Raw genomic sequence first — 56,568 nt, 5'->3', positions numbered from 1 at the left:
GGACCTGTCCCGCCGGATCGAGTTGGACGGGCCGGACGACGAGCTGAAGGAGCTGGCGGACACCTTCGACGAGATGCTGGAGCGGCTGGACCGGGCGTTCACCGCCCAGCAGCGGTTCGTCGCCAACGCCTCGCACGAGCTGCGCACCCCGCTGGCGATCAACCGCACCCTGCTGGAGGTGCAGTTGTCCGATCCGCAGGCGTCCCCGGAGCTGGTCCAGCTAGGCAAGACGCTGCTGTCCACCAACGAGCGCAGCGAGCAGCTGGTGGAGGGCCTGCTGCTGCTGGCCCGCAGCGACAACGAGATCGTCGACCGCAAGCCGGTGGATCTCGCCGAGGTCGCCTCCCAGGCCCTCGAACAGGTCCGGGCCGAGGCCCAGGCCAAGGGGGTGGAGATCCGGGGCGACCGGGCGGCCGCGGTGGTCCAGGGCAACGGGGTGCTGCTGGAGCGGATCGCGCTGAATCTGGTACAGAACGCGGTGCGCTACAACGTTCCCGACCACGGATGGGTGGAGGTGACCACCGAGGTGCGGCAGGGGCAGGCGGTGCTGGTGGTCGCGAACACCGGCCCGGTGGTCCCGGCGTACGAGATGGACAACATCTTCGAGCCCTTCCGCAGGCTCCGCACCGAGCGCACGGGCAGCGACAAGGGCGTGGGCCTCGGACTGTCGATCGCCCGCTCGGTGGCGCGCGCCCACGGCGGCCGCATCGCGGCCGAGCCGCGCGAGGGCGGTGGCCTGGTCATGAGGGTGGTGCTCCCGGTCTGAGCGCGGAACGGCGGAACGCTGGAAAGGGGAGTACCCTCGTGGGGTGTTCGCTTTGGGCGGAATTTTCGTGATCCGCCCACCGCCTGTATCGTGTGTGATCGATCACATGGGCGATTTTCAAGCCATACACTCTGCGTGATCGTGCCGGTTGCCGGAAAGCCGTAAAAATCCGGGTTTTCAGGCACCGTGATCACGGGAAGTACACGTCATGGCGCGCGAGAGTGCGACATTCGGACCGTGTACGGTCCCGATGGCCATCCAACCCGATCACCTCTTCAGGGGTGCGGTTGGGTGTCGATTGAGTAACAGACCTTGATGTGAGGCAAAATCTCCGCCTCAGGTCGGGCACAAGTCCGGCCTCTCACGCGTTACGAGCGCTGAGACACCGCAGACACCCAGAGGGGGAGAGCGACATGGCAACGGATTACGACACCCCACGCAAGACCGACGATGACGTCAACGAGGACAGCATCGAGGAACTCAAGGCCCGGCGGAACGACAAGTCGGCGTCCACGGTCGACGTCGATGAGTTCGAGCAGGCCGAGGGCCTGGAACTGCCCGGCGCGGACCTCTCCAACGAGGAGCTGTCCGTGCGGGTGCTGCCCCGCCAGGCGGACGAGTTCACCTGCATGAGCTGCTTCCTCGTGCACCACCGCAGCCAGCTGGCCAACGAGACCAAGAACGGCCAGCCGATCTGCCGCGACTGCGCGGCCTGAGCCGCAGGCCAGGCGTGGACGCGGAGCACGGCGGCGTGGACGCGGGGCACGGCGGCATGGACGCGGAGCACGGCGGCGTGGACGAGGCGCATGTCGAGCGGGGCCGGGTGGCCTCGCTCGCGGCCGCCCTCGGCCGCGGCGTTCGGCAGGGCGGTGACCGCGCCCGGGCGGGGGTAAACGCGGTCGCTGACCGGATCGTGGCGAACGCACCGCGCATTCCGGTCCGCGACCTCGCGGCACTCCGCAAGCAGTTTCCCGGGCTCGGCCCGGAGGAGATCGCGGACAAACTGGTGGCGGGTGCGGCGAACGGCACCTCCACCGTGGGAGCGGGCGTCGGTGCGGCGGCGATGCTGCCAACCCCGCCCGCCATGCCCACCGAGCTGGCCGCCGAGATCGTCGGCGTGGCGTCCATAGAGTTCAAGCTCATCGCCGAGCTGCATGAGGTCTACGGGCTGCGGGCGCCCGGGACCGTGCGGCAGCGGGCCACCGTCTACCTCAGCGCATGGGCCGAGGAGCGCGGGGTCGACCCCACCGTCCCCGGCAGCGTCAACGCCGCGCTGAACGTCCGGATGAAGCGCGAGCTGCGCCAGCAGGTGGTGAGACGGAGCTTCCGGAATCTGCCGGTCCTCGCGCCCTTCATGGTCGGCGCGGCCATCGGCGCCTCGATGAACCGGCGCGACACCAAGAGACTCGCGCACAAGATCCGCAAGGATCTGCGCGACCGCCAGGTGCCCTGGGACGCCCTTCCCCCGGCCCCGGAAGCCCTCGGCGACACCCCCGGCGAACTGCCGCCCCCCAAGCTCTCTTAAGCCCTCTGAGCCCCCTTAAGGGGCCGTCAGGCGCGTACGGCCGTCAGCGCCGCCGCCAGGCCCTCCGGGTCCCGGGTGGAGACGTACACGTACGGCGTCGGATCCTGCGGATCCGTGACCTCGACCCGCAGCGCGGTCGGGATGTAGCTCCGCAGCAGCATGAAGGCCCGCGGATCGGCCTTGTACGACCGCCAGGCGGCCGCCTCGTCGGCGTCCAGCACCTCGGCGGCCCCGAGCGCCGACACCGGGATCCTGGCCTCTCCCGCCACCAGCGAGTCCGCCACCACCCGCACCCGTGCCGAGCCGTACGAACTCACCGCGACACAGGCCAGCGCCCCGCCCCCGATCAGGCCGCCGAGCATCGGCAGCGTGCCGAACGGCAGCATGATCAACGCCGTCGCGAACCCGATCAGAATCGCGATGAACCACCATGAACGAGGCGCGGTCAGACGTTCGTCGTAAGGCTGCATGCGTATCAGCTTGGCATGGCCGCCTGCCGGGGCATCCCGCGCGGGTAAGGTCAGCCGTTGTGAGTGGAAGAACGACAGTGCTGAAGCCGCCGGACGGCGCCACGGCACCCGTGCGCCACCCCGACGCGCCCGCGCCAGGGGAGCCGCTCGGCGCGCACTACGACCAGTGCTTCGGGTGCGGTGAGCAGAGCGGCGGCCTGCGCCTTCGGGTGCGGGCGGGCGAGGGGGTCGGCCTCACGGCCGAGTTCACCGTCGACACCGCCCACCAGGGCGCGCCGGGCCTCGCCCACGGCGGGGTGCTGACCGCGGCGCTGGACGAGGCGCTCGGGGCACTCAACTGGCTGCAGCGCGTGATCGCGGTGACCGGGCGGCTGGAGACGGACTTCGTCCGGCCGGTGCCCGTCGGCACCGTGCTGCACCTGGAGGCACGGGTGACCGCCGTGCACGGACGCAAGCTCTACTGCGCGGCCACGGGCCGCATCGGGGGCCCCGAGGGGCCCCTCGCGGTGCGCGCGGAGGCCCTCTTCATAGAGGTGCCGGTCGACCACTTCATCAAGAACGGCCGGTCGGAGGAGATCAACGCGGCGCTCTCCGACCCGGATCAGCTGAAGGTCGCGCGCGCATTCGAGGTGAATCCGTGACTCCCGTACCGGTGGACGTGTTGATCCGCAGGGTGGACCCCCAGGTGCCGATCCCGGGGTATGCCCACCCGGGGGACGCCGGTGCCGATCTCGTCACCACCGAGGCGGCGGAACTGGCCCCGGGCGAGCGCGCGGTTCTGCCCACCGGAGTGTCTATCGCGCTCCCGGAGGGGTATGCCGCCTTCGTGCATCCGAGGTCCGGACTCGCCGCCCGCTGCGGGGTCGCCATGGTGAATGCCCCGGGGACCATCGATGCCGGGTACCGTGGAGAGATCAAGGTGATCGTGGTCAATCTCGACCCGCGCGAGAGCGTGCGGTTCGAGCGCTACGACCGGATCGCCCAGATGGTCGTCCAGCAGGTCGAGAAGGTGCGCTTCCAGGAGGTGGCGGAGCTTCCCGGGTCGGCGCGGGCCGAAGGGGGCTTCGGGTCCACCGGCGGTCATGCCGCCGTGGACGGCACAACGGGTGGGAATGGATACGCTTCGGTCGGTTCCGACCGGGAAGGACGATGACGTGTTCGGACGTCGCCGCAAGCGCAGCGAGGAGGACGTCGAGTCGCTCGACGTGACCTCCGAGGAGTTGGCCGAGGACGCGGAGGACGCGGAGGACGCGGCGGCCCTCGACGAGGGCGACGAGGAGGCCACGAGGGTGAGCCTGCCTCCCGCGCCACGCCCCGACGGCCCGTGGGACGTGTCCGAGGTGCGGGAGCCCGGCGAGGGCCGGGTGGACCTCGGCGGCATGTTCGTGCCCGGTGTCGAGGGCATGGAGCTGCGGGTGGAGGTCGCGGGGGACGCGATCGTGGCCGCCACCGTGGTGCTGCGGGACAGCGCCGTGCAGCTGCAGGCGTTCGCCGCGCCCAAGAAGGAAGGCATCTGGGGCGAGGTACGGGACGAGATCGCCACCGGCATCACCCAGCAGGGCGGTGTGGTGGACGAGGTCGAGGGCCCGCTCGGCTGGGAGCTGCGGGCCCAGGTGCCCGTACAGCTGCCGGACGGCAAGAACGGCGTCCAGGTGGTGCGCTTCATCGGCGTCGACGGGCCCCGCTGGTTCCTGCGCGGAGTGATCTCCGGGCAGGGCGCCGTGCAGCCCGAGACCGGCAGCCTGCTGGAGGCGATCTTCCAGGACACGGTCGTGGTGCGCGGTGAGGGCCCGATGGCCCCGCGCGACCCGATCGTGCTCAAGCTGCCGAACGACGCGCAGATGGTGCCCGACGGGGTGCAGCAGGAGGAAGCGCAGGGCTCGCGCTTCGCGGGCGGCGCCGACCAGCTTCAGCGCGGTCCGGAGATCACCGAGGTGCGCTGACGGCCGGAGGCCGCGCCGAGCGCGTAAAGCCGAGGTCCGAAGGGGTCCGGGGAATGTTCCCGGACCCCTTCGACTTTTTTTCGCATCACGTTGAACACTGGTGCGACCCGGGGCGTACTGATGGGGGAGACCCCCTGTCCGACCTCAACGAGGTGAGTGATCAATGTCCCGAGGCCTTCCGTTACTTCACCGTCGGCGGATTGTTGTCGCCGGTGTGATCGGCGGTATTACCTGTGCGTCCGTCGCGGTGGGAGCCGCCATGGCCGGTCAGGACGACAGCAGCGGCACGGACAAGGCGTCGGTCAAGGCCGCGTCCTCCATCAGCTGCCCCGCCGTGGAGGGATCCCTCCCGGAGATCCCTGCGGAGGCCAAGGCGGAGGTGGACCGTAACCTCGCCCTCCTGGACACCCAGCTCGCCGAGGCGAACAAGCGGCTGAGCACCAGCGCGGGCGAAGGCGGCCCGAACTTCGTGCAGAACGCGATCCTCGGTCCGCTGGCGGACAAGCGGAAGTCCACCCTCGACCGCATCGCGATCTCCATCGGGCGCCGCGCCGAGAAGCCGACCGGTCTGGACGCGCTCGCCGAGTGCTCGGTGTCCGGCGGCGACGCCGGGGCGGGTGCCGAGTCGGGCGCCGGGGCGGACCCGACGGCCGCGGCCTCGGCCGACCCCGCGGCGGAGACCGGCGCGGACGCGGGTGCGGACACGGGTGCCGGTGCCGACGAAGGCGCGGACACCGGCGCGGGCGCCGGTTCCGGCCAGACGATCAGCTGCCCGGACGTCGCCGGGGAGATCGGCGATGTGCCGGCCGCCGCCCAGGCGGAGGTGGACCGCAACCTCGCGCTGCTGGACACGCAGCTCAGCGAGGCCAACAAGAGACTCGAGACCTCCGCGGGCCAGGGCGGCCCGAACTTCGTCCAGAACGCGATCCTGGGCCCGCTGGCGGACAAGCGGAAGTCCACGATCGACCGCATAGAGATCTCATTCTCCCGCCAGGGCTCGACCGCCCCCTCCGGTCTTGACGCCCTGGCGGGCTGCTCGCTCGCATCCGGCTGAGTCCCCGGCGTAAGGCTCGGCTGATGATGTGAGCGTTCTACCGGTGGGCCGTACTTTTCTCTGCGGAGTACGGCCCACCGGCTATGTGTGGTGCGGCCCGCCCGGCGTCAGGGAAGCGTCAAGAGCGCGGGCACCGCCGTAAGGGAGCCGTCAACGGCGGGCTCACACGCTCCGAACAGGGGTTTCCTCTAGAGGTCAGCACTCCACCGATCCTCTAGGAGCCCACGATGGCCGACCTGGCCTTCGTCGTCGTCACGCTCGCGGTCTTCGCGCTGGTGGCCCTCGTCGCCAAAGGGGTGACGAAGCTGTGACCGCCGAGAACGTCGTCGGCCTGGTCGTGGCCGTCGCGCTGCTGGGCTATCTGGTCCTCGCCCTCCTCTTCCCCGAGAGGTTCTGAGGGCGTCATGAGTTCCGAACTCGCCGCGGTGCTCCAGCTCGCCGCGCTCATCGGCGCGCTCGCCCTGGTGTACCGGCCGCTCGGCGACTACATGGCCGCCGTCTACCGCTCCGGGAACCATCTGCGCGCCGAGCGGTGGATCTACCGCTGTATCGGCGCCGATCCGGACACCCGGATGCGCTGGCCCGCGTATCTGCGCGGAGTGCTCGCCTTCTCCGGCGTCAGCGTCCTCTTCCTGTATCTGCTGCAGCGCGTCCAAGGCGCCCTGCCGCTCTCGCTCGGCTTCTCCTCGATCACCCCGGCGCAGGCCTTCAACACCGCCGCGTCCTTCGTCTCCAACACCAACTGGCAGTCCTACGCGGGCGAGCAGGCCATGGGCCATGTCGTCCAGACGGCCGGGCTCGCGGTGCAGAACTTCCTGTCCGCCGCCGTCGGCATCGCGGTGGCCATCGCGCTCGTCCGGGGCTTCGCCCGCTCCCGCACCGGCGAGCTGGGCAACTTCTGGGCCGACCTGGTACGCACGACCGTCCGCGTCCTGATCCCGATGGCGGTGATCGCGGCCGTCGTGCTGGTGGCGTGTGGCGCGATCCAGAACTTCGCGGGCATCCACGAGGTCGGGCAGCTCACCGGCGGCAGCCAGCAGATGAACGGCGGGGCGGTCGCCTCGCAGGAGGCCATCAAGGAGATCGGCACCAACGGCGGCGGCTTCTTCAACGCCAATTCCGCCTACCCGTTCGAGAACCCCAACGCCTTCACCAACCTCTTCGAGATCTTCCTGATCCTCGTCATCCCGTTCTCGCTCACCCGCACCTTCGGCGTGCTCGTCGGGAACGTCCGCCAGGGGTACGCGATCCTCGCCGCCATGGGCCTGATCTGGCTCGGCTTCGTGTCGCTCATGATGTGGACCGAGTTCCACCACGGCGGCCCGGCGCTCCAGGCGGCGGGCGGCGCGATGGAGGGCAAGGAGCAGCGGTTCGGGATCGGCGCGTCCTCGATCTTCGCGACGAGTACGACGCTGACCTCCACCGGCGCGGTGGATGCCATGCACTCCTCCTTCACCGGTTTCGGCGGCGGCATCGCGCTGCTGGGCATGATGCTCGGCGAGATCGCCCCCGGCGGGGTGGGCTCCGGCCTCTACGGCATGCTCGTCATGGCCGTGATCGCGGTCTTCATCGCGGGGCTCATGGTCGGCCGTACGCCCGAGTACCTGGGCAAGAAGATCGGCTCCCGCGAGATCAAGCTCGCCGCCTGCTACATCCTCGTCACCCCGACCCTGGCGCTCGGCTTCACCGCCCTGTCCATGGTGCTGTCCACCCCGCCGGACTCGATCCTCAACACCGCGGGGAACGCGACGGGCCACAGCGGGGCGCACGGCTTCTCCGAGGTGCTGTACGCCTTCACCTCCGGCGCCAACAACAACGGCTCCGCCTTCGCGGGCCTGAACGCCAACACCGACTGGTACAACACCACGATCGGCCTCGCGATGCTGCTCGGCCGCTTCCTGCCGATGGTCTTCATCCTGGCGCTGGCCGGTTCGCTCGCCGAGCAGAAGCCCGTCCCCGAGACGGCGGGCACCCTGCGCACCGAGAAGCCGCTCTTCGCGGGGCTGCTGGTCGGCGCGATCATCATCGTCACCGGTCTCACCTACTTCCCGGCCCTGGCCCTTGGCCCGATGGCGGAGGGACTCTCATGAGCACGACCACTCCCGTACGCCCCGCCCCCGGCGGCGAGCGCCCGCACCGGCACGACGCGGAGGGCAGCCGGGTCTCCGGCGGTCTCTTCGAACCGCGGCAGCTGCTCACCTCGCTGCCGGACGCCTTCCGCAAGCTCGATCCGCGGGTGATGGCGAAGTCCCCGGTGATGTTCGTGGTGGAGATCGGCTCGGTGCTCACCACCGTGCTGGCCGCCCTGAACCCCGGCGACTGGTTCGGCTGGGCGATCGCGGTCTGGCTGTGGCTGACCGTGATCTTCGCCAATCTCGCCGAGGCCGTCGCCGAGGGGCGCGGCAAGGCGCAGGCCGACACCCTGCGCAAGGCCAAGACCGACACCGAGGCCCGGCGGCTGGCGGGCGGCGGCGAGGAGCGGGTGCCGGGCACCGCGCTGCGCGTCGGCGATCTGGTGGTCTGCGAGGCGGGCGAGGTCATCCCGGGCGACGGCGATGTCGTCGAGGGCGTCGCGTCCGTCGACGAATCGGCCATCACCGGCGAGTCCGCGCCGGTCATCCGCGAGTCTGGCGGCGACCGGTGCGCGGTGACCGGCGGCACCAAGGTGCTCTCCGACCGCATCGTCATCAAGATCACGACAAAGCCGGGGGAGACCTTCATCGACCGGATGATCAACCTGGTCGAGGGTGCCGCCCGGCAGAAGACCCCGAACGAGATCGCGCTCAACATCCTGCTGGCCTCGCTGACCATCGTCTTCCTGCTGGCGGTCGTCACCCTCCAGCCGTTCGCGATCTACGCGGGCGCCGAGCAGACCATGATCGTGCTCGCCGCGCTGCTGGTGTGCCTCATCCCGACCACCATCGGCGCCCTGCTCTCGGCGATCGGCATCGCGGGCATGGACCGGCTGGTCCAGCGCAATGTGCTGGCGATGTCCGGGCGCGCGGTCGAGGCGGCGGGCGATGTCTCCACGCTGCTGCTCGACAAGACCGGCACCATCACGCTCGGCAATAGGCAGGCCGCGGAGTTCGTCCCGGTGAGCGGGGTGACCGCGGCGGCGCTCGCGGACGCCGCCCAGCTCTCCTCGCTCGCGGACGAGACGCCCGAGGGCCGCTCGATCGTGGTCCTCGCCAAGGAGGCGTACGGCCTGCGCGCCCGCCACGAGGGCGAACTCGGCCACGCGGAGTTCGTACCCTTCACCGCGCAGACCCGGATGTCCGGCGTCGACGTGGACGGCACCAGGGTGCGCAAGGGCGCGGCGGGTGCCATCGTCGCCTGGGTCGGCGAACGGGGCGGACAGGTCTCGCCCGACGCCCAGGACAAGGTCGACCTCATCTCGGCGGCGGGCGGCACCCCGCTGCTGGTCGCGGTCGAGGACGCGGACGGCCCGCGGGTGCTCGGCGTGATCCACCTCAAGGACGTCGTCAAGGAGGGTATGCGGGACCGGTTCGACGAGCTGCGCCGGATGGGCATCAAGACCGTGATGATCACGGGCGACAACCCGCTGACCGCGAAGGCGATCGCCGATGAGGCGGGGGTGGACGACTTCCTGGCGGAGGCCACGCCCGAGGACAAGATGGCGCTCATCAAGCGCGAGCAGGCGGGCGGGAAGCTGGTCGCGATGACCGGCGACGGTACGAACGACGCCCCGGCGCTCGCCCAGGCGGACGTCGGCGTGGCCATGAACACCGGCACCTCGGCCGCCAAGGAGGCCGGGAACATGGTCGACCTGGACTCCAACCCGACCAAGCTCATCGAGATCGTCGAGATCGGCAAGCAGCTGCTGATCACCCGGGGCGCGCTGACCACCTTCTCGATCGCCAACGACGTCGCGAAGTACTTCGCGATCATCCCGGCGATGTTCGCGGGCGTGGCGGGCTACCAGGGCCTGGACGCGCTCAACATCATGCAGCTGGCCTCGGCCCAGTCGGCGATCCTGTCCGCGGTCGTCTTCAACGCGCTGATCATCGTCGCGCTGGTGCCGCTCGCCCTGCGGGGCGTGCGCTACCGCCCGATGAGCGCCGACCGGATGCTCCGCCGCAACCTCGCCCTCTACGGCCTGGGCGGGCTCATCGCCCCGTTCATCGGCATCAAGATCATCGACCTGATCATCTCCCTCATACCGGGCATCGGGTGACTGGAAGACCATGACCATTCTCAACGGCACAGCACGCTCCACCGCCCGGCTGGCAGGCGCCGCACTGCGCGCCCTGCTCGCCCTCACGGTGCTCTGCGGGGTGCTCTACCCCCTCGCCGTCACCGGCATCGCCCAGGCCGCCTTCCCGCACCGGGCGAACGGCTCGGAGGTGCGGGCGGACGGCAGGACGGTGGGCTCCTCGCTCATCGGCCAGACGTACACCCTCGACCGGAAGGACAAGGACGGGAACCCGCTGCCGGACCCGGCGTACTTCCAGCCCCGCCCCTCGGCGGCGGGCACCAACACCGTCAACACCCAGTACAAGATCATCGTCTCGGGCGGCTCCAACCTCGCCGCCGACAGCACGGTGCTGCGCGGGCAGGTCGACGACCGCCGCGCCCAGATCGCCGCCTTCAACAAGGTCCCGCCCGCCGCCGTGCCCCCGGACGCGGTCACCGCCTCCGCCTCCGGCGTCGACCCGGACATCTCGCCCGCGTACGCCGATCTCCAGGTCGGCCGGGTGGCCAAGGCCAACGGGCTGCCCCGCGCCGAGGTCGCCCGGCTGGTCGAGGACCACACCGACGGCCGCCAGCTCGGCTTCCTCGGCGAGCCGCACGTCAACGTCCTGGAGCTGAACATCGCGCTGAAGCAGCTCGCCCGGCGCTGACACCGCCGCGCACAGGCGCACAGGAAAAATGAGCGAACGGGGAAAATAGGGGCATGGGACGCGGCAAACTCCGGATCTACCTCGGCGCGGCGCCGGGCGTCGGCAAGACCTACGCGATGCTGTCCGAGGGGCACCGGCGGGTCGAGCGGGGCACCGACCTGGTGGTCGGCTTCGTGGAGCACCACGGCCGCCGCCGCACCGAGGTGATGATGCACGGCCTGGAGGAGGTGCCCCGCCGGGAGCTGGAGTACCGCGACGCCGTCTTCACCGAGATGGACGTGGACGCCGTGCTCGCCCGCCGCCCCGGCGTCGCGCTCATTGACGAGCTGGCCCACACCAACGTCCCCGGCTCCCGCAACACCAAGCGCTGGCAGGACATCGAGGAGCTGCTGAAGGCCGGGATCGACGTCGTCTCCACCGTCAACATCCAGCACCTGGAGTCGCTGGGGGACGTCGTGGAGTCGATAACGGGCGTCCGGCAGCGGGAGACCGTGCCCGACGAGGTGGTGCGCCGCGCCGACCAGATCGAGCTGGTCGACATGTCGCCCCAGGCGCTGCGCCGCCGCATGGCGCACGGCAACATCTACGCGCCCGACAAGGTCGACGCCGCGCTGTCCAACTACTTCCGGCCCGGGAACCTCACCGCGCTGCGCGAACTGGCCCTGCTGTGGACCGCCGACCGGGTGGACGAATACCTCCAGCAGTACCGCGACGAGCACAGCATCCGCTCCACCTGGCAGGCGCGCGAGCGCATCGTCGTCGGGCTCACCGGCGGCCCCGAGGGGCGCACGCTCATACGGCGCGCCTCCCGGATGGCCGCCAAAGGCTCCGGCAGCGAGATCCTGGCCGTCTACATCGCCCGCAGCGACGGCCTCACCTCGGCCTCCCCGAAGGAGCTGGCGGTCCAGCGCACCCTGGTCGAGGACCTGGGCGGCACCTTCCACCACGTCATCGGAGAGGACATCCCGGGCGCGCTGCTGGAGTTCGCACGCGGCGTCAACGCCACCCAGATCGTGCTCGGTTCCAGCCGCCGCAAGGCCTGGCAGTACGTCTTCGGGCCGGGGGTGGGCGCGACCGTGGCCCGGGAGTCCGGGCCCGATCTGGACGTGCACATCGTCACCCACGAGGAGGTCGCCAAGGGGCGCGGACTGCCGGTCGCGCGCGGCGCCCGGCTCGGCCGCTCCCGGCTGATCGCGGGCTGGCTGGTCGGGATCGCCGGGCCCGTCCTGCTCACCCTGGGGCTCACCGCCACGGGCGCCACGCTCACCGCGGACGCCGGTCCCGGCTTCGCCAACGAGGTGCTGCTGTTCCTCTTCCTCAACGTGCTGGCGGCCCTGCTGGGCGGGATGCTGCCCGCCCTCGCCTCGGCGGCCGTCGGATCGCTGCTGCTCAACTACTACTTCACCCCGCCCACCCACACCTGGACCATCGCCGACCCCGAGAACCTCGTCGCCATAGTGATCTTCGTGGCGGTGGCGGTCAGCGTCGCCTCCGTCGTCGACCTGGCCGCGCGCCGCACCCACCAGGCCGCGCGGCTGCGCGCCGAGTCCGAGGTGCTGTCCTTCCTCGCGGGCAGCGTGCTGCGCGGGGAGACCAGCCTGGAGGCGCTGCTGGAGCGGGTCCGCGAGACGTTCGGCATGGACACGGTGGCCCTGCTGGAGCGGGAGGGCGACGTCGCGCCCTGGACCCGCGCGGGCAGCGTCGGCGGCACCGCGGGCGTACCGCCGCCGGAGCGGCCCGAGGACGCGGACGTGGACATGCCGGTCGGCGACCATATGGCGCTCGCGCTGTCCGGCCGGGTGCTGCCCGCCGAGGACCGCCGGGTGCTGGCCGCCTTCGCCGCCCAGGCCGCCGTCGTCCTGGACCGGCAGCGGCTGGTGGGGGAGGCGGAGCGGGCCCGCGAGCTGGCCGAGGGCAACCGCATCCGTACCGCGTTGCTGGCCGCCGTCAGCCACGATCTGCGCACCCCGCTCGCGGCCATCAAGGCGGCCGTCTCCTCCCTGCGCGCGGACGACGTGGCCTGGTCCCCGGAGGACGAGGCGGAGCTGCTGGAGGGCATCGAGGACGGCGCGGACCGCCTCGACCACCTGGTGGGCAACCTGCTCGACATGTCCCGGCTGCAGACCGGCACCGTCGCCCCCCTCATCCGGGAGATCGACCTGGACGAGGTGGTGCCGATGGCGCTGGTCGGCGTCCCGGAGGCGGACGTCACCCTGGAGATCCCCGAGGACCTGCCGATGGTCGCGGTCGACCCGGGGCTGCTGGAGCGCGGCGTCGCCAACATCGTCGAGAACGCGGTGAAGTACAGCCCCCGGGACCGGCCCGTGCTGGTCTCCGCGAGCGCGCTCGGCGAGCGGGTCGAGCTGCGCGTCGCCGACCGGGGCCCCGGTGTGCCGGACGCCGCGAAGGACCGTATCTTCGAACCCTTCCAGCGCTACGGGGACGCCCCGCGCGGCTCCGGCGTCGGCCTCGGGCTCGCCGTCGCCCGCGGCTTCGTGGAGGCGATGGGCGGATCGCTGGCCGCCGAGGACACCCCGGGAGGCGGGATGACCATGGTGCTGACCCTGCGGGCCGCCCCCGGCCGCCCGGGGCACGATCCGCGGGGCACAACGGAGAGGCAGGCCGTCAGATGAACCGGGTGCTCGTGGTGGACGACGAGCCGCAGATCGTACGCGCCCTCGTGATCAACCTGAAGGCGCGCAAGTACGAGGTCGACGCCGCCGGGGACGGCGCGACCGCCCTGAAGCTCGCCGCCGCCCGCCACCCTGACGTGGTCGTGCTCGACCTGGGCCTGCCCGACATGGACGGCGTGGAAGTGATCAAGGGGCTGCGGGGCTGGACCCGGGTGCCGATCCTGGTGCTCTCAGCCCGGCAGACATCCGACGAGAAGGTCGAGGCCCTGGACGCCGGGGCCGACGACTACGTCACCAAGCCCTTCGGCATGGACGAGCTGCTGGCCCGGCTGCGCGCCGCGGTCCGCCGCGCCGAGCCGTCGGGTCCGTCCGACGCCGCGGCGGTCGTCGTGACCGGGGGGTTCAGCGTCGACCTGGCCGCCAAGAAGGCGCACCGCGACGGCCGCGACGTCCGGCTGACGCCCACCGAATGGCATCTGCTGGAGGTGCTGGTGCGCAACGAGGGCCGCCTCGTCAGCCAGAAGCAGCTGCTGCAGGAGGTCTGGGGGCCCTCGTACGGCACCGAGACCAACTACCTGCGCGTCTATATGGCGCAGTTGCGCCGCAAGCTGGAGAACGACCCGTCGCATCCCCGGCACTTCGTCACCGAGCCGGGGATGGGGTACCGCTTCGAACGGTGAGCGCGGCGATCCGGCGGGGCCTCACCGGTACGCTGGCCGTATGAGTTCCGTACCCCAGCCCCCCGGGAAGCGTGACAAGCCGGTCGGCCGCTTCCGGCGGATGATCGACCGGCTGTCCAGCTCCCAGGAGGAGCTGCACTCCGCCGAGCTGCAGCAGGACGCGGAAGACGCGGGCTGCACCAAGATCGGCGACTGCGGCGACCGTCAGATAGTCAAGGTGACGGGTACACTGCGCACGGTCACGCTGCGGCCGCGGGCCGGGGTGCCCGCGCTGGAGGCGGAACTCTTCGACGGCACCGCCGCCCTCGACGTGGTGTGGCTGGGCCGCCGCTCCATCATCGGCATAGAACCGGGCCGCAAGCTCATCGCCACCGGCCGGATCTCCATGAGTCACGGGCGCCGCGTGCTGTTCAATCCGAAGTACGAACTCCGACCGCTCGGACAGGAGTAGCCGGTGACGTCTGACGACAAGACGACCCCGACCGACCATCAGGATGCCGCCACCCCGCAGAGCAGGGCGGCGGCGGACACCGCGCTCCTGGAGGCGTTCGGCGGGGTGAAGGGGATGGTGGACACCACCGTCCCCGGGCTGGTCTTCGTCCTGCTCTACACGATCAAGCGCGACATCCACCTGGCCGCGATCGCCGCGCTCGGTCTCACCGTGCTGCTGGGGCTGATCCGGCTGGCGCGCAAGGAGACGCTGAAGCACGCCTTCAGCGGGGTCTTCGGGGTCGCGTTCGGCGCGATCTTCGCGATGATGTCCGGCGACGCCAAGAACTTCTACCTGCCGGGCATGCTCTACACGCTCGGCCTGGCGATCGCGTACGTCCTCTCGGCGATCTTCCGCTATCCGCTGATCGGCGTGCTGCTCGGGCCGATGCTCAAGGAGAACCTCTCCTGGCGCACCCGCAACCCCGGCCGGTTCCGCGCCTACACCCGGGCCACCTGGGCGTGGGGGCTGATCCTGCTCGCCAAGTCGGCGATCCTCTTCCCGCTCTACTGGTGGGGGGACGTCACCCAGCTGGGCTGGGTCAAGGTGGCGCTGGGCATTCCGCCGTTCCTGCTGTGCGTCTACCTGACGTGGATCTTCCTCGCCAAGGCCCCGCCGCCGATCGACGTGATCGCCGAGATGGAGGCCGAGGAGAAGGCGGAGCGGGAGCGCGAGAGCGAGAGCGCGCCCCGGCACTGAGCACACTGTGTGTCGTACGAAGCCCCGGGTTCCCGCACAGGGTGCCCGGGGCTTCGTACGACCGGCCCGCCTGCGACCTAGCCCGCGGCGTCCTGGCGCTGGACGGACAGCAGCTGCTCCAGCTGCTCCTCGCGCGCCTGGGCCGCGACGAACAGCAGCTCGTCGCCCGCCTCCAGGATGTCGTCCTTGTTCGGGGTCAGCACCCGGGTGCCCCGGATGATGGTGACCAGCGTGGTGTCCTCCGGCCACTCCACATCGCCGACCCGGGTCCCGACCAGGGCCGCCTCCGGCGGCAGGGTCAGCTCGACCAGGTTCGCGTCGCCGTGGCTGAAGCGCAGCAGCCGCACCAGATCGCCGACGCTCACCGCCTCCTCGACCAGCGCCGACATCAGCCGCGGCGTCGAGACGGCGACGTCGACGCCCCACGCCTCGTTGAACAGCCACTCGTTCTTGGGGTTGTTGACCCGGGCGACCACCCGCGGCACCGCGTACTCGGTCTTCGCGAGCAGCGACACCACCAGATTGACCTTGTCGTCGCCGGTGGCCGCGATGACCACATTGCAGCGCTGCAGCGCCGCCTCGTCCAGCGAGGTGATCTCGCACGCGTCGGCCAGCAGCCATTCGGCCTGCGGCACCCGCTCCACGGAGATGGCGGTGGGGGCCTTGTCGATGAGGAGGACCTCGTGCCCGTTCTCCAGCAGCTCGCCCGCGATGGAGCGCCCCACGGCGCCCGCTCCGGCAATGGCAACCCTCATCGTGTCTCCTCGGGCCCCTCGTCGAAGGCCGCCTCGACCTTCTCGACCTCGTCGGTGCGCATCATCACATGCACCAGGTCGCCTTCCTGCAGCACCGTCTGCGACGTCGGCAGCATCGCCTCGCCGAGCCGGGTCAGGAACGCGACCCGCACCCCGGTCTCCTCCTGGAGCTTGCTGACCTTGTGCCCCACCCACGCGGGGGAGGTGTGCACCTCGGCGAGCTGCACCCCGCCGCTCGGGTCCCGCCACAGCGGCTCGGCGCCGGACGGCAGCAGCCGCCGCAGCATCTGGTCGGCGGTCCACCGCACGGTGGCCACGGTCGGAATGCCGAGGCGCTGGTAGACCTCGGCGCGCCGCGGGTCGTAGATCCGGGCCGCCACGTTCTCCACGCCGAACATCTCGCGGGCCACCCGGGCCGCGATGATGTTGGAGTTGTCGCCGCTGCTGACCGCGGCGAAGGCCCCGGCCTCCTCGATGCCCGCCTCGCGGAGCGTGTCCTGGTCGAATCCGACGCCGGTCACCCGGCGCCCGCCGAAGCCCGCGCCGAGGCGGCGGAAGGCGGTGGGGTCCTGGTCGACGACCGCGACGGTGTGTCCCTGTTGCTCCAGGGTCTGGGCGAGCGCCGCGCCCACCCGGCCACAGCCCATGATCACGATATGCATGCGTCTTACCCCGCACTCCTGATGACCGTGCTGACCTGCGCAAACACCCTGCTCACATCTTCCTTCCAGGACCTACGGGGCGACAGCGGGGCAAGGGCCCCGATGCCAGTGCCGCACGGCGACGGAGGTCGGCCGCCACGGCGTCTGTTCCCACCGTATCCATACCCATGGGGCGATTCCGCGCCCGAGGACACCGGCCGGGAGGAAACAGGGGGTGCGGACGGCCCGGCGGCTGTCGTCGGGAGGCGGGCGCCGGGGGCCGCTTCCGGGGGTGCGGCTCCCTCATCTTTGCCCGATATCCAGGATCTTCACTGAACTGTTACGGGAAATGGCAATAGAGTCCCGTGAGTTCGAACTTTGTTACGGCCGTCGGACACTAGGTCACGGCGTGGCTAAGATGATGATCGCCGTATTCCGTTTCCGGACGGGACATCAGGGCACTGAATCGTTCCTTCCGCGCCCGCGTTCTCTGCACGAGGTTCCTGATGACAGATCACATAACGGAGGCGGTGAGCTGGTGCCTGGCCGTCGTCCTCCTGGTCGTATTGGTCCTTCTGATGCGCCAGCGCCGGATCACCGCCGGAGTGCGCAGGCGCAACGCCACCCTTGAGGACAGTCTGCGCGCCCGTGACGAGGAAGTGCAGCATCTCGTCGAGATCCGCCTCCCGGCGATCGCGGACGCCCTGAGCCAGCCCACCCCGCTGCCCGGGCTGCGGGACGAGAAACTGGCCGGGACCGCGTACGCGCAGAGCCTGCACGCGGTCATGGAGCAATTCGCGCGCGCGGTGGACAAGGCGCAGTCGCGCGCAGACGCCTCCGCCAAGGCCGCGCTCAAGGCGTCGATGCGCGCCCTCCAGGGCCTCGCCAACGAGCAGCAGGTCTCGATCTCGGACATGCAGGACCGGCACGACAACCCCGACGTGCTGCGCGACCTCCTGGAGATCGACCACGCGAACGCGCAGTTCGGCCGGCGCGCCCAGGCCATCGCCGTGCTGTGCGGCTCCTGGCCGGGCCGTCAGCGCACCGCCTCCCCGATGACCGACGTCGTCCGGGGCGCCAAGTCGCGCATCCGCGACTACCGGCGGGTCCAGGTGCACGCCCTGATCGACATCGGCGTGGTGAGCCGCACGGTGGAGCCCGTGGTGCTCGCGGTCGCCGAGCTGCTGGACAACGCCGCCCGGCACTCCCAGCCCAACACCAACGTCGAGGTCAGCCTGCAGCCGGTGCACAACGGCGCCTGCATCGTGATCGACGACGCCGGGGTCGGCATGGACGGCCTGGAGGTCCAGCGGGCCGCCGGGCTGCTCTCCGGCCAGCGCGCGGTGGACGTCTCGCGGCTCGGCGACCCGCCGCAGTTCGGCTTCGCCGTGGTGGGCCTGCTCGCCGCCCGGTACGGCTTCAGCGTCTCGGTGGACACCCGGTCCCCGTACGGCGGCGTGCGCGCCGTCCTGTTCCTCCCCACCGCGCTGCTCACCCACATCGAGGCGGACGCCCCCACCGCCGCGCCCCAGGACCCGTACGAGGCCGAGGCCGCCGCCCCGCTGCGTACCATCCCGTCCCGCCCGACCCGCCGCAGGGCCGCGCCCCAGGCCCCTGCGGCGGCCCCGGAGCCCGCCCCGGCGGACGCGTTCGCCCAGGCGCCCTCCGCGCCCCAGGCCGAGGCTCCCGCGCCCGCGCCCGCTCCGGCGCCCGCCCCCGCTCCGGCGGCGTCCGAGGACGACGAGGCGACGCGCGTGTACGGGGAGACCGCGGGCGGCCTGCCCAAGCGCCGCCGCCGCCAGCCCACCGCCGCCCCACCGGTGGACGACTGGCCCTCCGCGCCCGGACAGCCGTCCGGCGCCACCGGAACCGACACGGGCTCGCACCGTGTCCGCTCGGCCGAAGAGACCGCCAAGCGTATGGGCGCGTTCGCGCGCGGTACGCGCTCCGGCCGTGGGGTCACACAGGATGCCGCCCCTCACACCGAAGAAGGGAATCGCCAGGCATGAACGACCACATGAACAACGAGCTGGGCTGGATGCTCGACGAGGTGGTCAAGATGCCGGAGGCGCGGCACGCGATCCTGCTGTCCGCCGACGGCATGCTGCGGGCGCACTCCGTGGGCATCGCGCGTGACGAGGCCGAGCGCCAGGCCGCGGCGCTCTCCGGGCTGCAGTCGATCAGCCGCAGCACCTCCGAGTTCTGCGACCGCGACGAGACGCCCTGGCAGCAGACGCTGGTCGAGTTCGTCGGCGGCTATGTCTTCCTCATCGCCGCCGGACCCGGCGCGTACCTGGCCGTCTCCACCACCGAGCACGTGGACATGGAAGGCGTCAGCTACCGGATGCAGAAGCTGGTCGACCGGCTCGGCAAGGAGCTGACCAGCCCGCCGCGGCAGGGCGTGACCCGGCAGGGCATCGGCAGCCCCGCATGAGTCCGGGCAGGCGCGAACGAGGACTGGTACGGCCGTATGTCGTGACCGACGGCCGTGCCTACCCGAGCCGCAACACCTTCGACCTGGTGACCCTGGTCATGGCCCACCCCGACCGGCCGCTCGCCGGTCTCAGCCCGGAGAAGCGGGCGGTCATGGAACTCTGCCTCGGCGGCGCGCTGTCGGTCGCCGAGGTCGCCGGGTATCTGGAGCTGCCGGTGAGCGTCACCAAGGTCCTGCTGGGCGATCTGGTCGACAGCGGCCACATCAGCACCCGGGCCCCCATCCCGCCCGCCGAACTCCCCGAGACCCAGCTGCTCCAGGAGGTGCTCGATGGACTCCGCGCTCGCCTCTGACCGGGGTGCGGTCTATCTGCCCCAGACCGTACGAACCGCGGCGAAGCTGCTGGTCGTCGGGCACTTCGCGGTCGGCAAGACGACCTTCGTGGGCTCGCTGTCCGAAATTCGCCCGCTGCGCACCGAAGAGACGATGACTCAGGCCGGTGCGCTCATCGACGACCTCGCGGGCATCGAGCAGAAGACGACCACCACGGTCGCCATGGACTTCGGCCGTCTCACCCTCAGCGAGTCCCTGGTCCTGTACCTCTTCGGCGCGCCCGGACAGCAGCGCTTCACCCGGATCTGGAAGGACATGACGCGCGGCGCGCTGGGCGCGCTGGTGCTCGCCGACACCCGTCGGCTGGAGCAGTCCTTCCCGGTGATGGCCGTCCTGGAGGAGCAGGGGCTGCCGTACGCGGTGGCCGTCAACCATTTCGAGGGGGCGCCCCGCTTCGCCGAGACGGAGGTCCGGGAGGCGCTCGATCTGCTGCCGGAGACCCCGCTGGTCACCTGTGACGCCAGGGACCGGGTCTCCTCCACCCACGCGCTGATCGCCCTCGTCCAGTATCTGCAGTCCCGGCACGCTCGCGTTACGTCCCAGGAGAATGTGTGACCAACCGTCCAGACCTCGAGGCAGCCACAGCAACCGCACCACCGCCGGGCTGTCCCGCGCACCAAGGCGGTGTGGCGCCCGGCGGTTCCACCGGCTCCCTCGGCCCGGGAGGCCGGGTGCCGATGTACGGCGCCGCCTTCGCCGCCGATCCGCACGGGTTCTACGCGCGGATGCGCGCCGGCGGGCCCATCACTCCGGTGGAGCTGGCCCCGGGGGTCGACGCGTATCTGGTCACCGGCTACGCCACGGCGCTGGAGGTCCTGCGCGACACCGAGCGGTTCGCCAAGGACCCCCGTAACTGGGCCGCCCTCACCGAGGGACGGCTCCCGCCCGACAGCCCCGTGCTGCCGATGATGGAGTTCCGGCCCAACGCCCTGTTCACCGACGGCGAGCAGCACGCGCGCTACCGCGGGGCGATCACCGACAGCCTCAGCCGGGTGGACTCGCACGCGCTGAGCGACTACGTGGAGCGCAGCGCGGACACGCTCATCGACTCCTTCGTGGAGCGGGGCGAGGCCGAGCTGCTGAGCGAGTACGCGGGGATCATCCCGCTGATGGTGTTCAACCGGCTCTTCGGCGCCCCTCCGGAGCAGAGCAGCGAACTGATCCGGATCCTCACGGTCATGTTCGACGCGAGCACCGCGGACGCCGGGCAGGCGAATGAGGACCTGTCGCGCTACATGGCGGCCCTCGTCGACGCCAAGCGCCTCAAGCCCGGCGCCGACGTCACCTCCTGGATGATCGCCCACCCCTCGCGGCTGGCCGACGACGAGCTGATGCAGCAGATCGCGCTGCTCATGGCGGCCGGTACCGAACCCCAGGTGAACCTGATCGGCAACGCGCTGCGGCTGCTGCTCTCCGACGACCGGTTCGCCGGTGAGCTGTCCGGCGGCAGCCTGCCCGTCCAGGACGCCCTGGACGAGGTGCTGTGGGCCGACCCGCCGCTGGCCAACTTCGGTACCCGGTTCGCCCGTTACGACGTCGAGATGGGCGGCGTACGGCTGCGCAAGGGCGACGCGGTGCTCACCAGCTACGCCGCGGCCAACACCGACCCCGTGCTGACCTCCCAGGGCCGCGCGGGCAACCGGGCCCACCTCGCCTGGAGCGTGGGCGCCCACCGCTGCCCCGCCGAGGGCCCCGCCCGGGTCATCGCCTCCGTCGCCATCGAAAGGCTCCTCGACCGCCTCCCCGACATGCGACTGGCCGTGACGGCGGACGAGTTGACCTGGCGCCCCGGCCCCTTCAACCGCGCCCTGGCGTCGCTGCCCGTGCGGTTCCCCGTCCTCACGAAGCCGACCCCTGAACCCGCCTCCATGCCGCCCGCCGCGGCCGTGCCCGCCCCGCGACAGCCCGCCGAGCCCCAGGGAGACAACCAGTGGTCCACGAGTCCCGTCCCCTCGTCCTCGACCCCACCGGCAGCGACATCAACGCCGAAGCCGACCGCGTCCGAGCCCAAGGGCCAGCGACGCCTGTGGAGCTTCCTGGGGGCTTGGTGGCGTGGGCAGTAAGCCGCCAGAGCCTGCTCAAGAAACTCCTGACCGACCCGCGGGTGTCCAAGAACCCGCGGCTGCACTGGCGGGCCTGGAACGAGGGTGAGGTCACGTCCGACTGGCCGCTGATCAACTGGGTGGCCGTACAGAACATGTTCACGGCCTACGGCGCCGACCACCGCAGGCTGCGCACCCTGGTCTCCAAGGCGTTCACCGCGCGGCGCACCGCCGCCCTGCGGCCGCGCATCGAGGCGATCTCCGCCGATCTGCTGGACCGGCTGGCCGCCGCCCCGCCCGGTGAGCCGGTCGATCTGCGCGAGGGGTACGCGTACCCCCTGCCGCTCCAGGTGATCTACGAGCTGTTCGGGCTCGCCGACGAGGGGCTGCGCGCGCGGATGAGCCGGTTCGCCGACAGCTCCTTCCGCACGACCACCACGCCGGAGGAGGTCGCGGCCGCCTCCGCCGAGATGGACGCCATCATGGCTGCGCTCGTGGCGTCCAAGCGCGAACAGCCCGGCGACGACCTGACCAGCGGGCTGATCGCCGTACGGAGCGAGGAGGACTCGGCGCTCAGCGAGCGGGAGCTGTGCGACACCCTCGCGCTGATGCTCACCGCCGGTCACGAGACCACGGTCAACCTCCTGGACAACGCCATCCACGCCCTCCTCACCCACCCCGAGCAGCTCGCCCATGTACGCGAGGGACGGGCCACCTGGGAGGACGTGATCGAGGAGACACTGCGGCACTCCGCCCCGGTCGCCAACCTGCCGCTGCGCTACGCCGTCGAGGACATCGAGCTGGAGGACGGGGTCGTGCTGCGCGAGGGCGACGCGATCCTCGCCGCCTACGCGGCCGCCGGACGCGATCCCGGGATCCACGGCGAGGACGCCGCCGCGTTCGACGTCACCCGGCAGCTCAAGAGCCACCTCGCCTTCGGGCACGGCGTCCATCTGTGCGTCGGCGCACCGCTGGCCCGGCTGGAGGCCGCGATCGCGCTCCCGGCCCTGTTCGACCGCTTCCCTCGACTCTCGCTAGCGTCCGGGAAGGGGGCGCTGGAGCCGGTGGAATCCTTCATTTCCAACGGCCACCGCGCCCTGCCGGTCCGGCTGTCCTGACCGCCGTACGGGCCGCCCGGCCGCCCGCCCGTCCCCGGGTGGGCAGGCGGCTGGGCGGGCGCCCTGCCCACCCTTTACGATCCTCAGCGTGTCCAAACTGACCGACGTCCCGAAACGGATCCTGATCGGGCGCGCGCTGCGCAGCGACAAGCTGGGGGAGACCCTCCTCCCGAAGCGCATCGCGCTCCCCGTCTTCGCCTCCGACCCCCTGTCCTCCGTCGCGTATGCGCCTGGGCAGGTGATGATCGTCCTTTCCGTGGCGGGTGCGTCGGCTTACCACTACTCACCGTGGATCACGATCGCGATCATCGTGCTCATGTTCACGGTGGTCGCCTCGTACCGCCAGAACGTGCACGCCTACCCCAGCGGCGGCGGTGACTACGAGGTCGCCAACACCAACCTCGGCCCCAAGGCGGGTCTTACGGTCGCCAGCGCGCTGCTGGTGGACTACGTCCTGACGGTGGCCGTGTCGATCTCCTCCGGGGTGGAGAACCTCGGCTCCGCCGTCCCCTTCATCGTCGAGCACAAGACGCTCGTCGCGGTCGCGATCATCCTGCTGCTGACTCTGATGAACCTGCGCGGTGTGCGCGAGTCGGGCAAGCTCTTCGCGATCCCCACGTATGTCTTCGTCGGCGGCGTCTTCGTGATGATCCTCTGGGGCGCCTACCGCGCGCTCGTCCTCGGTGACGACATGAAGGCCCCCACCGCCGGTTTCGAGGTCCACGCCGAGCAGACCGGGCTGGCCGGGTTCGCGCTGGTCTTCCTGCTGCTGCGGGCCTTCTCCGACGGCTGCGCCGCGCTCACCGGCGTCGAGGCCATCAGCAACGGGGTGCCCGCCTTCCGCAAGCCCAAGAGCCGGAACGCGGCGACGACGCTGGCGCTGATGGGCGGCCTCGCCGTCGCCATGTTCGTCGGCATCATCACCCTCGCCCTGGTCACCAACGTCAAAATGGCCGAGGACCCGGCCCGCGACCTGTTCAAGGACGGCGCCGCGCTCGGTTCCGGATACACCCAGAACCCCGTGATCTCGCAGGTCGCGGCCGCCGTCTTCGGCGACGGCTCGTTCCTGTTCGTGGTGCTCGCCGCGGCCACCGCGCTGGTTCTGTTCCTGGCCGCCAACACCGCGTACAACGGCTTCCCGCTGCTCGGCTCGATCCTCGCCCAGGACCGCTACCTGCCGCGCCAGCTGCACACCCGCGGCGACCGGCTCGCCTTCTCCAACGGCATCGTGCTGCTCGCCGGGGCCGCCGCGGTCCTCGTCTACGTCTACGGCGCGGACTCGACCCGGCTGATCCAGCTCTACATCGTCGGCGTCTTCGTCTCCTTCACCCTCAGCCAGACCGGCATGGTGCGGCACTGGAACCGCCACCTGGCCACCGAGCGCGACCCGGCCGCGCGCCGCCGCATGGTCCGCGCCCGCGCGATCAACACCTTCGGCGCCTTCTTCACCGGTCTTGTCCTGGTCGTCGTGCTGCTCACCAAGTTCACCCACGGCGCGTGGGTGGCGCTGCTCGGCATGGCCGTCTTCTACATCACCATGTCCGCGATCCGGCGCCACTACGACGGTGTCTCCGAGGAGCTGGCCGCGGCCGAGGAGCAGCACGACGAGGACGAGGTCCGCCCCTCCCGGGTGCACTCCATCGTCCTCGTCTCCAAGATCCACAAGCCGACGCTGCGCGCCCTGGCCTACGCCAAGCTGATGCGCTCCCACCGGCTGGAGGCGCTGAGCATCAACGTCGACCCCGCCGAGACGAAGGCGCTGCAGTCCGCGTGGAGCGAGCGCGGCATCGACGTCCCGCTGAAGATCCTCGACTCGCCGTACCGCGAGATCACCCGGCCGGTCATCGACTACGTCAAGGGGCTGCGCCGGGAGAGCCCGCGCGATGTGGTCTCCGTCTACATCCCCGAGTACGTGGTCGGCCACTGGTACGAGCACCTGCTGCACAACCAGAGCGCGCTGCGGCTCAAGGGGCGGCTGCTGTTCACCCCCGGCGTGATGGTGACCTCCGTGCCCTGGCAGCTGGACTCCTCCGAACTGGCCCGCAAGCGCGCCCGCAAGCGCGCCGACTGGAACGCCCCGGGCTCGGTGCGCCGCGGCCCCGTGGTGCCGCAGCGGCCGAAGGGCGAGCGCAAGGCCGAGAAGACGGGCGTCCGGACGCCGGGGCGGTAGCCGCCGCCCGGGTTCGGGCCGGGCGGAAGCCGTCGCCCGGGTGAGGGCTGGGGGTGCGGGGACGTAGACTGGTGGGCTGCTGTTCCCCCACCACCCCCTCACCCCTTACGGATTACGGAGCCGAGCCCGCCATGCAAAGTGAACCCAAGGCGTCGCTGGTCGGCGAGGAGTACGAGGTCGAGATCGGCCCGGTGGCACACGGCGGCCACTGCATCGCCCGGACCGCCGAGGGCCAGGTGCTCTTCGTACGCCACACCCTGCCCGGTGAGAGGGTCGTCGCCAGGGTCACCGAGGGCGAGGAGGGCGCGCGCTTCCTGCGCGCCGACGCGGTCGAGGTGCTGGACGCCGCCAAGGACCGGGTGGAGGCCCCCTGCCCGTTCTCCGGCCCCGGCCGGTGCGGCGGCTGCGACTGGCAGCACGTCGCCCCCGGCGCCCAGCGCAGGCTCAAGGCCGAGGTGATCACCGAGCAGCTCCAGCGGCTGGCCGGGCTCACCCCCGAGGACGCCCGCTGGGACGGCACCGTCGAACCCGCCCCCGGCGACAAGGTGTCCCGCGGCGAGGTCCCGGCCTGGCGCACCCGGCTCCAGTACGCGGTGGACGCACAGGGCCACGCCGGGCTGCGCCGCCACCGCTCGCACGAGGTGGAGCCCGTCGACCACTGCCTGATCGCCGCGCCCGGCGTCACCGAACTCGGCATCGAGAAGCGGGAATGGCCGCAGATCGAATCCATCGAGGCCATCGCCGCCACCGGCTCCTCCGACCGTCAGGTCGTCCTCACCCCCCGCCCCGGCGGCCGCCTGCCGATCGTCGAACTCGACCGCCCGGTCTCCGTCCTGCGCATCGGCGAGTCCCGCGGCCGCGAGCGCCACCGTCTCGTGCACCGCGTCCACGGCCGCCCCTTCGTCCGCGAACGCGCCGCGGACCGCACCTGGCGCGTCGGCGAGGGCGGCTTCTGGCAGGTCCACCCCAAGGCCGCGGATCTCCTGGTCGAGGCCGTCATGCAGGGCCTCATGCCGCGCAAGGGCGACACCGCCCTCGACCTCTACTGCGGCGTCGGCCTCTTCGCGGGCGCCCTCGGCGAGCGCGTCGGCGACCGCGGCGCGGTGCTGGGCATCGAGTCCAGCAAGCGCGCGGCCGAGGACGCCCGCCACAACCTCGAGGACCTGGACCGGGTCCGCGTCGAACACGGCAAGGTCGAGCAGGTCCTGCCCCGCACCGGCATCACCGAGGCCGACCTCATCGTCCTCGACCCGCCCCGCGCCGGCGCGGGCAAGGACACGGTCACCCACCTCGCCTCCCTGGGCGCCCGCCGCATCGCCTACGTAGCCTGCGACCCGGCCGCCCTCGCCCGAGACCTCGCCTACTTCCGCGAAGCGGGCTACACCCCGCGCCGCCTCCGCGCCTTCGACCTGTTCCCGGTGACGCACCACGTGGAGTGCGTGGCGATCATGGAGCCGATGGCTAAGGGCTCCTGACCTGCTGTTTTGCCCGCGCGTAACCAGGGCGTTCTTTCGCCCTGTCCTTCATAGACAGGGCGAAGACGTTAGTGCGTTGACCAGATCCTCGGATTAGGGATGCCGGTCGGTCGGCTCGTCCTTCCGCGACGGGGTGTTGGGTGCTTGGTCAGGGGTGGTGGCTTTGTGGCCGTGGAGTCGGTAGACCATGTCGTCGGGACAGCGGTGCAGGCGGGCCTGGCGCCAGGCGACGTCGTACGACATGGGGGTTGCGCCGCGCTGTTGGATGAGCAGGGCTCGGAGGCTGGTCAGGGGGGCCAGTAGTATCCGCCACAGGACGAGCTTCATGGATGCGCCCTTCGAGGTGTCCCGTCCGCCCCGGGTGCCTCCAGTGGCGGGATACCGCTGGGCAGGCTGCCACCGTTGAGAGCCTTGAGGGAGTCGGACAGCACGAGCATGGCCTGCTGTCGCTTCTCGATGTCCTTGAACCCTTGGCCGACCTGTTCCCATTGCTGCAGGAGGGGGAACCACCAGCGATCGCAGGAGTAGATCAGGCGAGCGAGGCGCTGGAGTTGGGCTACGTGGTCGTCGCCCAGGTCACCGGGGGCGTGGTGCTCAAGCCGGTCCAGGACGACGAGGTCCGGGCGGTCGTAGAGGTTCTCCTTCAAGAAGCGCAGGCGGCGGATCCGCTGTTCGTCCGCCGCCCGCTGAGCCAGTGACTCCTGTGCGGCGGTGGACAGACCGAGAGTCGCGTGGACGGCCAGCAGGCGGTAGTTCGGGGCGCGGCGGGGCAGACTCCCGAGGGCGGCGTTGATGGTGTCCTGCGCGGCGGGCACGTCCGAGGCTCCCAGACGCGTGGCTGTCTCGGCGGCCGTGGCGTGCACAGTGGTGCGTACGGCCTCCTCCACATTGGGAGGCACACGCCAGAGGGGTCGCCAGGTGATCGTGTACACGGCCTCGAACGCGATGCCGTCGGTGGAGCTGTGCAGCTGACGCGGCTGGACAGACGTACTCGTACGGACTGCGCGGCACCAAGGCCACCTCATGCGAACTTCTCTTCGAGAGGGAAGACCGGACGCAGACGGCTGTCAACGAGGTGGTTGTAGAAGTCGTCAGCCACGCTGACGCCCTCAGTGGTGGAGATGCCACGCAGCTCGTTCATGAGCTTCATGCCGGCTTCGAACATGTTGTGGCCGCGCAGCGCTGGCAGGAGCTGGTCACGTAACTGGGTGTAGGCGTCGGGGTCGTCGGCACAAGAACGGATCCAGTCCGTGAGGCGCGTGATGACCTCGGCAGCGGTGTCCGAAGAGGAGAGCAGATCGTGGACGGCTCGCTGCACGTCGATGTCTGTGGGAGGAGCGCACACGAGCCACGGCGTGCCGTCGCGGCGGACAGCCATCAACGCGAGGAAGGCCAGTGCGCCACTGCGTGCGGCCGATCCCTTACCGTGCTGCCATCCCTGGACTTCACCTGCCAGTCGCTGGGCCACGCTTGAGTGTTGGGCCAGAGCGTCGAAGGCGGTCAGGACTTGGCTGATCACCGTGGCATCGGTGTTCTTGTGCGCGACGCGGCGCAAGCGCACCATCGCCCGCTTGGCCAGAGAGCCGGCGACGGACGAGTCCTCCAGGGTGCTTCGGCACAGTGCGATCACGGCGGGCGCGTAGCTCTTCTGTTCCGCCCACCCGTAGAGCGCTTCCCACGCCAGGCGTCCGACGTGTTCGTTGCGCACGGCGCTTTCCATGACCGCACTGAGCACCTCTGGCTGACTGCTGCCGACGAGTTCGCCCAGTGTCGAGAGGTAGTCCACCGTTCCGTGCCTCACGGTGAGCTCGGCCAGCGCTGCCACGGCGTGGTCTTCCGGATCGGCGTTTTGGGCTGTCGCGACGAGCCAGGTCAGCAACGGCTTGCGCATGATGTCGTAGTTGTCCCAGACGTACTCCAGTACCGCGCGCCCGTAGGCGGGTCGATCGAACACCACTGTGTCCTGCATGTCGACTCGACCCCCGACATCCTGGATACGTCGGCGCATTCCCCGTCCGGCCAGCGCGCTGAGGGCCGGTGAGAATCCTGGTGCCGCGTCGGGGGCCTCCGGGAGGTTCCCGATGGCTTTCAGCAGAGCGGCCGAACTGTGCGCGACGACGGGCATGGGCGCGGACTGCTGCACGGCCAGGGCCAGCAGCAGACAGCGGTCCTCCACCGTGAGGGAGGGGTTGTCGTGCGTGCGCAGACTGTTCATTTCGCCGAACCGGCTATCGAGTTCACCGCGCCAATCGGTCAGCGCCGCGATGATGCGTTCTTCAAGAGTGCTCTGGGGTTCACCCTCGCTGCCGGCCTCTGCGAGAGACTGCTGGAAGCTGATGTGGGTGTGTTCCTTCCAGGCCATCGCGACGGTGTGCGCGGCTCGCACGGCGGCCACCGCAGTCAGCCCGCGCAAGGAAGCGGTGGCCTTGGGGAGCGAGCGCAGTGACGTGACCAGTTGGCTGTACCCGTGGGCGTCCAGATGGGCTTCGACTACGTCCTGGGCATCGGGCGCCTCGTGCAGACGAACCACGAGGATGCCGTCACGATTGCTGAGGCGGTGGTCCTTCCACAGGTCCTGTGCCACGGTCAGAGCTAGATAGGAGCGGCAACCCCGGAGGTGGGTGGCGTGTTCCGATAGCGCGTTGAGGAAGTCGGCCGATACCTGATCGTTCTCCGGGTGCTTGAGGTCAAGCTGGTAGGCGTGCGCCTTCTCCAGCGGCAGGCGACCCTTGCTTGGGGTTTTCCAGTCCGCGTCCAGCTTGACCACGGTGGTGTTGTCTGCGGTGTGCTCGGCCAGCAGCCGCAGAGCGAGAGTTGTGGAGCCGCATGAGCGGGGCGCCACAATGATGATCACGGGTTGGTACGGGCGACTGGTCGCGGGATCGATGATCTGCTCCCAGACCGATTCCCAGTGCGTGCCGCGCACGAGTGGCTGGTCGAGCAGTCGCTCGCGAATTTGTTCGACACCCTCCAGTAAGTCCCGTTTTCGGGTCTCCAGGATCAGCTGTTCGATGACGTTGGCGACGACGTCGGGGTCCCCGTACACGTGTGTCGCTGCACCGCCGGTCTCGTGTACACGCGGCGTGGGCGGGACAGTATCCGGCGACGGGGGCGCGGGGGAGGGCGATGGGCTGTCGGGGTCGGCGTCCGGCCGGTCGGAGGCGCCCGTGCCGGAGCTAGGACGCCATCGATGCAGCCAACTGCTGGAGCCGTTGGACTGGTTCTCGCCGGTCTCGCTGGTCGGCGGAGTGGTGTCGGAGCGGGTGGGGTCGAACGGTACGTCAGGCATACGGGAACTCCAGGGTGACTGCGGGATGTTGGCGGCCGGGCGTCTCACCGCTGGCGACGGTCGATCCGCAGGGTTCCGAGGCTGTTGACGATCGTGGGGTCGTTGACCTGACCGTGGAACTGGAACGTGCCGCCGCTGCTGGCAGCCGGTGTCGCCGACGCATTGCCCGGCTGCGAGGCAGGGGCGGGAGCAGCATCGGGCGGAGGAGCGTCGGTGAGATAGGGGCGTACGGCAGGTCCGGTCAGGCCCGGCACGTGAATTCGGCAGGGCTGCTCGAAACCGGGCTTGTCGCTGACGCGGGCAACCGCCTCAAGGAAGTGGTGCGGGCCCAGATCCGGCGTGCGCCCTGCGTGCACGGTGCGCTGGTAAGCGATCTCGGAGAGCGCGGCCGCGAGGAAGGCGCCGCTGTCCCCTGCGACGGACAGCGCTTGGCGGGTCGCCTGGCTGTCGAGCAGTCGGGTGGTGTCGTTGATGGCGATACCGCGGTGGTCGGGCAGGGACAGAGGGCCGACATGCACGCTGGCCCGCAGGCGCAGGATGGGACTGCTGGCCAGCCGCTGCTGTTCGTAGCGCATCAGCGCTGCGGCGAGGCGGCCCAGCAGCGGGTCCACGAGCCGGGCCAGCATCCCGGGCGGGAACAGCAGGATCGCTCCGTCGCCGCTGTCCTTGTACCCACCGGGCAGTTCCTGCGGGTCGGGCAGCTGACACTCGGCGAGCACGTTCGCCACGATGGAGTCCACATCGCATCTCGCGGCGGCCATCTTCGCCTCGGGGATCTGGCTGTACCTCTCCATGTCGATCGCCAGGAGCGCGAGTTCAGCGGGCACGTCCAGAGTTTCTGCGGGTAGCGGCGCATCCATCGGGCACCGTCCTTTCAGCGCGGGCGGTCAGGGGAGTGCCCATGCTGATCGGGCGGGACGGCCAACGCTGCCCAGCAGTGGGCACGTCTGAAGTGCGGCCTGTCACGCCTGCGTACGTGCGTGCGACTGAATCGAATGAATGTCGCGAACGAGGAGCCCGCCGCCGGAGGTGGTACGGATCCAATCTTGCTCGCGCCAGGGCTTGAGTGCGTTGACCACCGCGTTGCGGGAAGCCCCGATCATCTGGGACAGCTCTGTCTGTGTGAGTCGCACGGCGAGATCCGAGGCGGAAGTGGATGCGGCGTCGACCAGCCGAGACAAGGCCGACGCCAGGCGTAGCGGGACGGACGCGGTGGCCAGTTCGAGGCGGACGGCCTCCGACTCCCTGACGCGGGCGATGGCGTGGCGCAGCAGAGGAGCGAGCAGGCCATGTTGGTCGACGAAGGTGAGAAAGGAGGCAGCCGGAATGATGCGGATGTGGCAGGGCTCGGCGGCGATGACTGTAGCGGTGCGCGGTTGAGAGTCCAGAACGGCAAGCTCTCCGAGTAACTCACCGGCGCCGCGCACGGCGAGCAGTGTCCTTTCCCCGCCGTCGCCGGCCAGGGTGATCAGCGCTGACCCGGATTCCAGCACGATGACGTGCGTTGCTGCATCTCCTTGGCGCAGCAGCACGCTCCGAGCGGGGCGGATGCACCGCGGTGCCAGCGCCTTCAAGGCTGCCCAGAATTCGCCACCGATCACCGTGGCATGCGGCTGATACACACGTCCCTCCCGCTGCGTGGTCCCTATCAACACCCAGGGGATCGTCTCAATTGATAAGAAAGTAGCTCAATAGGCACATTCCAGCCACTAAGAGAGCGGCTAGGACAAAGTCCACAGCCAGGCGGGCCGTGCGCAGCTTTCTGTCTGCCAGCCAGGCAAAGACTCCCAATCGGCGTGCCTCGACATGCCGTTCAAGCTCCCCACGCGTGGCTGCGCTCACACCACACCTGTGGCGTACGGCTGCCTCGGCCATCAGTGCGACCCGCAGTCCCGGCCGCGGGACCACAGGCCGCAGTGCGAGCAGGGCAGCCCCTATCGCGGCCAGCAGCAACAGGCACATCACTACCAGGGAGAACACACCGATCCGGGGCATGCCGGATGTGCTCGACAGCACGGCGACTCCCGCAGCCAGTAGTCCGCCGGCTATGCCGCACAACGCCGTTGCTTTGGTATCCGCCCGCTGCACCTCGACGAAGGCGCGTTCGGCATGCTCTTGCAGTCGCTGAGCCTCCGTCGGGCTATCCCATGGCTCGTGCATCACGCCCGCACCCTCCGCAGCCGTCGCGTCCTTTCATGGCAGTAGCCAGCCTGCTGGGCGCTGCCGAGAAGGGTTGCCTATCGCAGGGCACGATGAGTGCTGGGTCGCTCACTCCTTAGCCTTTCGATCGTGGTAAGCGGAGTGCGGAAGCGACACCTCCGGGTTGTCGGCTACCTCGCGCAGCTGCGGTGGCCTGCGCGGACGATGTCGCCCGGGCCGTGCCGGTTCTCCTCCACCACGCCCAGCAGGGCGTTGCCCACGGCGATGTTCGTGGCGGACGCGAGCAGTACGCGCTCCCTGCGGGCGATCGGATCGCCGACGGCACGCTTCAGCACCGTTGTCTCGCCGGTGCCTGGCGGGCCCCACGCCAGACGCACACTCTGGTCAAGGCGCGCGGTAGGCGTCCCCCAGAGCGGGGTGGAGCCCGGGCGGGTCGGGGTGGGGCGACGACGTACGACCGATCGAACCTGCGGTCAGGGCGTGGCCTCCCTTCAGCGTGCTGGTTATGATAGGTGCAGCTATCATAACTGTAGAGGTGATTCTTGTGACTGTGGCCAAGCCGGAGCGGTTGTTCGCGCGGGACACAGAGTGGCGGGAGCTGAGCGAGTTCGCCGCCTCTGGGCAGCAGGGGGCGTCGCTCGGTCTGGTGTACGGGCGGCGGCGGCAGGGGAAGACGCTGATGCTTGAACTGCTGGCGCGCCAGACGGGGGGTTTCCTGTTCGCGGCGACCCAGCAGAGCGAGGCGCAGAACCTCGCGGATCTGGGCGCGGCGTATGCGGCGTTCCGGGGGCTGCGGCGGCCGGTGCTGTTCACCGACTGGCGGGACGCGTTGGACGAGCTGTTGCGGATCGGTGAGGACGCGGCGGCGCCAGTGGTGATCGACGAGTTCCCCTACCTGGTGTCGGCGACCCCCGCGCTGCCCTCCCATCTGCAGCAGGCGCTCAGCCCGCTGAGCCATGCCAAGGAGCACACCCGGACCCGGATGATCCTTTGCGGCAGTGCGCTGACCACCATGGCGCAGCTGCTCGGCGGGGGCGCCCCGCTGCGGGGGCGGGCGGGCATGGAGCTGGTGGTGCGGCCTTTCCGTTTCCGGGAGGCGGCCGCGTTCTGGGGTGTGGCGGAGGACCCCGAGCTGGCGTTCCGGCTGCACGCACTGGTGGGCGGGACCCCGGCGTACCGGGAGATGTGCGGCGGTGCGGGGCCGGAGGGGCTGGCGGACTTCGACGGGTGGGTGGCGCGGCGGCTCCTCAACCCGGCCTCCGCGATGTTCCGTGAGGGCGGGCTGCTGCTTCGTGAGGAGCCCTCGATTTCCGACCCGACCTCGTATGCGGCGGTCCTGGCGGCGGTCAGCGCCGGACATCACCGGCGGTCGGAGATCGCCGGAGCCCTGGGGCGGCCGAGCAGCGCGCTGGCGCATCTGCTCTCCGGGCTCCAGGACATCGGACTGCTGGAGCAGGTCGAGGACGCCCTCAGGGAGAAGCGCAGCGTCTTCCGGGTCGCCGAGCCCGTGGTGCGGCTGCACCAGCTGCTGGTCCAGCGCCATGAGCCCGAACTGGTCGTGGGCCGGGCCGACCGCGTCTGGGCGGACAACGCCGACACCGTCTCTGCGAAGATCTACGGCCCGCACTTCGAGGAGCTGGCCCGCCAGTGGTGCTTCGAGCACGCCGCAGCGGAGAGCCTCGGTGGCCGGGCGAGCTGGGTGCGCCCGACCGAGATCGCCTGTAGGGAGCACCGCCGAGGGCATGAACTGGACCTCGTGGTGGCGGAGTCACCGGCGTACGGCCCCGAGCGGATCACCGCGATCGGCGAGGCCAAGGGGACCCTCGCCCCCGTCGGGCTGCCACAGCTGGAACGGCTGGAACACCTCCGGGGGCTGCTGCCCAGCGCCCGGGTGGGGGCACTGCCCAAGCTCCTGCTCTTCGCGCGTTCCGGATTCACCGACGACCTCCGGCGCGAAGCCGGCCGGCGCGGTGATGTCGAGCTTGTCGATCTGCAACGCATGTACCACGGCGAGTGAACTGCCCGGCGTTACTTGCCGATCGGGGACTCCGCTACGCAGCCACCGGCGTTGATCAGGCTTTCGCCCTTCTCCTCGGCGATGACCTTGCCCTTGTGCACGATCTTGCAGGTCACCGTGGGGTCGGTGGTGACCGGCATGACCGCGGAGGGCATGACGCCCCGCAGTGTCACCGTCTTCTTCCAGGGCAGCGCGGGCTTCTTCACCGTGGTGGTCTTGGGGTCCATGGCCTTGCCGCCGCCCCCGTTGAACTCGATCGACTCGACGTTCTTCCCCGTCACCTCGTAGGTGATCTCGTACGTCTGGTCCACGACCTTGTCGACGGTGTCGACGGTCTCCTCGTCCGAACAGGCGGAGAGGCCGAACGCCAGGCCGGTGAGGGCGATGGATAAGACGGCGGTGCGGATGGTGCGATTCATGTGGGATCCCCCGAATCTTGATAAACAGGAAGCGCGGCTCACCGTAAACAGACAGTCAAGTCCAGGTGAAGGTTGCCCTCTTGAAGCCGCGCTGCGGGGTGATCCGGGCTACGGCTCCTGCAGGGCCGTCTTCGCGGTGTCCACGAAGTGCGTGAGGGCGGCCCAGAAGGGGCTGTAGGCGTCGTCGAAGCGGCGTATCGCTTCTGGGTCGCCGGTGGTCATCGCCTGGAGGGAGCGGTGGAAGCGGCCGGTCGACTTCTGCAGTTTGTGGGCCGCCTCGCCCGCGGCGGTGGGGCCCTCCAGTTCGACCACGCGCGCGCAGCGCCGCAGCTTGCCGTAGTGGTCGCGCTCGCGCTCCAGGGTCTCGTCCAGCAGGGCGGGGCGGCTCCGGAAGTCTCCGGCGCGCTGGGCGGCGGAGATCTGCCAGTAGAACTCGCCCATGCTGTGGACCTGTTCGATCAGTTCCAGGTACGCGGTCCGCCTGCTGTCGCGCAGCCGCTCCGCCTGCTGGGCGCGGGCTGCGGTGTCGGCCTGGATCTCGGCGGCCCGGGTGTTGCCGCGGCTGGTGACCCAACTGGCCAGCACGGCGGTGCCACCGGTGAGGGACGCGATCCAGAACGTGCTGTCGAACATCATGCGCCCCCGCGGTCATCTTCAGTCACTGTCACCATCCCCCGATGGTAGGAAGATACGGAAGGAGTAACGGTTCGGCGGTATGCGCCACAGATATGTTCCGGGCATGAGCGCATCCGGGCTGCGGCCCGCCGTGACCGAGTTGAGGCTGTCCGCCTTCAAGTCCCATCGACGTGCGGTCTTTTCCCTGGGGCCGCTGACGCTCTTCGCCGGGCCGAGCGGAAGCGGTAAGTCGGGGGTGCTGGAGGCGTACGGGGCGCTCGCGCGCCTGGCGGGTGGCGCCCGGCTCGCGGAGGTGTTCTGCGATCCGGCGGCGTACATCCCGCGCCGGGCGCGGCCGGACCGGCAGGGGAGGCGCGGGTTCCGTATCGGGTGCACCGTGGACGGCCCGGTCGGGCCGGTGCGGCTCGATGTCGCCGTACAGGCCGAGCCCGAACTGCGGATCGTGGGCGAGCGGTTGACGGGGGCGGGGGAGACCCTGCTGGAGACGGCGCTGCGCGATCCGGAGCGGCGTTGCGTCCAGGCGGCCTGGCACACGGCGGGGGCGGTCGCGGTCACCCGGGCTCCGCTGCCGGACGACCGGCTGGCGACCTCGCTGCTTCCGCTGCGGGTGGCGGGCATCACCGAGGGGCAGCGGCTGGCGCTGGCCGCCGCCGAGCAGGTGGTGATCGCGCTGCGCTCGGTGTTCGCCTGCGATCCGCGGCCGGATCGGATGCGGGCACCGGCGGCGCCGCGCGACGGGCGGCTGCGCGGTGGCTGCGAGAACCTGGCGGCGGTGCTGCGGCGCACCAGCCGGGAGTGCGTCTCGCGGCACGCGGCGCTGGTCGCGGCGGTCCGGGCGGGGTGCGCGGGGCCGGTGGAGGGGCTGGTGACCGAGGGGGCCGGGGGCGGCGGGGTGCGGGCCCTGGTGGAGCAGGGGGAGCTGGGCGCGATGCCCGTGGAGCGGCTGGGCGATGGGGAGTTGCGCTATCTGGCGCTCGCGCTGGTGCTGCTGACCGGCCCGGGGGTGCTGGCGATGGAACCGGCGGCGGATGTGCTTCCCGCGCGGCAGGTGCTGACGGTCCTGGCGGACGGTTTCGACCGCTGTCTGGACCGGCGGCAGGCGCGGGAGCTGCTGGGGGTGGCGGCCCGGATGTGCGCACGGGGGCACATCCGGCTGGTGGGGACGGTGGGGGACGTGACGGGGGCGGTCGGGGGCGCCCCCGTCACGGTGGTAAACCTGGAGCGTGAGCGAGTCTCCTGAACCCGAGTCCGGTGCGCCTGCCGCGGCGTGTGAGCGACGATCCGATGGCCCTGATGTGGTGGCCGATGACCTTGGCGCGGCGGCCGATGGCCTTGATGTGGCGGGCCTGCAGCGCAGGCTGGCGGCCTTCGCGGCGGTACGCGACTGGCAGCAGTACCACACCCCGAAGAACCTCGCGGCGGCGCTGAGCGTCGAGGCGTCGGAGCTGGTGGAGATCTTCCAGTGGCTCACGCCGGAGCAGTCGGCGCGGGTGATGGAGGAGCCGGGGAAGGCGGCCCGGGTCGAGGACGAGGTCGCCGATGTGCTGGCGTATCTGCTCCAGTTCTGCGAGGTGCTGGGGATCGACGCGCTCGCCGCGCTGGCCGCGAAGATCGACCGCAACGAGGGCCGGTTCCCGGTTGCGGCGCCCGGAGGCCCGATTCGTCACTCTCAGTAGTGATTGAGTTATCCACAACGCAACTGTTGTCAACAGATTCCTGAATTCCCCTAGCTTTTCGGCCTGTTAGTCATCACTCTGGGTAGTGGAGGAGTAACGGGTGCGGAAAGTCCGTTGAGAGGGGTTCGGGGCATGGACGCGATGCGGCTGATCGGTGTCACCCGGCACGCCCTGGCGAAGGCCGGGGGCGTGCAGGACATCGTGGCCGAGGCCTGGCAGGTCCAGGCGCTGGCGGAAGCGGTCGGCGGATACTTCATGGTGAGCGGCCCGGCGGCGGCGCGGGCGGAGGCGCGCGGCCTGTGCGAGGCGGGCGGCAGGGCGCGCGGGGCGCTGTTCCACCCGGCGCTGCACCATCCCGCGCTGCGCGGCGGGGGGTTACGGGCGGCTCAGCTGTCGGAGGTGCGGGACCCCAGAGGGGTGCTGCTGGCGCTGGGGGATCTGCTGGCGGAGGCGGGATTCGCGCTGGTGGGCGTCGCCTCCAGCACGGAGGAGGAGGCGCTGTACTGGCAGTGCGTCGAGGCGATCGACGCGGCGGACGAGGCCAGGGACCGGGTGCTCGGGATGCTGAGGCATCTCACGGGGCTGGAGTGGGGTGGGGAGTGGGGTGGTGCCGCATGAGAAGGCAGGATGGGGGGCATGGATCTCCGTATTTTCACCGAGCCCCAGCAGGGGGCGACCTACGACACTCTGCTGTCCGTCGCGAAGGCCACCGAAGACCTCGGCTTCGACGCCTTCTTCCGCTCCGACCACTACCTCCACATGGGGGACGTCGACGGGCTGCCGGGCCCGACCGACGCGTGGCTCACCCTGGCCGGGCTGGCCCGCGAGACCAAGCGGATCCGGCTGGGCACCCTGATGAGCGCCGCCACCTTCCGGCTGCCGGGCGTCCTCGCGATCCAGGTCGCGCAGGTCGACCAGATGTCGGGTGGACGAGTCGAGCTGGGCCTGGGCGCGGGCTGGTACGAGGAGGAGCACACCGCGTACGGCATCCCCTTCCCGAAGGAGAAGTTCGCGCGGCTGGAGGAGCAGCTGGCCATCGTCACCGGCCTGTGGAAGACGCCGGTCGGCGAGACCTTCAGCCATGACGGCGCGCACTACCAGCTCACCGACTCGCCCGCGCTGCCCAAGCCCGCACAGAGCCAGGTGCCGGTGCTGATCGGCGGCCATGGGCCGACCCGCACGCCGCGGCTGGCCGCGCGGTTCGCGGACGAGTTCAATATGCCGTTCGCGTCGGTCGAGGACAGCGAGCGCCAGTTCGGCCGGGTGCGGGCGGCCGCCGAGGAGGCCGGGCGCAAGGGCGACGACCTGGTGTACTCGAACGCGCTGATCGCCTGTGTCGGCAAGGACGACGCCGAGGTCGCCCGCCGGGCCGCGGCGATCGGCCGCGAGGTCCCGGAGCTGAAGGAGAACGGGCTGACGGGCTCCCCGGCCGAGGTCGTCGACAAGATCGGCCGCTATGCGGAGGCCGGGGCGTCCCGGATCTACCTCCAGATCATGGACCTCGACGACCTCGATCACCTTGAGCTGATTTCCTCCCAGGTCCAGGCCCAGCTGGCCTGACCGGCTTTATCGAACCACCAGGAGTACCCGTGATGTCTGTCCCACCTACGCCACTGGCCACCGCGATGGAAGGCGGCCCCCTCGTCCTCGACGGCGGGCTGTCCAACCAGCTGGAGGCCCAGGGCTGCGACCTGTCCGACGAGCTGTGGTCGGCCCGGCTGCTCGCCGATGATCCGGGGCAGATCCAGGCGGCCCACGCCGCGTATGTGCGGGCGGGCGCACGGGTGCTCATCACCAGCAGCTACCAGGCCACCTACGAGGGCTTCGCCCACCGGGGCGTGGCGCGCGAGGACGCCACGGCACTGCTGGGGCGAAGCGTCGAGCTGGCGCGCGGCGCGGCCGAGGAAGCGGCCGACCCGGCCGCCCCGGTATGGGTGGCGGCCTCCGTCGGGCCCTACGGGGCGATGCTGGCCGACGGCAGCGAGTACCGCGGGCGGTATGGGCTGAGCGTGGCGGAGCTGGAGCGGTTCCACCGGCCGAGGATCGAGGCGCTGGTCGCGGCCGGGCCCGATGTGCTCGCCCTGGAGACGGTGCCGGACGCCGACGAGGCGGCGGCCATGCTGCGGGCCGTCGAGGGCTGCGGGGTGCCCGTCTACCTCTCGTACAGCATCGCGGGGGAGGCGACCCGGGCCGGGCAGCCCCTGCGGGACGCGTTCGCCCTGGCCGCCGGGAACGAGCAGGTGATCGCCGTCGGCGTCAACTGCTGCGAGCCGGGCGACGCGGACCGGGCCGTGGAGATAGCGGCCGAGGCCGCCGGAAAGCCGGTGATCGTGTATCCGAACAGCGGAGAGGAGTGGGACGCGGCGGCCCGGAGCTGGCGCGGGCGGTCGACCTTCGACCCGGCGCGGGTGAAGGCGTGGCGGGACGCGGGCGCGCGGCTCATAGGCGGCTGCTGCCGGGTGGGTCCGGGCCGGATCGCGGAGCTTGCGGGCGTGGTGGGAAACCATTAGGTGAGGGGGCGTTCACCCGGCGATACTCGGACGGGTGTTCTTGACGATATCCACCACCGGCACCCGTGAGCGTCCCGCGACCGACCTGGGGTTTCTGCTGCACAAGCACCCCGACAAGGCGCAGCGGTTCTCGACCTCCCATGGCACCGCGCATGTCCTCTACCCCGAGGCGGACGAGCAGCGCTGCACGGCGGCACTGCTGCTGGAGGTCGACCCCGTCGCGCTGGTGCGGCGGGGCCGGGGCAAGGGGCGGGGCGGCGCGCCCGACTCCGCGCTCGCCCAGTACGTCAACGACCGTCCGTACGCGGCCTCCTCGCTGCTGGCGGTCGCGCTGAGCACCGTCTTCTCCAGCGCCCTGAGGGGACAGTGCAAGGCGCGGCCCGAGCTGCCGGAGCGGCCGCTGCCGCTCCGGATCGAGGTGCCCGCCCTGCCCGCCCGTGGCGGCGGCGCCCTGGTCGAGCGGCTCTTCGCGCCGCTGGGCTGGGCGGTGACGGCCGAGCCGGTGCCGCTGGACGAGCGGTTCCCGCAGTGGGGCGACTCGCGGTACGTACGGCTGGTGCTGGAGGGCGAGCTGCGGCTCGCCGACGCGCTGCGGCATCTGTATGTGCTGCTGCCGGTGCTGGACGACGCGAAGCACTACTGGGTCGCCCCGGACGAGGTGGACAAGCTGCTGCGTTCCGGCGAGGGCTGGCTGGAGCACCACCCCGAGCAGCGGCTGATCAGCAACCGCTATCTGGCCCGCCGCTGGTCGCTGACCCGCAGCGCGATGGAGCGGCTGGAGCTGGCGCGGCTCGCGGAGACGGACGACGCCGAGGTGGAGGAGATCGACAACGCGGTGATCGGTGACGGGGCAGAGGAGGCCCCCGCCGAATTCGCCGAGCAGGAAGGGCAGACGGAGCAGACGGAGCGGTCGGAGCGGCCGGAGCACACGGGGGAGGGGGAAGGAATGGAGCCGGAGGAGGGGAGCACGCCACGGCCGGTGCCGTTGGCGGTGCGGCGGCGCGAGGCGATCCTCGGCGCCCTGCGGGAGGCCGGGGCGTCCCGGGTGATCGATCTGGGCTGTGGCCAGGGGCAGTTGCTGGGCGAGCTGTTGAGAGACGCGCGGTTCACCGAGATCGTCGGTGTCGATGTGTCGATACGCGCGCTGAACGAGGCGGCGCGGCGGCTGCGCCTGGACCGGATGCCCGAGCGGCAGTCGGCGCGGCTCAAGCTGACGCAGGGCTCCCTCGCGTACACCGACTCCCGGCTCACCGGCTATGACGCGGCGGTGCTCAGCGAGGTGATCGAGCATGTGGACCCGCCCCGGCTGCCCGCCCTGGAGTACGCGGTGTTCGGCGCCGCCCGGCCCACGGCCGTCGTGGTGACCACGCCGAACGTCGAGTACAACGTGCGCTGGGAGACCCTGCCCGCCGGGCAGGTCCGCCACCCGGACCACCGCTTCGAGTGGACGCGCGGGGAGTTCCGCGACTGGGCGCGGGGCGTCGCCGAACGGCACGGGTACGGGGTGGAGTTCCGCCCCGTCGGCCCCGAGGACCCCGAGGTGGGGCCGCCGACGCAGCTCGCGCTCTTCCGGCGGGAGGCCGGGGAGACCGGGGAGACCGGCGCGACGAGCACGACCACGAACACGACACCGAAGGAGGCCGCCGCATGACCGACACCATGACGCTTGACAGGCGCAGCCTCGGCGTGCCCGACCTGTCCCTCGTGGTCCTCGTCGGCACCACCGGCTCCGGCAAGTCCACCTTCGCCCGGCGCCACTTCCCGCCCACCCAGATCGTCTCGTCCGACGTCTGCCGGGGCCTGATCTCCGACGACGAGAACGATCAGAGCGCCACCTCGGACGCCTTCGAGCTGCTCCACTACATCGTGGGCAAGCGGCTGGCGGCCGGGCGGCTGACCGTGGTCGACGCGACCAACGTCCAGCCCGAGGCGCGCCGTAGCCTGATCCAGCTGGCGCGCGAGCACGACGTCCTCCCGGTCGCGATCGTCCTCGACATCCCCGAGGGCGAATGCGCGCGGCGCAACGCGGCCCGGCCCGACCGGGCCGGTATGCCCACCCACGTCATCCCGCGCCAGCGCCGCGAGCTGCGCCGCTCTCTGAAGTCCCTGGAGCGCGAGGGGTTCCGCAAGGTGCACATCCTGCGCGGCGCAGAGCAGGTCGAGGCCGCGCAGATCGTCACCGAGCGCCGCTACAACGATCTGCGCCACCTCACCGGTCCGTTCGACATCATCGGCGACATCCACGGCTGCCGCTCCGAGCTGGAGACCCTGCTGGGCAAGCTCGGATACGCCCTGCGCCGCGACGGGCAGGGCCGCCCGGTCGACGCGGTCCACTCCGAGGGGCGCACCGCCGTCTTCGTCGGCGACCTCGTCGACCGCGGGCCGGACAGCCCCGGGGTGCTGCGCCTGGTGATGGGCATGGTCGCCTCCGGGACGGCGCTGTGCGTGCCCGGCAACCACGAGCACAAGCTCGCCCGGTATCTCAAGGGCCGCAAGGTCAAACTCACCCACGGGCTCGCCGAGACGGTCGAGCAGCTGGACCGCGAGCACACCGCGGACCCGGAGTTCGCCGACCGGGCCAAGGCGTTCATCGAGTCGCTGGTCAGCCACTATGTGCTGGACGGCGGGGCGCTGGTGGTCTGTCACGCCGGGCTGCCCGAGAAGTACCACGGCCGCACGTCGGGCCGGGTGCGTTCGCACGCGCTGTACGGGGAGACGACTGGTGAGACCGATGAGTTCGGCCTGCCGGTGCGCTATCCGTGGGCCGAGGACTACCGGGGCCGCGCGGCCGTCGTCTACGGACACACCCCGACCCCTCGGGCGTCGTGGCTCAACAACACCCTCTGCCTGGACACCGGTTGTGTCTTCGGCGGCCGGATGACCGCGCTGCGCTGGCCGGAGCGCGAGATCGTGGACGTCCCGGCCGAGCAGGTCTGGTACGAGCCGGTCAGACCGCTGGGCAACGAGGCGCCGGGCGGCACGGAGGGACGTCCGCTCGACCTCGCCGATGTGCGGGGCCGCCGTATCGTCGAGACCCGGCACATGGGCCGGATCGCGGTCAAGGAGGAGAACGCGGCGGCGGCCCTGGAGGTCATGAGCCGCTTCGCCGTCGACCCGCGGCTGCTCGCCTACCTCCCGCCCACCATGGCGCCCGCCGCCACCTCCGCCGAGGACGCCCGCGGCGGAGCCGCTGATGGACACTACCTGGAGCACCCAGCGGAGGCGTTCGCCGCCTACCGCGCGGACGGGGTGCGCCAGGTGATCTGCGAAGAGAAGCACATGGGCTCCCGGGCGGTGGCGCTGGTCTGCCGCGACGCGGAGGTGGCGAAGGAGCGCTTCGGGGCGCCCGAGGGCGTATCCGGCATGGTGTACACCCGCACCGGGCGGCCGTTCTTCGACGACCCGCGGCTGGCCGAGTCCGTCCTCGACGGGGTGCGCGGCGGCGTCGAGGGCGCCGGTCTGTGGCAGGAGCTGGAGACCGACTGGCTGCTGCTGGACGCCGAGTTGATGCCGTGGTCGCTCAAGGCCGCGGGGCTGCTGCGCAATCAGTACGCGGCGGTGGGCGCGGCCTCGGGCGCCGTCTTCCCCGGGGTGCTCTCGGCGCTGGAGGGCGCGGCGGCGCGCGGCGTCGAGGTGTCCGCGCTCCTCGACAAGCAGCGCGGACGGGCCGTGGACGCGGCCGCGTTCACCGAGGCGTACCGGCGCTACTGCTGGCCGGTCGACGGGCTGGACGGCGTACGGATGGCTCCGTTCCAGATCCTGGCCGCCCAGGGCCGCAGCCTCGCTTCGCTCCCGCACGACCGGCAACTCGCCCTGATCGACCGCATGATCGAGGCGGAGAAGCCCGTGCCGGAGAAGCCCGTGCCGGAGCGCGGCCCGCTGCTCACCCCCACCCGCCGCCTGATCGTCGACACCGAGGACGACGCGTCGGTGGCCGAGGGCGTCGCGTGGTGGCTGGAGCTGACGGAGGCGGGCGGCGAGGGCATGGTCGTCAAACCGCTCCAGGGCTTCGTCCGCAAGGGCGACGGCCGACTGGTCCAGCCGGGCGTCAAATGCCGGGGCCGGGAGTATCTGCGGATCGTCTACGGCCCGGAGTACACCCGCCCGGAGAACCTGGACCGACTGCGCCAGCGCCACCTCGGCCACAAGCGCTCGCTCGCCCTGCGGGAGTACGCGCTGGGCCTGGAGGCGCTGGACCGGCTGGCGGACGGTGAGCCGCTGTGGCGGGTGCACGAGGCGGTGTTCGCGGTGCTGGCCCTGGAGTCGGAACCGGTGGACCCCCGGCTGTAGCGGCACGGACGGGCCGGGGCGGACCACGCCGACGGCGACCCCACCCGCCCCGCTTCGGGCCCGGCCGCGGGTCCCGGCCGCGCCCGGCCCCGAGGCGGGCGGCGGCCGGACCCGGGCGCGCTGCGCGGGAGCTGGGTCTTCGCGGCGGTGGCCGCCGGGCTCGCCGCGGTCGCGGCGGTGGGGGTTCGCGGGGGTGCGGACGCTGGTGGCGGGCGGGGGAGTGCAGGGGTGTTCGAACGGATTCCGCCGCAGGTCCGCCCGGGGCGCACCGGTTCCGTCCCGGGCCATTGACGTGCCCGTGCCAGCTGCCTAGCGTGCTCGTCATACCCATCGGTTCTCCGCGACCTGACGAGTGTCCCAGTGAGGCGGGAGGGCGGATGAGTCTTTTCGAGGACGGTCGGCCTTTTCTGTACGCGCTTCCCGCCGACGACCGGCGCGCCCTGCTCGCGCTCGGCAGCCCGCGGACGTACGGCCCCTCCGAGGTCGTGCTGCGCGAGCACGACCGCACCACCTTCGTCGTCGCGATCGTCTCCGGCTGGGCCACCGTCTCCGTGGAGACCGAGCGCGGCGTGCGGCTGATTCTGGCGTTACGGGGTGCGGGTGAGGTGGTGGGGGACCAGGCCGCGGTGGATCACGGTTCGCGCAGCGCCACCGTCACCGCGCTCGGCCGGATGGAGGCGGTCGTGGTCTCCGGCGACCGGTTCCGCGCCTATCTGGCCGCGCGGCCGGTCGCGACCGTGCTGATCATGCGTCAGTTCAGCTCCCGGCTGCGCAGCTCCGACGGTGAACGGCGCTCCCTCGCCTCCGAGAAGGTGCTCCAGCGGCTGGCCGCCCGGCTGGTCGAGATCGCCGAACGCACCGGCCATGCCGGTCCCGGCGGGGCCATCGCCGTCGATCTGCCGCTGCCGCAGCACGACATCGCGGCCGCCGTGGGCTCGACCCGGGAGGCCGTCGCCAAGGCGCTGCGGCTGCTGCGCGACCAGGGCGTCGTACGGACCGCGTCGCGCCGCTTCGAGGTGCAGGACATCGGACTGCTGCGGCTGCTGGCCGAGGGGCGCGCGACGGGGGAGCACATCCCGGCGCGCCCCTGCGAATGAGCGCGGGCGCGCACGCCCCGCGAATTCGCGCGACTGTGTAAACGGCTACAGCCCCCGTCCCGCCCCCGGCCCACCCTGATGGAGGCGCAGGCGAACGGGACCGTGTGCGACGGGGGTGCACACGGCCCAGCGCCTGGCACCGGAGAAGGGCGGCGGGACGGATCGGGGGAGAGGTCTCGCCGCCCGCTTCGGGCTCCGTCCCAAGGCGCCACCCCCGAGGACGTACGGGGACCACGGCATGAAGGGCGGCGGGCGATGAGCGGACCGGACGGCATCGGCAGCCCGGCGGACCCGGGCCCGCGGCGGCTGGACATCCCGAGGGGCGGCCCGCTGGACGGCGCGGGCGAGGCGGGCGGCGCCCGCACGGCGCGCGAGGCGCGCGCCCATCTGCGCCTCACCGACGGCCCGCCGCGTCCGCCCGGCGGCGACGAACACCGTCCGCTCCCCGAAGGCCCGGTCACCCGCGAGGAGCTGGCGCTGCTGCGCCGCGTCTACCGGCCCGCCCCCGGCTACGCCGCAATGCGGGAACAACTGCGGCGCACCCATCTCCTCGCCCTGTGCGGCGAATCCGGCACCGGCCGCACCTGGACCGGCCTCGCGCTCCTCGCCGAGGCGACGGGCCACGGAGGACCGGCGGACGCGGCCGAGCACGCCGGTCCGCCCCTCTCGGCCGAACTCGCCGGGCTGACCGGCTCGGCCGGGCCCACGGGCTTGGCTGGGCCCGCTGGGCTGTCTGGCTCGACCGCGTCCACCGCCTTGGCTGGGCCCGACGGACCGGCTGACTCGGCCGACCCCGCCGCGCCCGCCCAACTGGCGGGTGGGGGCGTCATTCGGTTGGGGGTTGGGGATCTGCTCGGTCTTGCCTGCGGCGGGTGGCAGCCCGTGCGCGGGCGGGGCTATCTGTTCGAACTCCCCGCCGACGACGTCCCCGATCGCCTCGGGCCCCTCCTGGACCGGCTGCGGGCCCGCTTCGCCGAGCGCGGGGCGTTCGGTGTCGTGCTGCTCGCGGGGGGTCCGGTCGCCGACCGGTTGCTGAGTGCCCGGCGTCACGCCGTACCGTACGAGCCCCCGGACGCCGCCGAGGTGTTGGACCGGCACCTGGTGGACCTGCTCGCGGACGAGCCCGCCGAGCTGCTCGTCCTCGCCCGCGCCACCGCCGCCCGGCCCGATGTGGCCGATGCCCTCGGGCTGGACGAGCCGCGTCCCGGGGAGGCCGCCCGGCTCGCCCGGCAGCTCGCCGCCCACGCCGAGGGGCGGCTGTCCGACGAAGGGCTGCTGGAGCGCTGCCGGGCCTTCGCGCCGGACCAGGCCCGCGCGTGGTTCGACGGCGCGGGGCGGCCCGGGACCCTGCCCGCCGCGCTGCCCGCCCTGCGGACGGCGGCGCTGCGGATCGCGCTCGCCGTCTTCAACGGCTCCGCGCACAGCCTCACCGCCGAGGCCGCCGAGCTGCTGACCTGGGAGCTGGCCGTCACGCTCGACCCCCAGTACGCGCCGGGGCGCACGCTGTTCGCCGTCCGCCCCGGGGCCGGGCTCGCCGCGGCGCGCGCGGTGTGCGGCGACGGCGTGGAGGACCTGGGCGACGCGTCGGTCCCGGTCCGCGCGGTCCGGTTCCAGGGGCGGCGGCTGGCGGCCGCGGTGCTGTACGAGGCGTGGGACGGCCACCACAACGTCCGCGGCCCGATGGCCCGCTGGCTGCGCGCCCTGTGCGACGACCCGCGCCCGCAGGTGTGGGTGCGCGCGGCGGTCGCCGCGGGCGTGCTCTGCGCCCGCGACTATCTGTACGGCTTCGTCGAACTGCTGCTGCCGCTGGCCCGCGCCGACAGCCCGGTGCAGCGGATGGCGGCCGCCACCGCGCTCGCCGAGGCGGCCCGCGACGACGGCGTACGGCCCGCCGTGGACGGCCTGTTGCGCGGCTGGGCGCTCGGCGACGACGCACGCGAGCGCGAGACGGCGGTCCTCGCCCACGGCTACGGCCTCGCCGCGGGCTCCGTCCAGGCGTCCCTGGAGGAGCTGGCCCGGCTGGCGTACGAGGACGACGGCCGGATCACCTCGTACAGCGTGCTGCGGCTGCTGGCCGGGACGGAGCCCGACGCCGTGCTCGGCGTGCTCGTCCACTGGCTGCACGACACCCGGCGGCCGCGCCGGGACCTCGCGCTGGTGACGGTGCTGCGCGCCGTCACCACCCGCACCTCGCATCTGTGGGGGCTGTGCGAGGTGCCGGAGCTGGAGCCGTACGCCGCCTGGCCGCTGGCCACCGCGCTGCTGGCCGCCCGCCCGGGCAGCACACCGCTCCTCGCCGAGCTGCTGCGGGCCGCCCTGACCTGGGCCCGGTCGGCGGCCGCGGCCGAAGACGCGCTGGTCGGCTGGATCCGGCAGGCCGCCCGCGACGACCGCCAACTGGCGGTGTTGTACGGCTTCCTGCCCCGGCTGGCGCACGACGGTGACGAACCGCTCGACGTACGGGCGGCCACCCGGATCCGGGAGGTGCTGGAAGCGCTGTGAGGAGAGGGACGTCGATGGTGAAGGACACGGAGTACACGCAGGACACGGAGTACACGCAGGACACGAAGTGCAGGCAGGACACAGAACGGGACCACGCGCCGGTGACCGCCGTACGCACCCTGCGCACCCTGCACGAGGCGCTGCGCCACGGCGGCGACGCCCTCCCCGCGGCGCTGCGCGAGGCCGACGACGGGCTGCTGCTGAGCGCGCTCGACGCGGGGCTGCCCGCCGACCGGGCCACCCGCGTCGTCGTCGAACTGGTGCGCCGCGCCCCCGAGCGCGGGCCCCGGCTCGCCGACGCGGTCTGCGAGAAGGTGCTGATCGCCCACCTCTACCTCGATCAGCCGGGCGGCGGCGGCCGTCTGCGGGTGCGCAACGCGCTGATGCTGTACGAGGGCCTGGTGCGCCCGTACGCCGACCGGGGTGCCGTACCCGAGCTGATGACGTGCGTCCTGCCCGGGCTGTGGGCGGCGGGCGACGGCGCGGGGCGCGAGGTGGTGCGCCGTATCGTCGCCGCGCGGCAGGCCACCGGCTTCGGCGAGAAGGGCTGGAAGGCGCTGGTCGGCGGCCTGGCCGAGGAGTGCCGGGAGCATGAGAAGTGCCGGGAGCGAGCGACGGTCGCTTCCCGCAGAGCCCGTCGCCCCGTCTTCCGTCGCGGCGGCGCCGAAGACGTCGGCCGTATCGATCTTCAGCCCGGTCAGCTCTGGGTCTCGGCCCTGCTCGGCTTCCTGGCCGTCGCCCTCGTCCTGATCGTCATCCTGGCCGCCTTTTAGCCGGAGCCTTGGTCACGACTTGTGTCGCGGGTCATCCGCACCGGGCCCGGAGCGGCGAAGATGGAATCATGGGATTCCATGTGGACTCGGAGGCCGGGCGGCTGCGCCGCGTCATTCTGCACCGTCCCGATCTGGAGCTGAAGCGGCTCACCCCCACCAACCGGGACGCGCTCCTCTTCGACGACGTCCTGTGGGTGCGCCGGGCCCGCCAGGAGCACGACGGATTCGCGGACGTGCTGCGCGACCGGGGCGTCGAGGTGCATCTCTTCGGTGACCTGCTGGCCGAGAGCCTGGCCCTGCCCAAGGCGCGGGACCTGGTGCTGGACCGGGTCTTCGACGAGAAGGAGTACGGCCCGCTGGCCACCGACCGGCTGCGCGAGGCCTTCGACGAGCTGACCGCCCCGGAGCTGACCGAGGCGCTGATCGGCGGCATGACGAAGCGCGAGTATCTGGCGCGGTTCCCCGAGCCGGTCTCCATCCGCTTCCACGCCATGGAGCCCGACGACTTCCTGGTGAACCCGCTCCCCAACCACCTCTTCACGCGGGACGCGTCCGCCTGGGTGTACGACGGGGTGGCCATCAACGCGATGCGCTGGCCCGCCCGCTGGCACGAGACGGTGCACTACGAGGCCGTCTACCGCCATCACCCCCTCTTCGCGGACGAGGACTTCCACGTCTGGTCGGAGGGCCAGGCCGCGTACCCCTCGACGATCGAGGGCGGCGACGTGCTGGTGATCGGCAAGGGCGCGGTGCTGATCGGCATGAGCGAGCGGACCACCCCGCAGGCGGTGGAGATGCTGGCGCACCGGCTCTTCGAGGCCGGTTCCGCTCGTACGATCGTGGCGCTCGACATGCCCAAGGGGCGCGCGTTCATGCACCTCGACACCGTGATGACGATGGTCGACGGGGACACCTTCACCCAGTACGCGGGGCTCGGGATGCTCCGCTCGTACACCATCGAGCCGGGCGCGGGCAGCCGGGAGCTGAAGGTCACCGACCATCCGCCGGAGCACATGCACCGGGCCATAGCCGCCGCCCTCGGCCTGGACGCCATCCGGGTGCTCACCGCCACCCAGGACGTGCACGCGGCGGAGCGCGAGCAGTGGGACGACGGCTGCAATGTGCTGGCGGTCGAGCCGGGCGTGGTGGTCGCGTACGAGCGGAACGCGACGACCAACACCTTCCTGCGCAAGCGCGGCATCGAGGTCATCGACATCCCGGGCAGCGAGCTGGGCCGGGGCCGGGGCGGGCCGCGCTGTATGAGCTGCCCCGTCGAGCGGGACGCCGTGTAGCGGTAGCGGGAGAGCCGTCGCAAAGGGGTTACCACCGGTCTTCCGCATATATACAGTACCTCGTATATGCTTCCATGGCTTTAAGCCGCAGTGGTGTGCGCTGCGGCTCTCTCCATCCGCTCGACCGCCGCGATCTAGGAGCCCACCCCATGGCGATTGACCTCACCGGCCGCCACTTCCTCAAGGAGCTGGACTTCACAGCGGAGGAGTTCCGGCACCTGGTCGACCTGTCGGCCGAGCTGAAGGCGGCCAAGCGCGCGGGCACGGAGGCGCGCCGTCTCCACGGCAGGAACATCGCCCTGATCTTCGAGAAGACCTCCACCCGCACCCGTTGCGCCTTCGAGGTCGCCGCCGCCGACCAGGGCGCCTCGACCACGTACCTCGACCCGACCGGCTCGCAGATCGGCCACAAGGAGTCGGTCAAGGACACGGCGCGGGTGCTCGGCCGGATGTACGACGCGATCGAGTACCGAGGCCATGGTCAGGGCGTCGTCGAGGCGCTGGCCACCCACGCCGGAGTGCCGGTCTACAACGGCCTCACCGACGAGTGGCACCCCACTCAGATGCTCGCCGACATCCTCACCATGGCCGAGCACAGCGAGAAACCGCTGGACCGGATCGCCTACGCCTACCTCGGCGACGCCCGGTACAACATGGGCAACTCCTACCTCGTCACCGGTGCCCTGCTGGGCATGGACGTCCGGATCGTCGCGCCCAAGCTGCTGTGGCCGGACAACACCATCGTGGAGCTGGCGCGCCAGATGGCCGCGGCCTCCGGCGCCCGGATCACGCTCACCGAGGACGTCGAGGACGGCGTGCGCGGCGCGGACTACATCGCCACCGACGTCTGGGTGTCCATGGGCGAGCCGAAGGAGGTGTGGGACGAGCGGATAGCGCTGCTCGGGCCGTACGCGGTGACGATGGACGTGCTGCGCGCCACCGGCAACGACGCCGTGAAGTTCCTGCACTGCCTCCCGGCCTTCCACGACCTGGGTACGGACGTGGGCCGGGAGATCTACGAGCGGCACGGGCTGACGGAGCTGGAGGTCACCGAGGAGGTCTTCGAGTCGGAGCACTCGGTCGTCTTCGACGAGGCGGAGAACCGTATGCACACCATCAAGGCGGTGCTGGTCGCGACGCTCGGCGGGGAGTGACGCTCGGCGGGGCGCAGGGCTCAGTCCTCTGCCGCTTCCGCCGGGGGGAGCGTGAACCATACGGCCTTGCCGTAGGGGGTGGGGCGGTAGCCGGTGTCGGCGCTGAGGGCCCGGATGAGCAGCAGCCCGCGTCCCCGTTCGGCGAAGCTGTCGGGTCTGGCTGGGCTGGCGGGGCTGTCGGGGCTGGCGGGTCTTGTGGGGCCGCCGGGCGGCGTCGGGTCCTGGTCGTGCACCTCGACCTGCCAGCCGCCGGTCGGCACCAGCTCCACCACCAGCTCTATCGGCTCGTCCCCATCCGTGTGCTGCACCGCGTTGGCGACCAGCTCGGCCGTCAGCAGCTCCGCCGTGTCGCCGTTCACGGGCGCGCCGATGTCCGCCAGCGTGTTGCGGATCAGGGCGCGGGCCAGCGGCACCGCGGCCGTCGTGTGCGGCAGTGCGAAGCGCCAAGTGGCGGCGTGCAGGGGTTCGGGCACGTACGGGTTCCAGACGGTCGGCGAGGAGCGGAAATACCGCAGCCCTTGACGGTATGAAGCGGACGATAGTGCCGGAAGGGACCACGGACCACTCTTGGGAGGACTTTCGCCCTATCGCGCCCTCGTGACGACAGTCACAGGACGGTGATAACTTCGAAGAGCCAGCTGACGTACGGCTGAAGGAGGCCATGGCCCCCATGAGTCCGTTCACCGGTTCCGCGCCCCGCACCAGCACCGAGGACTGGCGGCATCTGCGCCTCTCCCTCGACGAGGGCGTCGCCACCGTCACCCTCGCCCGCCCCGAGAAGCTCAACGCGCTCACCTTCGGCGCCTACGCCGATCTGCGCGACCTCCTGGCCGAGCTGTCCCGCGACGGCTCCGTACGGGCCCTCGTGCTCGGCGGCGAGGGCCGCGGCTTCTGCTCCGGCGGCGACGTCGACGAGATCATCGGCGCCACCCTCGCCATGGACACCCGTCAGCTGCTCGACTTCAACCGGATGACCGGGCAGGTGGTCCGCGCGCTGCGGGAGTGCCCCTTCCCGGTGGTGGCCGCCGTGCACGGCGCCGCCGCGGGCGCGGGCGCCGTCCTCGCCCTCGCCGCCGACTTCCGGGTCGCCGACCCCTCCGCCCGCTTCTCGTTCCTCTTCACCAAGGTCGGGCTCTCCGGCGGCGACATGGGCGCCGCCTATCTGCTGCCCCGCGTGGTGGGGCTCGGCCACGCCACCCGGCTGCTGATGCTCGGCGAACCGGTGCGCGCCCCCGAGGCCGAGCGCATCGGCCTGATCAGCGTGCTGTCCGACGAGGGACAGGCCGGGAACGAGGCGGCGGCGCTCGCCCGGCGGCTGGCCGACGGGCCCTCGCTCGCCCTCGCCCAGACCAAGGCGCTGCTCACCGCCGAACTCGACATGCCGCTGTCCGCCGCGATCGAGATGGACGCCTCGACGCAGGCGCTGCTGATGACCGGCGCGGACTATGCCGAGTTCCACGCCGCGTTCACTGCCCGCCGCGCCCCGCGCTGGCAGGGCCGATGACCACCCTTGAACCCACCCGGCCCCTCCGCGTCGCCGTCGTCGGCGGCGGCCCCGGTGGCCTCTACGCGGCGGCCCTGCTCGCCCGCCTCGACCCGCGGCGCGAGATCACCGTCTGGGAGCGGGGCGGCCCCGACGAGACGTTCGGCTTCGGCGTCGTCCTCTCCGACGAGACCCTCGGCGGCATCGAACACGCCGACCCGGCCGTCTACGCGGCCCTCCGCGAGGAGTTCGTCCGCTGGGACGACATCGACGTGGCCCACCGAGGCCACATCCTCACCTCCGGCGGCCACGGCTTCGCCGCCCTCGGCCGCCGCCGTCTGCTGCGCATCCTCCACGAATGCTGCCAGGCCCTCGGCGTACGGCTCCAGTTCCGCACCCCGGCGCCGCCCGCCGAGCAGCTGTCCCGTACGTACGACCTGGTCATCGCGGCCGACGGGGCGGGCAGCGCCACCCGCCAGGCCTTCGCCGACGCGTTCCGCCCCCGCGTCACCACCCACCGCTGCCGCTACATCTGGCTCGCCGCCGACATCGCCTTCGACGCCTTCCGCTTCGAGATCGCCGAGACCGAGCACGGCGTCATGCAGCTGCACGGCTATCCGTATGAGCCGGGCGCCAGCACCGTCATCATCGAGACGCGCGAAGAGGTGTGGCGGCGGGCCGGGCTCGACCGGTGCACCGAGCGCGAGTCCACCGAGCGCTGCGCGAAGCTGTTCACCGACGCCCTCGGCGGCCATCCGCTGCGCGGCAACCACTCCCAGTGGACCGCGTTCCGTACGGTCGTCAACGAGCGCTGGTCACACGGCAATACGGTCCTCATCGGCGACGCCGCGCACACCGCCCACTTCTCCATCGGCTCCGGCACCAAACTCGCCGTCGAGGACGCCCTCGCCCTCGCCGCCTGCCTCGAAGAGCACCCCGCGCTCCCCGACGCGCTCGCCGCGTACGAGGCCGAGCGGCGCCCGGTCGTCGCCTCCACCCAGCGGGCCGCCCGCGCCAGCCTGGAGTGGTTCGAGAACCTGGAGCTGTATCTGGACCAGCCGCCCCGGCAGTTCGCCTTCAACCTCCTCACCCGCAGCCGCCGCGTCACCCACGACAACCTGCGGCTGCGAGACGCGGAGTTCGTGGAGGCGGTGGAGCGCGAGGCCGCCGTCCCGGCCGCCACCCCGCCCATGTTCACCCCCTTCCGCCTCCGTGGCCTCACCCTCCGCAACCGCGTCGTCGTGTCCCCCATGGACATGTACTCCGCCGCCCAGGACGGCACCCCTGACGACTTCCACCTCGTCCACCTCGGGGGCAGGGCGCTCGGCGGGGCCGGTCTGGTGATGACGGAGATGGTCTGCGTGAGCCCGGAGGGCCGTATCACCCCCGGCTGCACCGGCCTCTACGACGACGCCCACGAGACCGCCTGGCGCCGCGTCACCGACTTCGCGCACGCGCGGTCCCCGGGCGTGGCCGTGGGCGTCCAGCTCGGCCACAGCGGACGGAAGGGCTCCACCCGGCTCATGTGGGAGGGCATCGACGCGCCCCTCCCGCACGGCAACTGGCCCCTCGTGGCCCCCTCGCCCCTCCCGTACCGCCCCGGCGTCAACCAGATCCCGCGCGCCCTGGACGCCGCCGGGCTCGCCGCCGTCCGCGACCAGTTCGTCCGCGCCGCCGAGCGCGCCGCCCGCGCGGGCTTCGACCTGCTCGAACTCCACTGCGCGCACGGCTACTTGCTCTCCAGCTTCCTCTCCCCGCTCACCAACCACCGCACCGACGCCTACGGCGGCTCCCTCGACGCCCGCCTCCGCTACCCCCTGGAGGTCTTCGACGCCGTCCGCGCCGTCTGGCCCGGCGACCGCCCCATGACGGTCCGTATCTCCGCCACCGACTGGGCCGAGGGCGGCACCACGGCGGACGACGCGGTCGCCATCGCCGCCGCCTTCACCGCCCATGGCGCCGACGCCATCGACGTCTCCACCGGCCAGGTCGTCCCCGACGAGGCCCCCGATTACGGCCGCTCGTACCAGACCCCGTACGCCGACCGCATCCGCAACGAACTCGGCGTCCCCGTCGTCGCGGTCGGCGCCATCTCCTCCTGGGACGACGTCAACTCCCTGATCCTGGCGGGCCGCGCCGACCTCTGCGCCCTCGCCCGCCCGCACCTGTACGACCCCCACTGGACCCTGCACGCCGCCGCCGACCAGAATTACACGGGCCCCGCCGCCCCCTGGCCCCTCCCGTACCGGTCGGGCAGCCGCACACCCCCGACCGGCCGCACGGACGCCCCGCGACCTCGACTCGCGCTCTAGAGGGGCCCGAGCAGGGCGGTGGTGAGCCCGCACAGTGCCGTGATCAGATCCCGGCCCAGCGCGCGCCAGGAATCCGCCGCATCGGCGGGGTCGATATGGCCGTTCGCCAGGTCGTACTCCTGCTCGGCGAAGGCGTGCGAGGAGAGCTGGCGCACCATGGTGGCGTGCCGGTCGAAGAGATCCGGGCGGACGCCATCCCGGCGGATGGCGCCGATCTCGTCCAGGAGGCGGAGGGACGGGGTGTCCAGATGCTCGCGCACGACGTAGTCGCGGAGCGCCGGTTCGACCAGGGCCTGGGCGAAGAAGCGCGCGCACCACGTGGGGGTGCCCGCCTCGATGTACGTCTCGACGTTCGGCAGGATCAGGCAGCGGTAGTGCGCCTCCACCGACACCGTCTCCTGCCCGCGCAGCGCCTCCACCATGGCGAAGCGGTGCTTCTCGACCAGAGCGGTGCGGCTCGACAGGATCGTCCTGATGAGCCCTTCACGGCTCTCGAAGTGGTACTGCACAGCGGAGTTGTTGCGCTGCCCGGCTGCCTCGCTGATCTGCCTGACCGAGACGTTGGCGAAGCCGTGCTCGGCGTAGAGCCGCTCGGCGGTGCGCATGAGTTTGTCCCGCGCGAGCACCGAGCGTGCGGACGGCGGGGCAGCCGGGCCGGTAAGCGTCATCGTGTCCGCGGGATCATTCCGTCAGGCTGATGGCCCCGGTCGGGCACACCGAGGCGGCCTCGCGGACGGCTTCGTGGTGTTCCGGCGGCGGAGCGCCGTCCAGCACGATCACGATTCCGTCCTCCTCCCGCTGGTCGAAGACCTGGTCGGCCCTGAGCGCGCACATCCCGCTGCCGCAGCAGAGCCCCTCGTCAGCAGTGACCTTCATGCTACCTTCCTCGCCGTCCGTCACCAGGTGATCCACATGTCCTCGAACCCGCCCGCGGCGACCCCTTCGCGGATGCGCAGCGTCTCCGGAGCGTCCCGCAGCCGCAGCTCGGGCAGCCGCCTGACGAACGTCCCCAGCACCACCTGGAGTTCCACCCGGGCGAGCGTCTGGCCGACGCAGAAGTGCGGTCCCGCGCCGAAGGCGAGGTGCTGGGCGTTGTTCTCGCGGCGCGGATCGAACCGGTCGGGCTCGGGGAACTTGCGCTCGTCCCGGTTGGCCGCGTGCAGATTGACGAACAGCGTGCTCCCGGCGCCCACCGGCTCCCCGCCGACCTCCGTGTCCTCGGTGATGAACCGGGGGATGCCCACCCCGCCGTTCGCGTCCATCCGCAGGGCTTCCTCCACCACACCCGGCACCAGCCCGGGGTCGGCGAGCACCGCTTCGTAGCGCTCCCGCTCCGACAGCAGCATCGCCGTCATCTTCAGGATCATGTTCGACGTCGTCTCGTGCCCCGCCAGCAGGAGGCCGACCGCGGTGGAGATCAGCTCGTCATGGCTGAGCCGCCCGTCCTCGCTGTCGGAGATCTGCGTCAGCTCACTGAGCAGGTCATCGCCCGGCTCCGCCCGTTTGCGCTCGACCAGCTCCGACGCGTACGCGTGGAAGTCCCGCTGCGCCTCGTCCACTTCGGCCTGGGTGTACCGCGTCAGCGTCAGCAGGACCTCCGACCAGCGCGCGAACCGGTCCTGGTCCTCGCTCGGCGCGCCCAGCAGCGCGCAGATGACCTGGACCGGCAGCGGAAGCGCCAGCGCCGCGCGCAGATCCGCGGGCGACCCCTTGGCCACCAGGTCGTCCACCAGCGCGTCGGCCATCTCCTGCACGCGCGGCCGCCACGCCTCCATCTTCTTCACCGTGAACGCCCGGCTGATCAGCCGCCGCCACCGCCGGTGCCCCGGCCCCTCCTTGTTGTCCACCTCCCCGGGCGAGGGACGGCTGAACATCCCGCCGTCCTCGGTGGTCGACATGCGCGCCGCGCCCTTCCGGTCGAGGTTCCGGCTGAACCGCTGATCGGTCAGCAGCCCCCGCACCTCGTCGTACCCGGTCAGCAGCCCGACCACATCCCCACTGGGCATCCGCACATGCGCCACGGGACACCCGGCCCGCGTCTCGGCCCACTCGCGCGGGGGCTCCAGCACGTTCGGCTGATCGAAGGGGTAGTCAGGAATGGCTTCGGTCATGGGGGGACTCCTCCGGTGTCGGGGACCTCCAAGCACCGTAAGACGAGCGTCTTATTAAATCAACGGACTTAGCGAATTGCGTCGCTCGTCCCGCGCAGCGAGGCCTCCGCGTACTCCGCGCCCGGGTCGCGCAACCGCTCGTGCAGCGCCGTGAAGACCTCGGCGGCTCGGGCGCCGGGCCAGTCGGGCGGGAGCAGAGCGGGAGGCAGGCCGGGGTCGGCGTAGGGGAGGTGGCGCCAGGAGTCGAGGGCCAGGAGGTAGTCGCGGTAGGCGGCTTCGGGGGTGGGGGCGTGGTGGGTCCAGTGGGTGAGGACGGGGGCGTGGGCGGTGAGGAACGCGTGGTGGAGGGCGGCGAGTTCGTCCAGGTCCCACCAGCGGCTCACCGCCTCGGCGGTGGGGGTGAAGCCCGCGTGGTCGCCGCGGAAGAGGTCGACGTAGGAGGCGAGGCCGAGGCGTTCCAGGGTGTGGCGGGTCTCGTCGTAGAGGCGGTCCGGGGCGATCCAGACGCCGGGGGCGGCGGTGCCGAAGCCGAGGCGGGAGAGGCGGGAGCGGAGCAAGTGGCGCTTGTTGCGCTCCTGTTCGGGAACGGAGAAGACGGCGAGCAGCCAGCGGTCGGGCCCGGCGGCGGGGCGGGGGTAGATGCGGTGGTCGCCGTCGTCCAGGAGCTGGCGGGCGTCGGCGGACAGGGCGTACCCTG

General features: G+C 71.5%; 54 protein-coding genes (1 of these 54 only partly in view). 38 read left to right on the top strand and 16 right to left on the bottom strand.

What is annotated here, in order from left to right; genetic code table 11:
• The 3 genes from ACFV9T_RS17265 to ACFV9T_RS17255 all read left to right on the top strand — a co-directional run.
• On the top strand, positions 1–766 hold the 3' portion of the coding sequence (locus ACFV9T_RS17265; RefSeq protein ID WP_385440990.1) for a sensor histidine kinase. 470 nt of this gene lie to the left of the window's left edge; only the last 766 of its 1,236 coding nucleotides appear in the window; the start codon falls outside the window, past its left edge; it ends in the stop codon at positions 764–766.
• A gap of 413 nt (positions 767–1,179) precedes the next feature.
• Complete coding sequence (locus tag ACFV9T_RS17260; protein WP_014175864.1) at positions 1,180–1,482, top strand: DUF4193 domain-containing protein; 303 nt, start codon at positions 1,180–1,182, stop codon at positions 1,480–1,482.
• A gap of 56 nt (positions 1,483–1,538) precedes the next feature.
• On the top strand, positions 1,539–2,291 hold the full coding sequence (locus ACFV9T_RS17255; RefSeq protein ID WP_385441145.1) for a hypothetical protein: 753 nt from the start codon (positions 1,539–1,541) through the stop codon (positions 2,289–2,291).
• 26 nt (positions 2,292–2,317) lie between these two features.
• Here the strand turns inward: ACFV9T_RS17255 and ACFV9T_RS17250 are convergent, their stop codons facing one another.
• Positions 2,318–2,761, bottom strand: a complete 444-nt coding sequence (locus ACFV9T_RS17250; protein WP_385440987.1) for a DUF3093 domain-containing protein — start codon at positions 2,759–2,761, stop codon at positions 2,318–2,320.
• A 59-nt stretch (positions 2,762–2,820) separates the two neighbouring features.
• Here ACFV9T_RS17250 and ACFV9T_RS17245 point away from each other — a divergent pair, with 59 nt between their 5' ends.
• From ACFV9T_RS17245 to ACFV9T_RS17190, 12 genes are all read left to right on the top strand, one after another.
• A complete protein-coding gene (locus ACFV9T_RS17245) occupies positions 2,821–3,402 on the top strand; it encodes a PaaI family thioesterase (protein ID WP_385440985.1) in 582 nt (193 codons plus the stop codon).
• Positions 3,399–3,914, top strand: coding sequence for a dUTP diphosphatase (dut, locus tag ACFV9T_RS17240; RefSeq protein ID WP_079038332.1), 516 nt, complete (start codon positions 3,399–3,401; stop codon positions 3,912–3,914). Before ACFV9T_RS17245 ends, dut begins: the two co-directional genes overlap by 4 nt.
• A 1-nt stretch (position 3,915) precedes the next feature.
• Positions 3,916–4,704: a DUF3710 domain-containing protein gene (locus tag ACFV9T_RS17235; protein ID WP_385440982.1), complete on the top strand. Its 789-nt coding sequence runs from the start codon at positions 3,916–3,918 to the stop codon at positions 4,702–4,704.
• A 163-nt stretch (positions 4,705–4,867) separates the two neighbouring features.
• Positions 4,868–5,758, top strand: coding sequence for a hypothetical protein (locus ACFV9T_RS17230; RefSeq protein ID WP_385440980.1), 891 nt, complete (start codon positions 4,868–4,870; stop codon positions 5,756–5,758).
• 307 nt (positions 5,759–6,065) lie between these two features.
• A complete protein-coding gene (gene kdpF, locus ACFV9T_RS17225) occupies positions 6,066–6,155 on the top strand; it encodes a K(+)-transporting ATPase subunit F (RefSeq protein WP_037817630.1) in 90 nt (29 codons plus the stop codon).
• A 7-nt stretch (positions 6,156–6,162) separates the two neighbouring features.
• On the top strand, positions 6,163–7,848 hold the full coding sequence (gene kdpA, locus ACFV9T_RS17220) for a potassium-transporting ATPase subunit KdpA (RefSeq protein WP_385440977.1): 1,686 nt from the start codon (positions 6,163–6,165) through the stop codon (positions 7,846–7,848).
• On the top strand, positions 7,845–9,953 hold the full coding sequence (kdpB, locus tag ACFV9T_RS17215; RefSeq protein ID WP_385440974.1) for a potassium-transporting ATPase subunit KdpB: 2,109 nt from the start codon (positions 7,845–7,847) through the stop codon (positions 9,951–9,953). Before kdpA ends, kdpB begins: the two co-directional genes overlap by 4 nt.
• Positions 9,954–9,963: 10 nt before the next feature.
• Positions 9,964–10,620 carry a potassium-transporting ATPase subunit KdpC gene (gene kdpC, locus ACFV9T_RS17210; protein WP_385440971.1) on the top strand — a complete coding sequence of 219 codons (657 nt, stop codon included), beginning with the start codon at positions 9,964–9,966 and terminating at the stop codon, positions 10,618–10,620.
• A gap of 53 nt (positions 10,621–10,673) precedes the next feature.
• Positions 10,674–13,253: an ATP-binding protein gene (locus tag ACFV9T_RS17205; protein WP_385440969.1), complete on the top strand. Its 2,580-nt coding sequence runs from the start codon at positions 10,674–10,676 to the stop codon at positions 13,251–13,253.
• Positions 13,250–13,933, top strand: a complete 684-nt coding sequence (locus tag ACFV9T_RS17200; protein WP_385440966.1) for a response regulator — start codon at positions 13,250–13,252, stop codon at positions 13,931–13,933. The genes ACFV9T_RS17205 and ACFV9T_RS17200 overlap by 4 nt, the downstream gene beginning before the upstream one ends.
• Positions 13,934–13,973: 40 nt before the next feature.
• On the top strand, positions 13,974–14,384 hold the full coding sequence (locus ACFV9T_RS17195) for an OB-fold nucleic acid binding domain-containing protein (RefSeq protein WP_184503503.1): 411 nt from the start codon (positions 13,974–13,976) through the stop codon (positions 14,382–14,384).
• 3 nt (positions 14,385–14,387) lie between these two features.
• The gene (locus ACFV9T_RS17190; RefSeq protein WP_385440963.1) at positions 14,388–15,122 is read left to right on the top strand and encodes a DUF3159 domain-containing protein; all 735 of its coding nucleotides are present in this window, start codon (positions 14,388–14,390) and stop codon (positions 15,120–15,122) included.
• A gap of 77 nt (positions 15,123–15,199) precedes the next feature.
• Here the strand turns inward: ACFV9T_RS17190 and ACFV9T_RS17185 are convergent, their stop codons facing one another.
• Entirely contained in the window at positions 15,200–15,877 is a 678-nt protein-coding gene (locus ACFV9T_RS17185) for a potassium channel family protein (protein ID WP_385440961.1), read from the bottom strand.
• On the bottom strand, positions 15,874–16,539 hold the full coding sequence (locus ACFV9T_RS17180; protein ID WP_385440959.1) for a potassium channel family protein: 666 nt from the start codon (positions 16,537–16,539) through the stop codon (positions 15,874–15,876). Before ACFV9T_RS17180 ends, ACFV9T_RS17185 begins: the two co-directional genes overlap by 4 nt.
• 485 nt (positions 16,540–17,024) lie before the next feature.
• On the opposite strand from ACFV9T_RS17180, the gene ACFV9T_RS17175 reads away from it, so the two are divergent.
• From ACFV9T_RS17175 to ACFV9T_RS17140, 8 genes are all read left to right on the top strand, one after another.
• Entirely contained in the window at positions 17,025–18,527 is a 1,503-nt protein-coding gene (locus tag ACFV9T_RS17175) for an ATP-binding protein (RefSeq protein WP_385440957.1), read from the top strand.
• Positions 18,524–18,952, top strand: a complete 429-nt coding sequence (locus ACFV9T_RS17170) for a roadblock/LC7 domain-containing protein (protein ID WP_385440955.1) — start codon at positions 18,524–18,526, stop codon at positions 18,950–18,952. Before ACFV9T_RS17175 ends, ACFV9T_RS17170 begins: the two co-directional genes overlap by 4 nt.
• The gene (locus ACFV9T_RS17165) at positions 18,949–19,305 is read left to right on the top strand and encodes a DUF742 domain-containing protein (RefSeq protein ID WP_385440954.1); all 357 of its coding nucleotides are present in this window, start codon (positions 18,949–18,951) and stop codon (positions 19,303–19,305) included. Before ACFV9T_RS17170 ends, ACFV9T_RS17165 begins: the two co-directional genes overlap by 4 nt.
• Entirely contained in the window at positions 19,283–19,900 is a 618-nt protein-coding gene (locus ACFV9T_RS17160) for an ATP/GTP-binding protein (RefSeq protein WP_385440953.1), read from the top strand. The genes ACFV9T_RS17165 and ACFV9T_RS17160 overlap by 23 nt, the downstream gene beginning before the upstream one ends.
• Before the next feature lie 122 nt (positions 19,901–20,022).
• Positions 20,023–21,408, top strand: coding sequence for a cytochrome P450 (locus ACFV9T_RS17155; RefSeq protein ID WP_385441143.1), 1,386 nt, complete (start codon positions 20,023–20,025; stop codon positions 21,406–21,408).
• Positions 21,390–22,505 carry a cytochrome P450 gene (locus ACFV9T_RS17150; RefSeq protein WP_385440950.1) on the top strand — a complete coding sequence of 372 codons (1,116 nt, stop codon included), beginning with the start codon at positions 21,390–21,392 and terminating at the stop codon, positions 22,503–22,505. The genes ACFV9T_RS17155 and ACFV9T_RS17150 overlap by 19 nt, the downstream gene beginning before the upstream one ends.
• Before the next feature lie 88 nt (positions 22,506–22,593).
• Entirely contained in the window at positions 22,594–24,675 is a 2,082-nt protein-coding gene (locus ACFV9T_RS17145) for an APC family permease (RefSeq protein ID WP_385440948.1), read from the top strand.
• A 131-nt stretch (positions 24,676–24,806) separates the two neighbouring features.
• Complete coding sequence (locus tag ACFV9T_RS17140; protein WP_385440946.1) at positions 24,807–26,150, top strand: class I SAM-dependent RNA methyltransferase; 1,344 nt, start codon at positions 24,807–24,809, stop codon at positions 26,148–26,150.
• 323 nt (positions 26,151–26,473) lie between these two features.
• On the opposite strand, the gene ACFV9T_RS17135 is transcribed toward ACFV9T_RS17140, so the two are convergent.
• From ACFV9T_RS17135 to ACFV9T_RS17110, 6 genes are all read right to left on the bottom strand, one after another.
• Positions 26,474–27,175: a hypothetical protein gene (locus ACFV9T_RS17135; protein ID WP_385440944.1), complete on the bottom strand. Its 702-nt coding sequence runs from the start codon at positions 27,173–27,175 to the stop codon at positions 26,474–26,476.
• On the bottom strand, positions 27,172–29,439 hold the full coding sequence (locus ACFV9T_RS17130; protein ID WP_385440942.1) for a hypothetical protein: 2,268 nt from the start codon (positions 29,437–29,439) through the stop codon (positions 27,172–27,174). The genes ACFV9T_RS17135 and ACFV9T_RS17130 overlap by 4 nt, the downstream gene beginning before the upstream one ends.
• Positions 29,440–29,483: 44 nt before the next feature.
• Positions 29,484–30,266: a hypothetical protein gene (locus tag ACFV9T_RS17125; protein ID WP_385440940.1), complete on the bottom strand. Its 783-nt coding sequence runs from the start codon at positions 30,264–30,266 to the stop codon at positions 29,484–29,486.
• A gap of 135 nt (positions 30,267–30,401) precedes the next feature.
• Positions 30,402–31,061 (bottom strand): Crp/Fnr family transcriptional regulator, encoded by a 660-nt coding sequence (locus tag ACFV9T_RS17120; protein ID WP_385440938.1) that lies wholly within the window; start codon positions 31,059–31,061, stop codon positions 30,402–30,404.
• Positions 31,062–31,107: 46 nt separating this feature from the next.
• Positions 31,108–31,602, bottom strand: a complete 495-nt coding sequence (locus ACFV9T_RS17115) for a hypothetical protein (RefSeq protein WP_385440936.1) — start codon at positions 31,600–31,602, stop codon at positions 31,108–31,110.
• A 167-nt stretch (positions 31,603–31,769) separates the two neighbouring features.
• Entirely contained in the window at positions 31,770–31,934 is a 165-nt protein-coding gene (locus ACFV9T_RS17110) for a hypothetical protein (RefSeq protein ID WP_385440934.1), read from the bottom strand.
• A 209-nt stretch (positions 31,935–32,143) separates the two neighbouring features.
• Here ACFV9T_RS17110 and ACFV9T_RS17105 point away from each other — a divergent pair, with 209 nt between their 5' ends.
• On the top strand, positions 32,144–33,616 hold the full coding sequence (locus ACFV9T_RS17105) for an ATP-binding protein (protein ID WP_385440931.1): 1,473 nt from the start codon (positions 32,144–32,146) through the stop codon (positions 33,614–33,616).
• Positions 33,617–33,627: 11 nt separating this feature from the next.
• On the opposite strand, the gene ACFV9T_RS17100 is transcribed toward ACFV9T_RS17105, so the two are convergent.
• Both ACFV9T_RS17100 and ACFV9T_RS17095 read right to left on the bottom strand, forming a co-directional pair.
• Positions 33,628–34,035 (bottom strand): hypothetical protein, encoded by a 408-nt coding sequence (locus ACFV9T_RS17100; protein ID WP_385440929.1) that lies wholly within the window; start codon positions 34,033–34,035, stop codon positions 33,628–33,630.
• A 108-nt stretch (positions 34,036–34,143) separates the two neighbouring features.
• Positions 34,144–34,668 carry a hypothetical protein gene (locus tag ACFV9T_RS17095; protein WP_385441141.1) on the bottom strand — a complete coding sequence of 175 codons (525 nt, stop codon included), beginning with the start codon at positions 34,666–34,668 and terminating at the stop codon, positions 34,144–34,146.
• A gap of 106 nt (positions 34,669–34,774) precedes the next feature.
• Between ACFV9T_RS17095 and ACFV9T_RS17090 the strand changes: the two genes are divergently transcribed.
• The 12 genes from ACFV9T_RS17090 to argF all read left to right on the top strand — a co-directional run bounded on the left by ACFV9T_RS17090 (position 34,775) and on the right by argF (position 49,965).
• Positions 34,775–35,911, top strand: coding sequence for an AAA family ATPase (locus tag ACFV9T_RS17090; RefSeq protein WP_385440926.1), 1,137 nt, complete (start codon positions 34,775–34,777; stop codon positions 35,909–35,911).
• A 58-nt stretch (positions 35,912–35,969) separates the two neighbouring features.
• Positions 35,970–36,347 carry a nucleotide pyrophosphohydrolase gene (locus tag ACFV9T_RS17085; protein ID WP_385440923.1) on the top strand — a complete coding sequence of 126 codons (378 nt, stop codon included), beginning with the start codon at positions 35,970–35,972 and terminating at the stop codon, positions 36,345–36,347.
• A gap of 132 nt (positions 36,348–36,479) precedes the next feature.
• The gene (locus ACFV9T_RS17080) at positions 36,480–36,965 is read left to right on the top strand and encodes a DUF6099 family protein (protein ID WP_385440921.1); all 486 of its coding nucleotides are present in this window, start codon (positions 36,480–36,482) and stop codon (positions 36,963–36,965) included.
• An 18-nt stretch (positions 36,966–36,983) separates the two neighbouring features.
• Positions 36,984–37,907, top strand: a complete 924-nt coding sequence (locus ACFV9T_RS17075; RefSeq protein ID WP_385440919.1) for an LLM class F420-dependent oxidoreductase — start codon at positions 36,984–36,986, stop codon at positions 37,905–37,907.
• 32 nt (positions 37,908–37,939) lie between these two features.
• Positions 37,940–38,857, top strand: a complete 918-nt coding sequence (gene mmuM / locus ACFV9T_RS17070; RefSeq protein ID WP_385440917.1) for a homocysteine S-methyltransferase — start codon at positions 37,940–37,942, stop codon at positions 38,855–38,857.
• A 34-nt stretch (positions 38,858–38,891) separates the two neighbouring features.
• Positions 38,892–40,508, top strand: coding sequence for a 3' terminal RNA ribose 2'-O-methyltransferase Hen1 (locus ACFV9T_RS17065; RefSeq protein WP_385440914.1), 1,617 nt, complete (start codon positions 38,892–38,894; stop codon positions 40,506–40,508).
• Positions 40,509–40,516: 8 nt separating this feature from the next.
• A complete protein-coding gene (locus ACFV9T_RS17060; protein WP_385441139.1) occupies positions 40,517–43,147 on the top strand; it encodes a polynucleotide kinase-phosphatase in 2,631 nt (876 codons plus the stop codon).
• 377 nt (positions 43,148–43,524) lie between these two features.
• Positions 43,525–44,244: a Crp/Fnr family transcriptional regulator gene (locus ACFV9T_RS17055; RefSeq protein WP_385440912.1), complete on the top strand. Its 720-nt coding sequence runs from the start codon at positions 43,525–43,527 to the stop codon at positions 44,242–44,244.
• A 255-nt stretch (positions 44,245–44,499) separates the two neighbouring features.
• Positions 44,500–46,746: a hypothetical protein gene (locus ACFV9T_RS17050; protein ID WP_385440910.1), complete on the top strand. Its 2,247-nt coding sequence runs from the start codon at positions 44,500–44,502 to the stop codon at positions 46,744–46,746.
• 14 nt (positions 46,747–46,760) lie between these two features.
• Entirely contained in the window at positions 46,761–47,519 is a 759-nt protein-coding gene (locus ACFV9T_RS17045; protein ID WP_385440907.1) for a hypothetical protein, read from the top strand.
• 68 nt (positions 47,520–47,587) lie between these two features.
• Entirely contained in the window at positions 47,588–48,811 is a 1,224-nt protein-coding gene (locus ACFV9T_RS17040; RefSeq protein ID WP_385440905.1) for an arginine deiminase, read from the top strand.
• 149 nt (positions 48,812–48,960) lie between these two features.
• Positions 48,961–49,965: an ornithine carbamoyltransferase gene (gene argF / locus ACFV9T_RS17035; RefSeq protein ID WP_385440902.1), complete on the top strand. Its 1,005-nt coding sequence runs from the start codon at positions 48,961–48,963 to the stop codon at positions 49,963–49,965.
• Between the two features lie 20 nt (positions 49,966–49,985).
• On the opposite strand, the gene ACFV9T_RS17030 is transcribed toward argF, so the two are convergent.
• On the bottom strand, positions 49,986–50,438 hold the full coding sequence (locus tag ACFV9T_RS17030) for an ATP-binding protein (RefSeq protein WP_385440899.1): 453 nt from the start codon (positions 50,436–50,438) through the stop codon (positions 49,986–49,988).
• 197 nt (positions 50,439–50,635) lie between these two features.
• On the opposite strand from ACFV9T_RS17030, the gene ACFV9T_RS17025 reads away from it, so the two are divergent.
• Complete coding sequence (locus tag ACFV9T_RS17025) at positions 50,636–51,469, top strand: enoyl-CoA hydratase family protein (protein WP_385440897.1); 834 nt, start codon at positions 50,636–50,638, stop codon at positions 51,467–51,469.
• Positions 51,466–53,760, top strand: coding sequence for a bifunctional salicylyl-CoA 5-hydroxylase/oxidoreductase (locus tag ACFV9T_RS17020; protein ID WP_385440895.1), 2,295 nt, complete (start codon positions 51,466–51,468; stop codon positions 53,758–53,760). Before ACFV9T_RS17025 ends, ACFV9T_RS17020 begins: the two co-directional genes overlap by 4 nt.
• Here the strand turns inward: ACFV9T_RS17020 and ACFV9T_RS17015 are convergent.
• The 4 genes from ACFV9T_RS17015 to ACFV9T_RS17000 all read right to left on the bottom strand — a co-directional run.
• Complete coding sequence (locus tag ACFV9T_RS17015) at positions 53,757–54,428, bottom strand: TetR/AcrR family transcriptional regulator (RefSeq protein WP_385440892.1); 672 nt, start codon at positions 54,426–54,428, stop codon at positions 53,757–53,759. The genes ACFV9T_RS17020 and ACFV9T_RS17015 overlap by 4 nt on opposite strands.
• 13 nt (positions 54,429–54,441) lie before the next feature.
• Positions 54,442–54,636 carry a ferredoxin gene (locus tag ACFV9T_RS17010; protein ID WP_385440890.1) on the bottom strand — a complete coding sequence of 65 codons (195 nt, stop codon included), beginning with the start codon at positions 54,634–54,636 and terminating at the stop codon, positions 54,442–54,444.
• 20 nt (positions 54,637–54,656) lie between these two features.
• Positions 54,657–55,871, bottom strand: a complete 1,215-nt coding sequence (locus ACFV9T_RS17005; protein ID WP_385440888.1) for a cytochrome P450 — start codon at positions 55,869–55,871, stop codon at positions 54,657–54,659.
• A 68-nt stretch (positions 55,872–55,939) separates the two neighbouring features.
• On the bottom strand, positions 55,940–56,568 hold a 629-nt coding region (locus tag ACFV9T_RS17000; protein WP_385440886.1), incomplete at its 5' end, for a PaaX family transcriptional regulator C-terminal domain-containing protein.

The organism is Streptomyces sp. NPDC059850 (assembly GCF_042731515.1).
In the GTDB taxonomy this organism is placed as follows: Bacteria; Actinomycetota; Actinomycetes; order Streptomycetales; family Streptomycetaceae; genus Streptomyces.
This window is presented reverse-complemented; position numbering and strand designations above follow the sequence as displayed.

Excerpts from the sequence above, each read along its gene's own strand:
- ACFV9T_RS17040 (WP_385440905.1), top strand. The coding sequence starts at position 47,588 with ATGGGATTCCATGTGGACTCGGAGGCCGGGCGGCTGCGCCGCGTCATT.
- ACFV9T_RS17080 (WP_385440921.1), top strand. The coding sequence starts at position 36,480 with ATGGACGCGATGCGGCTGATCGGTGTCACCCGGCACGCCCTGGCGAAG.
- argF (WP_385440902.1), top strand. The coding sequence starts at position 48,961 with ATGGCGATTGACCTCACCGGCCGCCACTTCCTCAAGGAGCTGGACTTC.
- ACFV9T_RS17005 (WP_385440888.1), bottom strand. The coding sequence starts at position 55,871 with ATGACCGAAGCCATTCCTGACTACCCCTTCGATCAGCCGAACGTGCTG.
- ACFV9T_RS17230 (WP_385440980.1), top strand. The coding sequence starts at position 4,868 with ATGTCCCGAGGCCTTCCGTTACTTCACCGTCGGCGGATTGTTGTCGCC.
- ACFV9T_RS17050 (WP_385440910.1), top strand. The coding sequence starts at position 44,500 with ATGAGCGGACCGGACGGCATCGGCAGCCCGGCGGACCCGGGCCCGCGG.
- ACFV9T_RS17090 (WP_385440926.1), top strand. The coding sequence starts at position 34,775 with ATGAGCGCATCCGGGCTGCGGCCCGCCGTGACCGAGTTGAGGCTGTCC.
- ACFV9T_RS17195 (WP_184503503.1), top strand. The coding sequence starts at position 13,974 with ATGAGTTCCGTACCCCAGCCCCCCGGGAAGCGTGACAAGCCGGTCGGC.
- kdpA (WP_385440977.1), top strand. The coding sequence starts at position 6,163 with ATGAGTTCCGAACTCGCCGCGGTGCTCCAGCTCGCCGCGCTCATCGGC.
- ACFV9T_RS17135 (WP_385440944.1), bottom strand. The coding sequence starts at position 27,175 with ATGAGGTGGCCTTGGTGCCGCGCAGTCCGTACGAGTACGTCTGTCCAG.
- ACFV9T_RS17130 (WP_385440942.1), bottom strand. The coding sequence starts at position 29,439 with ATGCCTGACGTACCGTTCGACCCCACCCGCTCCGACACCACTCCGCCG.
- ACFV9T_RS17185 (WP_385440961.1), bottom strand. The coding sequence starts at position 15,877 with ATGAGGGTTGCCATTGCCGGAGCGGGCGCCGTGGGGCGCTCCATCGCG.
- ACFV9T_RS17175 (WP_385440957.1), top strand. The coding sequence starts at position 17,025 with ATGACAGATCACATAACGGAGGCGGTGAGCTGGTGCCTGGCCGTCGTC.
- ACFV9T_RS17170 (WP_385440955.1), top strand. The coding sequence starts at position 18,524 with ATGAACGACCACATGAACAACGAGCTGGGCTGGATGCTCGACGAGGTG.
- ACFV9T_RS17095 (WP_385441141.1), bottom strand. The coding sequence starts at position 34,668 with ATGTTCGACAGCACGTTCTGGATCGCGTCCCTCACCGGTGGCACCGCC.
- ACFV9T_RS17205 (WP_385440969.1), top strand. The coding sequence starts at position 10,674 with ATGGGACGCGGCAAACTCCGGATCTACCTCGGCGCGGCGCCGGGCGTC.
- ACFV9T_RS17025 (WP_385440897.1), top strand. The coding sequence starts at position 50,636 with ATGAGTCCGTTCACCGGTTCCGCGCCCCGCACCAGCACCGAGGACTGG.
- ACFV9T_RS17060 (WP_385441139.1), top strand. The coding sequence starts at position 40,517 with ATGACGCTTGACAGGCGCAGCCTCGGCGTGCCCGACCTGTCCCTCGTG.
- mmuM (WP_385440917.1), top strand. The coding sequence starts at position 37,940 with ATGTCTGTCCCACCTACGCCACTGGCCACCGCGATGGAAGGCGGCCCC.
- ACFV9T_RS17165 (WP_385440954.1), top strand. The coding sequence starts at position 18,949 with ATGAGTCCGGGCAGGCGCGAACGAGGACTGGTACGGCCGTATGTCGTG.
- ACFV9T_RS17140 (WP_385440946.1), top strand. The coding sequence starts at position 24,807 with ATGCAAAGTGAACCCAAGGCGTCGCTGGTCGGCGAGGAGTACGAGGTC.
- ACFV9T_RS17160 (WP_385440953.1), top strand. The coding sequence starts at position 19,283 with ATGGACTCCGCGCTCGCCTCTGACCGGGGTGCGGTCTATCTGCCCCAG.
- ACFV9T_RS17260 (WP_014175864.1), top strand. The coding sequence starts at position 1,180 with ATGGCAACGGATTACGACACCCCACGCAAGACCGACGATGACGTCAAC.
- ACFV9T_RS17200 (WP_385440966.1), top strand. The coding sequence starts at position 13,250 with ATGAACCGGGTGCTCGTGGTGGACGACGAGCCGCAGATCGTACGCGCC.
- ACFV9T_RS17075 (WP_385440919.1), top strand. The coding sequence starts at position 36,984 with ATGGATCTCCGTATTTTCACCGAGCCCCAGCAGGGGGCGACCTACGAC.
- ACFV9T_RS17255 (WP_385441145.1), top strand. The coding sequence starts at position 1,539 with ATGGACGCGGAGCACGGCGGCGTGGACGAGGCGCATGTCGAGCGGGGC.
- ACFV9T_RS17015 (WP_385440892.1), bottom strand. The coding sequence starts at position 54,428 with ATGACGCTTACCGGCCCGGCTGCCCCGCCGTCCGCACGCTCGGTGCTC.
- ACFV9T_RS17180 (WP_385440959.1), bottom strand. The coding sequence starts at position 16,539 with ATGCATATCGTGATCATGGGCTGTGGCCGGGTGGGCGCGGCGCTCGCC.
- kdpC (WP_385440971.1), top strand. The coding sequence starts at position 9,964 with ATGACCATTCTCAACGGCACAGCACGCTCCACCGCCCGGCTGGCAGGC.
- ACFV9T_RS17020 (WP_385440895.1), top strand. The coding sequence starts at position 51,466 with ATGACCACCCTTGAACCCACCCGGCCCCTCCGCGTCGCCGTCGTCGGC.
- ACFV9T_RS17055 (WP_385440912.1), top strand. The coding sequence starts at position 43,525 with ATGAGTCTTTTCGAGGACGGTCGGCCTTTTCTGTACGCGCTTCCCGCC.
- ACFV9T_RS17045 (WP_385440907.1), top strand. The coding sequence starts at position 46,761 with ATGGTGAAGGACACGGAGTACACGCAGGACACGGAGTACACGCAGGAC.
- ACFV9T_RS17155 (WP_385441143.1), top strand. The coding sequence starts at position 20,023 with ATGTACGGCGCCGCCTTCGCCGCCGATCCGCACGGGTTCTACGCGCGG.
- ACFV9T_RS17100 (WP_385440929.1), bottom strand. The coding sequence starts at position 34,035 with ATGAATCGCACCATCCGCACCGCCGTCTTATCCATCGCCCTCACCGGC.
- kdpB (WP_385440974.1), top strand. The coding sequence starts at position 7,845 with ATGAGCACGACCACTCCCGTACGCCCCGCCCCCGGCGGCGAGCGCCCG.
- ACFV9T_RS17010 (WP_385440890.1), bottom strand. The coding sequence starts at position 54,636 with ATGAAGGTCACTGCTGACGAGGGGCTCTGCTGCGGCAGCGGGATGTGC.
- ACFV9T_RS17250 (WP_385440987.1), bottom strand. The coding sequence starts at position 2,761 with ATGCAGCCTTACGACGAACGTCTGACCGCGCCTCGTTCATGGTGGTTC.